Source organism: Gilvibacter sp. (genome assembly GCF_965601605.1).
In the GTDB taxonomy this organism is placed as follows: domain Bacteria; phylum Bacteroidota; class Bacteroidia; order Flavobacteriales; family Flavobacteriaceae; genus Gilvibacter.
In genome coordinates, this window is the sequence record NZ_CBFCWJ010000049.1 from 1 (window position 1) to 57,303 (window position 57,303).

Below are 57,303 nucleotides of genomic sequence, written 5' to 3' on the forward strand. Positions count from 1 at the left end.
AAGGTGTTGTAGCGATCCAGATCCGCAAAAGAAAAGGCGCGCATTTGTATTTTGGTTATCGGCATACGCACGCGCGTGTCTAATAAATGCCAGACTTCCCCAGCCTCATAAGAATTGACGCCATTTCCGATCAGCATAGCTGCTTTGGGTTGATCCAAAGCTCTAAAATTGTTACTTCCCAGATCAATTCCCTTTGCACTGTAGCCTGTATTTACAGCGTACAAAGGCACTTCAAAAGCAACTTCAGCCTCTTTAATGATGGTATAGACCTCAGCAGCGGAGAGTTTTTGTTTAGAAACTGGAATCATCACCGTTCCATAGTCAAAGGACTGCTCCCCAGCATGGGTCACTATGCTAAAGGGCTTAAAAGCAGCATTTACCACTATGCCCTTGGACTGCAAATGATACAAAGCAGCTGGGGCGTTGTAATCGTTCCAATCCCATTAAATATGCGTAACCACTTTGCGGTACATTCTTCACATTAGTAATGCCATCTGTACTGGTTACTGGAGTACCCCCCGGATTGCGCGTTTTGCCCTCTGTAAGGAACATTGTAAAAATTAGCAACACTCCAAGCAGAGGCATCATAGAATACCGAATCACGATAGCTTTTATAAGTTCAAAGAAAGACTGCACCATACGACGTTGCGGCTGAGCCAAAGGCACTGAATACTGGTCACCGCTTTTGTAGACCTCAATTTCATGCAACAGCAATTTGTCAATAAAGGCCTTCATGCGGTTGCCGTCAGTTCCTTTATTAAAGGTGTAAGCAGCATAACCGGTAGGCGCTTTTTCATTAACTGCGGATTTAAAGAAGTCTTGTTGGTATTTTCTGAGTGTACCTTTATTCCCACGCAGCCTGTACCGTTGCCATACTGGAAGTGTATTGGTTTCTGATGGTAAACGGAAAGGTGATCTCTCCAAAAGCAGTTTCTTGGACATGGCCGCGGGAACTCGCCTGTTCAAATAAAAGCGCCAAAGCCCTTGCAAGTCTGGATAGGAAGATCCATAACCCGGATAGGTTCCATCAAAGGATTCCTTGGTATAATAGAAAGACCCAATACCGTTCAAGGCGTCTTCATAATAGGTAGCGAAAAGATTATTTAAGTCTTCATAGTTCTCTTTAGGCATTATGGGATCTAAGGATCCGATGGGTTTCATCGGCTCAAAGAAATAGGTAGAATTGGTTCCCATTTCGTGAAAATCAGTCACCACATTCGGATACCATTGGTGATACCACTTGAGCTTCCCCCGACTTTCTGGGTTGATTCCCAACAACCAATCTCTGTTGAGATCAAACCAGTAATGGTTGGTACGCCCTCTTGGCCAAGCTTCCCAGTGCTCTGCATCCATAGGATCAGACACCAAAGGATTTGCCTTGTATTGATTGGCCCATTGGGTGTGTCTGTCACGCCCGTCAGGATTGATGGTAGGATCGATCATAATGATCCCGTTCTCTAAATAATTGAGTACCTCTGGATTGTTAGAAGCTACCAAAGTATAGGCGGTGAGCAAAGCAGCTTCACCTCCAGAAGGTTCGTTTCCATGTACGTTATATCCTAACTGGATAAAGATGGGCAGACTCTCGTAGGCGCTCGGAGATTGTTTAGGATCCACATACTTTAAATGTTCCGCTTTTATAGTTTCAAGATTTTGCAAGTTTGCAGGAGTTGAAATAGTCAACATCACCAACTTGCGTCCCTCATGAGTTTTTCCATAAGTTTCTATGGTTGCACGGTCAGACACTTGTGCAAGCATTTTAAAATAAGCCACCATCATATCGTGGCGCGTATGTTGGGATCCGATAGGGTACTCCAAATAGGCCTCTGGAGAAGGAATGTCAGGATTAAAAGGACCTTGATCCTTCAAGAAATAATCTTGTGCCTGCGCGGCCGGAATCAGCATTAAAAAAGAAAGGATGGTAAGGAAAAGAAACTTTCGCATGAGTAAAGTGATTGGTTGAAGCATAAAATTACGGAAATATTAGCCCATAAAAAACACCGCCCCTAAGGCCCCCCTTGGCAAAGGGTAACTTAGAGGCGATGAACTTCCAACCAAAAAAATAAAAACTACTTCCTTACCTTACTTAAGAAAGCAATGCTTTGTGCAACCAAGGCGACAACAGGCTTTGAACTGTGCAGAATACAGGACTAATTAAACAATATGGCCTGCTGACTGCCGTTGGTTTGCTATAGTGAAACTCTTGACGAGTTGTAGTGTTTAAAAGAACTTGATTCGAAAGTAGCACAGTGAGACTAGCCAAAAAACAAGCATCGAGTTAAATGGTCATTTGCATGAGTTAAATGGTCTTTTGCCTGAGTAAAGCAAATTCACGTTTTTGATATCCCCTTGGTTTTGGTATATTTAGCAACATTTTTACGCTATGAAACTTTACCGACTTATCTTTTTCTTCGCTTTGGCGTTGGCTGTGACCGCCTGTAGCGATGACAACTACTCGCCTAGCGACGACACGACCACAGACGATACTTCCACCACTGATGACACTACGGACCCAACCGATGACACCACTGGCGGAGGAGATACTACTACAGATCCGGATCCAGTAGATTTTACAGACAAGCTTTCTGAATTGCCTGTATTTGATGGCAACTTAAGTGATCTTACTCCTCGTGATGGGGTTTATCTTTACGAATTAAACTCTGGTCTTTTTACAGATTACGCGGCCAAGCAGCGTTTGATCCGCCTGCCAAACGGCCAGTCCATGGAGTATGCAGGAGACGATCAGTTGCCTGATTTCCCAGACAATACTTTAATTGCCAAGACCTTTTATTACAATATAGATGATCGTGATCCATCTTTAGGAAAGCAGATCATTGAAACTCGTATCTTATTGAAGCTTGCTGGCGAATGGCAAGCTGCAGATTACCTTTGGAATGACGAGCAAACAGAAGCCTTCTACGATGAAGATGGCGGCGAAGTTCCCATCAGCTACATCGATAGCAATGGAGTTACTCGTAATGTAGATTATATCATTCCTTCGCGTTCTGAATGTATAGTATGTCACTTCAACAATGCGGTTACAACGCCAATTGGACCCAAACTTCGCAGCTTGAACTTCAACCCGAACAACGAGTATGTGAACATCAACCAACTGCAGTACTTTATCAATGAAGGTATTTTGACCTTTGCTCCAGATCCAGCTTCTTTGGGGCTATTGCCAGACTGGGAGGACGACACTGCTTACACTTTGGAAGAGCGCGCTAGAGCCTATATGGATATCAACTGTGCGCACTGTCACAATCCTAACGGTGTAGTAGGAACCTTCGACATGGATTTCCGCTATGAGACTGCCTTTGACGATTCAGGTATTTACGCCAACCGCGGCGAGATTGAAGCCAGAACACTGTCTACCTTAGTAAACTATCGCATGCCTCAGTTAGGCCGAACCGTGGTACATGAGGAAGCAGTGACTATGTTGGTTGAATATTTGGAGTCTCTAGATTAAGGGCAACATTAAGAAATTTTAAACCGCCTTTCGAGGCGGTTTTTTTATATCCATTTTTTGTACCTTCCTTAAGATTTCATCAACCAACGCTATGAAAAAGATCCAATTAGCAGGATTGCTTTTCTTTTTGCTGATGCTGCCTGGACTGCACAGCTGCTCTAACGAGACCGATCCTACAGACGACACCGAACAAACCACAGACGATACTGTAGATCCAACCGATGATACCACAGCTGGTGGCGGCGATGGGGATTTGCAGTTTACAGGCACACGCGTGAGTGTAACCTTTGACCTCTGTGAGCTTCCGTTTTGTTCCATCAGTCAACTGGTATTCTTGGATGAAAATATCGGTTATGCCGTTACCGGAGTCTATGTCTATAAATCCATAGACGGCGGAGAAACCTGGGAATATTTGATCAATCAAGACATCACAGGCAAACTCATTGCCTTGTCAGAAAATTTGTTGTTCCTCAACACCTACGATGGTATTCTAAAAACGACCAACGGCGGCGACTCTTGGAACAATATTGAGCGCCCTTTGGAATTCCTCTGCGACGGAGCTGGAATAAATACGGGATATATTCAGTTTGTAGATGAGGTAAACGGATTTGTCCAGGACCGCTGCGAGTTTCTGGAACTTTACAGTACCGTTAATGCAGGCGACAATTGGAATCTGATTCTCACCACCAGCCTGCCTATAGAAGAATATTACTTTGAAGACCGATTGAACGGCCTTGTCAGAACAGAAGATGAACTTTTAGTGACCAGTGACGGAGGTGGCAATTGGAGCAGTTTAGAAAGTATGCCATCCTTGTTCAATTACGTGATAGCTCGTGATGGCTTTTTTGAGTTCCCAGATGGTTCTGCAAACATAGAAATGCCTTTGGAGCTTTCTGCCAGTGCGGTACCTTTTACTTTTGATGTCAATGCCTTAGGAGATATCTCTGCGGTGTTTTTTGATGAAGAAGCAGGGTCTGAACGTTGGCAGCTCTACCTCTATGTTCAAGAAACGGCAAGTTGGATCCTTGTGGATAGTTTGGAGCCGCTATCCGATCCTTTATCTAGTTATATCACCATTCATATGACCGATGCCAAAACGATGTTTATCGGGATCTCTCGTTCTGGAGAGATTCTAAAATATTTTGTTGAATAAGTAGGCATGCATCAAAATTTACAATCAGAACTCAGACCTTATCTAAATCAAGGTGAAGGATTGATCTGGACAGGCAAGCCCAAACAAGGGATCGTTTTAAGGCCTGCGGATGCATTTATGATCCCCTTTACCGTGCTCTGGTGTAGCTTTGCAATTTTATGGGTGATCATGGCCAGTGAGGCCGGTGCCTTTGCGCTGTTTGGAATTCCTTTTGTTTTAGTTGGATTGTTTTTAGTCTTCGGACGTTTTTTTGTCGATGCACGAGTACGAGCGAAAACCGTTTACGGCATCACTCAAGACCGCATTTTGATAAAATCAGGAGTATTTAGCACTACTCTGAACTCCGTCAGCATAAAGAACATTAGCCATTTAGAATATCAAGAAAAATCGGACCGCAGCGGAAGTATTCTTCTCGGGCCAAGATCTCCACACCAACGATGGAGTGCAGGTATGTCTTGGTGGCCAGGCATGAAAACAGCTCCGCAGCTCGAACTCATTAACGACGTGCGTAGCGTTTACAACAAGATCACAGAACTTCAGCGAAGCGACCTGTCGGTCAACTTCTAAGCTTTTAAAGTTAATTAGTGTTAAGAAATCTCAGGCGGATTAAACGCTCGGGAATTTGTGTAGTCATAAGGGCAAACAAAACATTAAAACTTTAGAAATCATGAAGAATATTTTAATCCTTATGCTCGCCCTTACCACCACAGCAGCATTTGCACAACGTGGACATCGAGGTCAAAATCCACAACACGGCCCTCAGGCAGAAATGCTCAAAGACCTTAGCGCAGAACAACTGGCGCAATTAGAAACTAAAAAACTCACGCTAGCATTGGATTTGGATGCTGATCAACAAGTAGCAATGTTGGAAGTGCAAACCAAAATAGCTCAGGACAAAAAAGCGATGATGGAAGCGGTCAAAGCGCGTAAAGAAGCTGATGAGATCAAAAAACTCACTACGGAAGAACGCTTTGACAAAATGGACGCGGCCTTAGACAAAAAGATCGCCATTAAAGCCGAGATCAAGTCGATCTTAAGTGCGGATCAATATGAGAAATGGGAGAAAATGCAACACCAAAGAAAACGCGGCCGCAAAGGCAGACATGCCAAGAGAAAGTAAATTTTAACAGTTGATTTGTAGTTGAAAAAGCCAAAAAAACGGATGAAAAACGTGTTTTTGGCTTTATTCTTGTAAACCCTTTCTTGTAAGTAAATATTTAGTACATTAGTACACTCAGGACGGCCTAGACGGCACTAATGCCCCCAAAGGTTCCTGCTTGAACTAAACAAAAAATTTAAGAAATGAAACGTATTTTCAAATTAGCGCTTTTGACCTTGGTACTTGGATTGTTTTCCCAAACCATGAATGGACAAACGCTTACTGCAAGTGGAGATAAGCCAGATGAGATGGCTAAGGCGGAATTGGCTCAATTGGACAAAGACCTGAACCTAAGCGATGAGCAAGAACGCACATTGTTCCGCGCTATTGTAAAACGTGAAGTAGAATACAGAAAGAGTGTTAAAGGGAAAGACCCTAACAACCCTAACGTTGCTCATGTTGCTCGTAAATTGGAGGAGAACTTCAACAACAGCATGAAAGAGACGCTTACCGACAAGCAATACAAAAAATGGTTACGCAAGCAGTAATCATTTAAACGATAAGAAAAAAGCGCTTCTTTACGAAGCGCTTTTTTTTATGTCAATTCCTTAAGGGCGTTGTTTGAAGCTGCAATGGTCTTGTCAATATCCTCATAAGACAAGGCGTCATTGAGGAACCAAGATTCAAAGGCAGAGGGCGGCAAGTAAATTCCTTGACGCAACATGCTGTGAAAGTACTTCTTGAAGTTTTCATTATTCCCAAGCGCTGCAGTATCAAAATCAGTTACGGGCGTTGCACTAAAGTGTACAGAGATCATAGACCCCAATCTGTTAATGGAATAGTCCAAACCACTCGCAGCCAAACCTTCTTCTAAACCGCGGTGCAAATAAGCAGTCTTTTCATTCAAACTTGTGAATACTTCTGGTTGTTTGTGAAGTGTAGTCAACATGCTCAATCCAGCAGCCATGGCAAGCGGGTTACCACTCAAAGTCCCAGCTTGATAAACCGGCCCTTCTGGAGCCAAATGACTCATAATATGCGCTGGTCCAGCAAAGGCACCTACCGGCAAACCTCCTCCGATCACCTTTCCGAAGGTCACCAGATCTGCACGAATGTCCATAAGTTCCTGCACGCCGCCAGCAGCCAATCTAAAGCCAGTCATCACCTCATCAAAGATCAAAAGAATCTCGTGTTGATCACATAAAGCCCTCAAACCTGCTAAAAATCCATCCGCGGGAGGAATACAACCCATATTCCCAGCTACAGGCTCCAGAATGATCGCGGCGATCTCTCCTGGGTTGGATGCAATGATCTCTTTGACTTGCTCTAGGTCGTTGTATCTAGCCAACAGAGTATCCTTTGCAGTCCCCTGAGTGACTCCAGGACTGTTAGGGTTACCGAATGTAACAGCACCACTACCCGCCTGAATCAAAAACGAATCACTATGTCCGTGATAACAACCGGCAAACTTGATGATCTTCTCGCGCCCGGTAAATCCTCTTGCCAAACGAATGGCACTCATACAGGCTTCTGTTCCACTGTTTACAAATCGGATCTTATCAATCCCCGGAACCATCTCCACAGCTAACTTGGCAATTTCAGTTTCCAAGGCTGTAGGCATTCCATAGGATGTTCCCTTTTCAGCCCTTTCTTTGATCGCGTCAATCACGGGAGCATAGGCATGCCCCAAGATCATCGGCCCCCATGAACTGATATAATCAATAAGGGTATTGCCGTCTTCATCAAAGAGGTAGGCTCCCTCGGCGCGTTCCACAAAGATCGGATCGCCTCCAACGGCTTTAAAGGCTCTTACCGGAGAGTTCACACCTCCTGGAATATATTGCGCGGCCTCAGCAAATAAGGCACTGCTGCGTTTATAAATCATAGCTAATTAGTTTTCAGAACCTACGTCCAAGGTTTGACCAATTGAGATGGTGTTAGAAGTAAGTCCATTTTTTGCCTTTAGCGCATCAACGCTGAGGTTGTGCCTGCGAGCAATACTATATAAAGTGTCTCCTTGTTTTACTACATAAGTGGTTCGGGCCGCAGTTGTGGTAGAAGAACCTCTCCCACTAATAGCTCCACCCGCTAAAACTTCCTCATCCAATTTGTAAAGCTGATAGCGTTCAATAATGCTGATGAGTTTGTTGGGGTACTTTGGATCTGTTGCGTAACCTGCACGTTTTAAACCTCGGGCCCAGCCTTTGTAATCATCAATAGCCAGATCAAACAAACCGCTATAGCGTCTGCGCTCCGTTAAAAAGAGCGAATGATCTCTAAAGGAATACTTGGCATCTATATATTTTCTAAAACATTCTTGTAATTCATCGTCGTCATGATAGACGCGCTCTCCTGTCCACTGGGTATGACATTTTATACCGAAATGATTGTTGGCTCGCTGGGTGAGATCACTCCTACCTGCTCCAGATTCTAAAATCCCTTGGGCCATAGTAATACTTGCTGGAATCTTGTAGAGTTCCATTTCTTGTTGGGCCACCTGACTAAAGGTTTCAATATACCAAGCAACCGCTTCTGCATAGGTCAAATCCTTTGGTGTGGCCTGAGTGGTATCTGGCTGATCTTGTTGCGCAGTTGAACTTCCTGAAGCAGTCGAGGTGGTTTGCCCAGAAGTATCTGGTTTTGTGGAGGTTGTTTGCGTTGTGCGTGGTTTGGTTCTTCTCTGAGTCGTTTTCTTTTTTGACCCACAAGAACTCAACAGTAAACCAAAAGTAAAAAGTAGGGCAAATATGCGGATAACCATAGCTTAGATTTCGAGCGGCGGAAGACCTTTTTGGGCAATTTTTTGTCGCATTCCTGCTATGCCTTGAAGACCTCCGGTATGCACCGCTAAAATACGAGATTTTTCAGGAAATCTGTTCGCTTTTAACAGCTCAAAAAGTCCAAAAAGCATTTTCCCAGTATAGATCGGATCCAAGGAAATTCCGTGCGCTTGTTTAAATTGATTTATAAACGCGATCAGCGGGGCAGTTATTTTACCATAACCCCCAAAGGCGTAATCTGTATTTAGCTTCCAATTGCTCGTAGTGGTCCATTGAGCAACCTCATCAACCATAAAATCGCCTTTAAGAGAAGAGAATCCAATCAACTTTTGATGCTCCAGTGCTGCATGGCTCATTCCCGCTAAGGTTCCTCCTGTTCCCACAGAAACGCAGAGATAATCATAGTCAATGGTATGCTCCCCGAGTATCTCGCCACAACCTTTAAGAGCTAATGTGTTGGTTCCTCCTTCTGGAATGAAGTATGCCTTTGGATAACGCCCTCGCAATTCGTTAAGATATTCCTTTTGATTTCTGAGACGATACTCCTCACGAGAAACAAAAATCAACTCCATGCCCAAATCCGCAGCCTTTCGCAAGGTGGGGTTCTCTTCCCACTTGTTTTGCAGTTCGTCTCCGCGGATGATCCCTATGGACCTCATACCATACTCCCCTGCTGCCACAGCAAGAGCAGCAATGTGATTGCTGTAGGCCCCGCCAAAACTCAACAGGGCTTCGCTGCCTAGCTCTTGGGCTTTATGAAGGTTATAATACAACTTCCGGTACTTATTGCCCTGCACGTCTCCGCCCAGCAGATCCTCCCTCAAAAGGTCTAATTGAGCGCCGTTTGGGGCGGTAATCAGGGGTGTTATTTGTGCTTTTAAGGGTTTCATCTGGTTTATCGAACGAAAATACACCATTCGTCGACAACAAACAGCTATCTATCTAAAATCATCCTACAAAGCCTTGTTGGCGAGGTACTTTCGCCTCAGAACAATTACAAAAAAACCCAAATCACAAAAACACCTATTACCATGAAAACTTTAAAAAATACAGTTACTGTTCTTCTTTTAGCCGCAAGCTTTGCAGCGGTTGGACAAGTTGGAATTAACACCACAACTCCGGACGCTGGATCTATTTTAGATATCAACAGTTCAGATAAGGGAGTGTTTATTCCACGAGTAGATATTGCAGACCTAAGCACTATAGATCCGATTACTGATGTTGGATCATCTGCTTCTGAATTAGCCGACGCAGAAAGCCTTTTGGTTTACAACACCAACACCACTACTGGAAAAGGATATTACTATTGGGACGGAGACGAATGGGTAGCCATGCGTCGCGACAACGAAGAATTGCCTAAAGCACAGAGTGTATCATTAGCTACTAATGAGATCCTTGCTGGAAGCAGTTACACTTTAGTTCCTGGAATGAAATTGACTTTTACTGCTGAGAAATCAGAAGTGATGCTTAATCTGACCATGTCTGGATTGGCTTATACCAACTCTTTGTCTTACGGATCTTTTAGAGTCTATGATACCACTACCAACACTGTACTTGGTGGAACTACAACAAACTCGCAATCTATTCACGAGTCAGGTGGTTCAACATACACCATCACTACTTGGAGTGGAGCCTTCTCAAAACTATTAACGGGATTGACTGTAGGTCAAACCTACGAACTAGAATTGCAAGTTAGAACCACCAACCTTTACGGAACAGACGGTATTGCAATCTTCCCAGGTTATTACCCAGATACGAATCACGCAACGCTTTCAATCCAGTACTAGTCATGAAATATTTACTACTACTCCCAGTGTTCTTGTGCTCAATGACAAGCTTTGCACAACAAAAAGACTCGACAGCTGTAGCTCAGTTTAAAGCCTACAGCATAGAAACGACAACAAAGACTACAGACACAGTAAAGACGTCTTTAGTTGGAAGACCAGAACTCACTGCTTATGCAATAAACACCAGTGAGACCAAGGCAAAGGCTAGCGATACGCTTGGACTAGCCGCTCCAGAACTCAAACCTTTTGGAAAGATCGACAACGATCGCTAAGCGTAAACCGCAACTGATTTAGCTTAAACTTATTGCGCATTTGGAATGGCAAGCCGTCCTTTCAATCCGCGGCGAACCGACCCCCCTCCGATGCGCTTTTTATAAATACCGAATAAAAGACCACAGACGAAAGGTCTGCAGATAATCAAGATCGGTCTCGTTGGCGTAAGCCTCGCGTTCCATCGACAGATTGCTGTAGGCCTTTTTTCTATTTCCGTATTTTAACCAGCGTAGCCCGAATTCGATTCCATACCATAAATAGAAGGGAATGATTAAAAGCTGTAATTGTTGTCTTAAATGAATGCGTTCGTGATTGATCAGAACAGGATCTTTACGCAAGCGCGAATCCCTTACCAAAATAAATGGCCAAAGGGTCATCCCGTAAGTACCTCTAGGAAGCAGGTATCTATTTACCACTACGATCATGGGCTCAAGGTAAGAAAATAGTATTTTTGTATTATGAGCACATTTGGAAAAAGAATCCCTTTGGAACCCGGTGATTATTACCTCACCCCAGAGGGTTACAAATGCTTTACAGAACAATACCACCTCAAGCGAGGTTATTGTTGTGAGAGTGGCTGCAGACATTGTCCTTACGGCTACGATAAAAAGACCAACACCCAATCCAAACCGAATTCATGAGTTTCAAAGAAGCTATACAACAAGGGATTCCCTCCCAACTTCCTCCTCCAAAACCCTATGACGCTAATGTCAATCACGCGCCTAAGCGCAAAGCGATCCTAAACGATTACGAGAAGGAACTGGCCCTTCGCAATGCCCTGCGCTATTTTGATCCCGAACATCACGCTACCTTGTTACCAGAGTTCAGAGAAGAACTAGAAACCTACGGTAGAATTTATATGTACCGCCTGCGTCCTGATTATAAAATGTACGCCAGACCGGTTGATGAGTATCCTGGAAATTCATTGCAGGGACGTTCCATTATGCTGATGATCCAAAACAATTTGGACCCGGCAGTAGCGCAACACCCACATGAACTCATTACCTATGGAGGTAATGGTGGCGTTTTCCAAAATTGGGCGCAATACCTGCTTACCATGCAGTATCTGTCTCAAATGACCGATGATCAGACTTTGGTGATGTACTCCGGACATCCATTGGGGCTGTTTCCGTCTCATGAGAATGCTCCACGCGTGGTAGTCACAAACGGAATGATGATCCCGAACTATTCTAAACCCGATGATTGGGAGCGCTTCAACGCTTTAGGAGTTACCCAATACGGGCAAATGACAGCGGGTAGCTATATGTACATTGGACCACAAGGAATTGTTCACGGAACAACCATTACCGTGCTCAATGGATTTAGAAAAATTGGAAAGGCTCCTAAAGGCGGTCTTTTTGTGACCTCTGGTTTAGGAGGCATGAGTGGTGCGCAACCCAAGGCCGGAAATATTGCCGGATGTGTCACCGTTTGTGCAGAAGTAAATGCTAAGGCTACCCATACGCGTCACAGCCAAGGCTGGGTTGATGAAGTTATTGATGACCTTACTGTGTTGAGTGATCGCGTCAAAAAGGCGTTGGCAGCAGAAGAGACTGTTTCTATCGCTTATGCCGGAAACATAGTAGATGTTTGGGAGCGATTTGATCAAGAAGGAATTCATGTAGATCTGGGCAGTGACCAGACTTCCTTGCACAATCCGTGGGCAGGAGGCTATTATCCTGTCGGCCTAAGCTTTGAAGAAGCAAACACCATGATGGCCAATGATCCTGCGGAATTTAAGAATCACGTACAAGCCAGTCTTAAACGTCATGCGGCGGCAATTAATAAACACACCGCAAAAGGAACCTATTTCTTTGACTATGGTAATGCCTTCTTGTTGGAGGCTTCAAGAGCTGGTGCCGATATTTTAGACACAGAAGATCCAGCTCGCGAGTTCATTTATCCGAGTTATGTTCAAGACATTATGGGACCTATGTGTTTTGACTACGGATTTGGTCCATTCCGATGGGTTTGTGCCAGCGGCGACCCTGCTGATCTTGCAAAAACCGATGCACTTGCGCTAGGTGTTTTGGAGCGATTAATGCAAGAAGCGCCAGAAGAGATCAAACAGCAAATGGCAGACAATATTCAATGGATCAAAGGCGCACAAGAGAACAAACTTGTAGTCGGCTCCCAAGCGAGAATCCTCTACGCAGATTCCCAAGGACGTATTGCAATTGCTGAGGCATTTAACGAAGCGATTGAAAAAGGAGTACTCGGACCGGTGATCCTTGGCCGTGATCATCACGATGTTTCCGGAACTGATTCTCCCTACAGAGAGACCTCCAATATATATGATGGCAGCCGCTTTACTGCAGATATGGCCATTCACAATGTGATTGGAGATAGCTTTAGAGGCGCCACCTGGGTAAGCATCCACAACGGTGGTGGTGTTGGCTGGGGAGAGGTGATTAACGGCGGATTTGGTATGGTTCTTGATGGTTCTAAGGAAGCGCAAACCCGATTGCGACAGATGCTGTTTTGGGATGTAAATAACGGTATTGCAAGACGAGGTTGGGCGCGAAACGAAGAAGCTTTATTCGCTATAAAAGCAGAAATGGCACGAGAGCCTAAATTGCGAGTAACGCTTCCGAATCAAGTCGACGATTCATTATTTTAAACCATAATGCTATGCAAATGAAAAAGTTTTTACCCTTGGCCCTTTTGGTAGTGCTCGTGATGAGTTCATGCACCTCGGTACGAGTAGTGTCAGATTATGACACCACTGCTAGTTTCAACACCTATCAATCCTTTGCCTTCTTTAAACCTGGAGTAGACAAAGCTCAGATCTCTGATCTTGATAAAAAACGAATCTTACGTGCCATTGATACTGAATTGACCGCTAAAGGCATGATCAAAAGCGACAACCCAGACTTACTCATCAGCATTTTTACCAAAGAACGCGAACGCGTTGATGTCTACAACAATAACTTCGGCTGGGGCTGGGGTTGGAACCCATGGTGGGGTGGTGGCTTTAGAGGAAGCACCGTATCCTCAAGAACTGAAGGCACTTTATACATAGACCTTATAGACACCACAACCAATGAATTGGTTTGGCAAGGTATGGGTACTGCTAATATCTCGCATTTAAGCGTTGATAAAAAGATCGCCCGCATTCAAGAGATTGTAGGTAAGATCTTGGAAGAGTATCCTCCGCAGGCCGGACAATAGTCTAAGGAAAATAAGGCTGTGCATGCCCTTGGGCTACCAGCCATTCATTGACATTTACACCGTCTACAATAATGGTTGCTAAATAGCGACCGTATTTCCCTTGTTTGTCTTTGTAGCTGTGGATCTCAACATCTTTACCTAAAATCATCTCTCTGACAATATCTCTGACGCGTAAACCGTCTTCTCGTTCAGCTCCGCGAAGCTCTGGCGTATCTATACCGTAAAGCCTTAATTTCATTTCTTGATAATGGAGGAATCCGAGGTCAACTACGGCTGTTACGGTATCTCCGTCATAAACATCTTTAATGTGCGCTCTATAATTGTACATGGTGTTTAATTTTTGTTGAAAATTACATGATTTTCACCCGAAAAACCCCTTTAAAACTCGAGGTTTTTTCCCCTAATTACCAGTTAGTTAAGCCGATTTATCACAGTTAAGAATACTTCGAATTGCCCACTGTAAAAGGGATACGACAGTTCCTCCCAAATAATCGAGAAAACAAACAGGTTTTTACCTTTTTTTTCAGGAAACGGCTTGCAATATATTCGAGTAGAAATTTTTAACTAACTCGAATAATTATGAGAAAAATTACACCCCTTTTAATCGCACTTTTACTTAGTGCAGCTGGTATTGCCCAAGACAGTTTCTTTGTGCATACAGCCACCGCTCCAACAATTTCATCAGATCTAACTTGGATAGACCATCCCGATTTGAATGACAATCCAGATGCCGACATCGTGATCTCACACAGCTGGAATCCACCTGGATCTGCTGGTGTTTACAACACCAACAACTCTGGTTTATTCTATAGCCCAGGTCAAGGACAGTGGGGCATTTACAATGAAAATGGTTCTGCCATGATTGAAGGTTCTTCATACAACGTTTACATCGGTAATGGAACTGATGTTTACGTTCATATAGCGGATATAGCTAATCAAGGAAGTATTGATTCCTACACGGTGCTAAACCACCCAGACATTAACAACAATCCAGATGCCATCATCACTTTGACTACTTACTACAACCCAAGTTCTTTGCGTAACGATAAAACTTATGGATTGTGGTATGATGACGGAGATAATCGTTGGAACATTTATGCCGAGGATCTAGATGCTATTCCTCTCGATTCTGCCTTTTTCATCAGCATTGAAGGAACCACAACAACCTCTGCCAAGCACGTTGCTACCGCGGGTAACATCTCTGGAAACTACACGGTAATAAGTCATCCTCTTTTAGATGGTGACCCGGAAGCCCGTTTTGTATTTACACACAATTGGGGTGCAAGCGGAGATGCAACAAACGTAATAGTAGACGAGGTGATGGGAGCTTGGTACACCGGTTCCAACTGGGCCATCTATACGGAGGACCTTAGTGACTTCCCAGTAAACGCGCAGTTCAACCTTAAGATATACGATGCGGTACTAAGCGTTGATGATACCGTTGTAGAAGGTTTGACTTACGCACCAAACCCAACTCAAGATATAGTAAGCTTTTCTGCTAGCACACCGATTGAGCAAGTAGAGATCTTCAATGTTCTTGGACAGAAGGTAATGACCTTAGAGGGTACCAACAACAGCTTACAAGCAGATCTTTCCGGGTTGAATGTTGGACAATACTTTGCCAAGGTACAATCTGGAGTATCTATTCAAACGGTAAAATTGATCCGTAACTAGTAGTTGAGCAATTGCTGAATCTTTTCCTTGACCTTTTCAGTAGAAGGAATCATAGTTTGTTCCAAGGTGCTGTTCAGCGGAATTGCCGGCATATTCTCACTACCAATAACCATTACTGGGCCATCCAGGGAGGCGAAACATTCTTCCTGGATTCGGCCTGCTAATGCTCTAGCGAAGGTGTTCTCCGATGGTTCCTCCGTCACAACCAGACACTTTCCACACTTTTTTACAGAACCAAATACGGTTTCATAATCCAAGGGATGCAGGGTTCTCAAATCAACGATCTCAATGCGATCCTTCATTCCTAACTGCTCCGCAGCATTCATAGCCCAATGGACACCCATACCATAAGTGATAATGCTCAGGGTTTCTTCTTGCTCCTGCTTCCAGATCTCATTCAATACCCAAGCTTTTCCGAAAGGCAAAACATAATCTTCTGCAGGCTCAATTGAAGTAGCTCCTTTAGTGCCCGGCACCTTGCTCCAATACAAACCTTTGTGCTCAAAGATCACCACAGGATTCGGATCGTGATAGGCCGCTTTGAGCAAACCTTTAAGATCAGCTCCATTACTCGGATAAGCGATCTTCAATCCACGGATATTGGTCACCACACTTTCTACAGAAGAACTGTGATAAGGTCCACCGCTACCGTAAGCACCAATGGGTACACGCAAGATCATAGAAACGGGCCACTTTCCATTACTCAAATAACAACTGCGACTCACTTCTGTAAACAGCTGATTGAGTCCTGGCCAGATATAATCAGCAAACTGAACCTCAACTATAGGTTTTAACCCAACTGCACTCATCCCAACGGTAGAACCTACAATAAAAGCTTCTTGGATCGGTGTGTTGAACACGCGATTATCTCCAAACTTTTGGGCCAGCGTTGCTGCTTCTCTAAACACACCTCCTAATCGGGCTCCCACGTCCTGACCGTAGAGCAGACACTCTTTATTTTCCGCCATGAGTTCTTCAATGGCAAAAAGGGCACAGTCTACCATTACAACCTGTTCAGCTCCCTCTGGGCTGCGGTCACCTTGCTCCTGAGTAACTGGAGTTGGTGCAAAATCATGCGTAAAAAGATCTTCCGGTTTCGGATCTTCTGCAGCCTTAGCCTTAACAAAATCGGCAGCTACTTTTTCTTTGACTTCGGATTCAATAGCGCTGATCTGCTTCGCAGAAAAACCATTTTCACTGAGTAATTTAATTATCTTAGGATAGGGATCACGACTGCGCGCCTCGTCCAGATCATCCCGATACCACTCCATACGAACCCCAGAAGTGTGGTGATTCAAAAGCGGCACCTTAGCATGAACCAAAAACGGTCTGCGCTCTTTGCGAATGATAGCAATGATCTCTTCCAATTGCGAATAACTTTCTGCAAAGTCAGTTCCATCAAGAGTCACAGCGTCCAAACCGTGGAATCCAGCAGCGTACTCATAGGCGTTTTGTGCACGCGTTTCAGCAGCGTTGGCACTAATGTCCCAGCCGTTGTCCTGCACCAAGTACAGGATGGGCAACTGCTTTAAGGCCGCCATTTGAAAAGCTTCAGCGATCTCTCCTTCGGTCACAGATGCATCTCCTAAGGAGCAAATCACAACAGGCGGTGCAACAGACTCATCCTGCAGGCCTACACTTTCTTTGTACCAAAAGCCCATCGCTACTCCTGTTGCAGGGATAGCTTGCATTCCTGTGGCAGAACTTTGATGTGGGATCTTAGGTTTGTCCTCATCCCGCAAACTCGGGTGGGAATAATAGGTTCTTCCGCCAGAAAACGGATCCTCTTTTTTAGCCAAGACCTGAAGCATCAATTCATAGGGCTGCATTCCTATGGCGAGCAACATCGAATCGTCCCGGTAATACGGGAACATATAGTCTTGGGGTTGCATCTGCAAGCCAACTGCGGTCTGAATTACCTCATGCCCGCGTGAAGTTGCATGTACATATTTAGAGACCTCTTTGAAGTTTTCCTCATAGAGTTCGGTCATAGCCTTGGCCGTGGCCACATTGGCAAATGCCTTTTGTAAAAGTTCTTTATTCATAGCTGAGGAAACTATACGGTAAGCATCCAGTTGTGAGGGTCTTCTATTCGTCCCGTTTTAATTCCATTCAAGGTCGCATTGATCTGTTCTGCCACAGGGCTAGAGTCGCCCACAGGAATCACCTGATCTCCCCAACCAATAGCCTCGATATAAGCAATACCAACAGCTGTTCCAGTACCAAAGGCTTCATCTAAGCGACCTTCAACGGCCGCTTTTGCCAATTCTTTGATACTGATTCGTCTTTGCTCCACATTGTATCCAGCGTCGGTCAATAAGGTCATTACAGAACGTCTGGTGATACCATCAAGTACGGCACCGTCCAAGGTTGGAGTTACAAAATGCCCATCGATCTTAAAAAAGATATTCATGGTTCCAACCTCCTGAATGTATTCGTGATTTTCTGCATCTAACCATAAAACTTGGTCATAGCCTTTGGCCTTCGCTAATTCTGTCGGGCGAATGGCAGCTGCGTAGTTCCCTGCAGCCTTGGCTTCTCCTGTTCCACCTTGAGCAGCTCGGATATACTGATTCTCCGCATACAAACGGATACGCTTACTGAAGAACGGACCTGCAGGTGATGCGATAATGATAAATTTATAGGAAGTTGCCGCACGCATCCCAATAAAGGGCTCATCAGCATACATAAATGGACGCAAGTATAGAGCACTGCCTTCTTGAGGAGGAATCCAATTGCGTTCTAAGGCTACCAATTGCTTTAGACCTTCAACAAAAAGTTCTTCGGGAAAATCAGGCATCCCCATACGCGCCGCACTAAAGTTTAGGCGAGCAGCATTCTCATAAGCTCTGAAAAGCATAGGATTCCCAGAGGCATCCACAGTAGCTTTCATGCCTTCAAAAATAGCTTGTCCATAGTGCAAGGCCATCGCCGCAGGATGTGTTGGGATAAGCTCCAAAGGACGAATCTGAGGATCTTGCCATTGCCCATCTTCATATTGACAGATGAACATATGGTCTGTAAAAGTGCGCCCTAGTGGGATATTGTCAAAATCAATAGCAGTGGCTCTTGATTGAGCTACCCTTTGAATTTTTATATTTTGCATAGTTGTTTCCATGGTCTTAAATCGTTTTGTCGGAATCAAACTGTTCCATATAATCGGCTATCCTTCTCAAGAAAGATCCTGCCAAGAAACCATCTACAATACGATGGTCAAAAGAAAGGGAGAGATACATCATTTGTCGGATCTCGATCTGATCTCCCTCAGGATACTCAATCACCTCAGCGCGCTTTTTAATGATTCCCGTTGCGAGAATCGCGGCCTCGGGCTGATTGATGATCGGCGTGCCCATAAGACTTCCAAAAGTCCCAACGTTACTAATGGTAAAGGTGCTGCCTTGAGTATCGTCTGCTTTTAGGTTGCCTTCACGCGCTGAGAGGGCTAAACGGTTGGTCTCCGCAGCCAATTCCGCCAAACTTAATTGATCAGCATTCTTGACCACAGGAACGATCAAATTGCCGCTTGGCAAAGCAGTAGCCATACCAATATTGATATGATCTTTGATGATGATGTCTTCGCCATCTAAAGAACTATTGATATTTGGGAAATCTTGAATGGCTTTTGCGATGGCTTGAATGAACAAAGGCGTAAAGGTCAACTTCTGCCCGTGCTTATCCATAAAAGCCGCTTTATTGGCTTTGCGCCAGGTACTCATTGCCGTAAGATCGGCCTCAACATAAGCGGTTACGTGAGGCGAAGTATGCTTGGAGAACACCATATGATCTGCGATCATTTGGCGCATACGATCCATAGGAACCCGTTCTCCCGTGCCTTTGTCAAATTTCAGATCGGGTACCTTAAAGCCTGAGTCACTTGCAGGTTGTACAAATTGATACGGGCGTCCGTCTGCGATATACTGCATAACATCACTCTTTCGCAAGCGGCCTTCATTCCCCGTAGCTGGGATTCTAGCCAGTTCTTCAAAGCTGATATGATGCTCACGGGCAATGGCCTCAATGAGCGGGCTCACAAAGATATTTTCATTTACCGTGTAGCCCGTGGCCGGCTTTTTCTTGGGTTTTGATGTTTTGGGTGCTGCGGATGCTGGAGCGGCAGTTTTTGGCGCTTCCGCTTTGACCACAACTTCATCACTGAGTTCTAATTCTGCCAAAGGAGCGCCTACAGCCACGACTTCTTTAGCTACAGCCAAATGCTTGATTAGCGTTCCAGCAGCAGGAGCTGGAACTTCATTATCTACCTTGTCAGTAGCCACTTCACACAGGATATCTCCTTCTGCAAAGGACTCGCCTTCACTCACCAACCAGTTGAGCAAGGTGCCTTCAGTAATGGATTCTCCCATTCTCGGTAAAGTCAAGGTGTGTTTCTTCATGAATTATTGCGTTTAAAACTCGCTAGTGTTTTGTAAAAATCTTCTTGTACGGGTCTGTTTTCAGGAATCTCTGTCAAGGGCTCTACTTCTCTGAGGGATTCGTGACAGTCTGCCGGTAACTGTTGATAGAGCTTAGTCCCAGCAGTCTTCCAAGCCATCATCTCATCACTGACCTGTTTGATCACCTTCGCCGGATTTCCAACCACTAAACTGCGCTTCGGAATTACTGTCTCTGCCTTGACAAAACTCATAGCTCCTACTATGGATTCGTCTCCAATGACGGCATCGTCCATGATCACTGTGTTCATCCCGACAAGGCAATTACGACCCAAATTTGCTCCGTGAATTACCGCTCCGTGACCTACATGAGCTCCAGCTGCCAGAGTAATACTCTTGCCCGGAAACATATGTACCGTGCAGTTCTCCTGAACATTGACGCCATCCTCTAAAATGATCTCACCCCAATCCCCGCGAATAGCAGCTCCTGGCCCTATATAACAGTCTTTACCAATGATCACATTGCCGGTGACTGCCGCCAAAGGATGCACAAAACTGCTCGGGTGCACTACTGGGATATGTCCTTTAAAGGAATAGATCACTACTTAAATCGTTTCAAAGTTTCTTTGGTGAATTCACTCAAAACTAAGCGTCCACTAATGGCGGCACGTTGGGCTAATAGTTCATCCCAATGCTCGGTACCTTGCCAGAACATCTGCTTCATTTCACGCATGGCCTCTGGATTGTATCCGCAGAGCTGCTTGGCAAAACCATTGACGGCCTCGTCCAACTCTTCTGTGGAATCATAAACCTGAGTGAATAATCCTTTTTGTCTGGCCCATTCTGCGGGATAAAAAGTATTGGCATCAATAGCGATCTGCGACATGCCGCTTAAGCCCAATTTGCGCTCTACCGCTGGTCCAACCACAAAGGGCCCAATCCCAACATTGAGTTCGCTGAGTTTGATAGCCGCAAATTTGGTGGCCATACAGTAATCGGTTGCAGAAGCCAAACCAACTCCGCCTCCAACGGTTTTCCCTTGAACACGTCCAAGAATGAACTTAGGGCATTTGCGCATGGCATTGATCACATTGGCAAATCCAGAAAAGAACACTTGCCCGGTTTGGGCGTCATTTATTGCGATGAGTTCTTTAAAACTGGCGCCTGCACAAAAAGTGCGATCTCCTCCACTTTTTAAAATGATCACCTTAACGGCCTCATTTTCTCCAGCAGCCGTAATAGCATCGGCAAGTTGCGCCAAAATATCTCCTGGTAAGCTGTTGTGTGCGGGATGGAAGAATTCAATGGTTTCTATCCCGTCTTCTATATTCGTTTTAACGTAGGGTGCCGTCATATTTATAGTAGTCCAAATTGTTCAAAATGATGATTCAAATGCTTGCGCTCCAACAAATACCATTCAAACTTGTTGAGCGGTCCAAAGACCACATTGTTGGTAATGGCCTCTGGATTCTCTTTAAAGAACTGCAGATACCCCTCGCGCGCTTCTAGCATTTTTGCTTTCGCAGTGTCAAGATCGGCGTGCAAATGCTCTTCGATCTTTGATTCTGCAGCCAAAGGAAAATCGTATTTCCTTGGCATTTTTTTATAGTTATATAAGGTCTCATTGACCTTTTCTAATATCTTTTCCGGTGTGGCGATCTCAAAATCTTGAATCTCTCCACTGGCAATGCGGTAGGTATATTCCAAATGTTCTACCATGCTTTGAGCCGTCATGGTTCCCCATGCGGGTTTGTCATCTGTCTGAAGTCTATTAAGACAGCTTTTGATGGTACTCTCGGTCATCTCCGTAAACACCGTTTGCTTCTTTTGCACCATGGTCAAGATGGTGGCAATAGCTACCAACTCATCTTCAGTATCAAAAACCTCCACATACCATTTGACAATTCCGCTAGGCAATTCTTTCCCGCGTGAATCTCTATCGATCTTCTGCTTACAGGTCAGACGTACATAAACGGTATCATTGTGATAGATCGGACGTAAAAAGCGGCACTCTTCCAAACCGTAGTTGGCAGCTACTGGCCCTTTGTTTGGATAAACAAACAAACCAGCTGCCGCAGCGAGGATAAAATACCCGTGCGCCGTGCGCTTTTCAAAAATGGAACCGTCTAATGAGGTAATGTCTGTATGGGCGTAGAAATGATCCCAAGTCAGGTTGGCAAAATTCACAATGTCACCATCAGTGATGGTGCGCTTGTGAGTCCTTAAGGACATGCCAGGCTCAATATCTTCCCAGTGGTAAGCAAAAGGATGCTTGTCAATTTCTTTGTAAGCACCTTTAGGTTGATAGATCCCGGTCACTTCCGTTAGCGTAGTTGGCGAACCTTGTACTGCACAACGCTGTAAATAATGCTTCACACCGCGCATGCCTCCCATTTCTTCTCCGCCTCCAGCTCTACCTGGACCTCCGTGGATCAGGTTTGGTAGTGGAGAACCGTGCCCCGTACTTTCCTTTGCGTTCTCTCTATTGAGTACCAAGATACGTCCGTGATGGCTGGCCGCTCCAACGACATAATCTCTAGCAATGGCATCGTCATGAGTCACAATAGAACTCACCAAAGAACCTTTACCCATACGGGCCAAGGTGATGGCCTCATCCATATCTTTATACGGCATCAAAGTGCTTACTGGGCCAAAGGCTTCCGTAACGTGTGCCGCTTGATTTTTAAATGGATCGTCTTCTCGTAATAAAATCGGCGAAATGAAGGCTCCAGATTCTGCATCAGCGCCAGTAGTATTTACTCCATCCAAATTCCCGTAGACCAAACTAGCCGTTTGGGCAATCTTGCTTACTTGTTCTTTAACCGCATCGCGTTGCTGCGTGCTTACCAAGGCTCCCATGCGTACTTCTTTGAGGCGTGGGTCACCTACGGTTACTTTATCCAAAGCTTTACCTAAGGCGATCTGTACATCTTCCATCAAAGGTTCTGGAACAATGATTCTTCTAATCGCAGTACACTTCTGACCACATTTTACGGTCATCTCTTTGCGAACCTCTTTGATAAAAAGGTCAAACTCTGGAGTGCCTGGAACCGCATCAGCTCCCAAGATAGATGCATTCAAAGAGTCAGCTTCCATGGTAAAAGGTACTGACTCTGCAAGCAGTTGCGGATGATTTTTTAGTAAGCGACCGGTACTGGCAGAACCCGTAAAGGTGACCACATCTTGAGATTGTACCGTGTCTAAAATGTTTTTGGCTGTGCCGCTAATGAGTTGTAAGCTACCCTCAGGCAAAATTCCTGAGGCGATGATCTCACGCACAACAGCTTCTGCTAAATAAGCGGTTTGCGGAGCTGGCAAAACTACAGCGGGCATACCTGCCATCCAATTTACGGCACACTTCTCTAACATACCCCAAACTGGGAAATTAAAAGCGTTAATATGCACAGCAACTCCTTGTCGCGGTACCATAATGTGGTGAGCCATAAAACGCCCACCGCGAGAAAGGTCAATAGGATCTCCTTCTACGTGATACGGCTGATTCGGGAATAGTTTTCGAAGCGATGCGTTGGCAAAGAGGTTTCCAAATCCACCTTCAATATCGATCCAACTGTCAATGCGCGTGGCTCCAGTTCTGTAACTGAGCTCATAAAAGGCCTCCTTCTTTTTGGTCAAATGAAGCGCTAGCTTTTTGAGCATATTTCCGCGCTCTTGGAAGGTCATTTTTCTTAAGGTATCGCCTTTATCACGACCGTATTGTAAAATATCAGGCACTGCAAGTCCTTCTACGGATACTGCAGTAAAAACTTCTCCGGTCACTGAATCTGCGATTGGGTTACCGTCTCCGGTACCGTCCATCCAGGATCCTAATACATAATGTTGGGTCTTATTCATACTGCTGATTTATGCGTTAACACGTATAATTTGTCCGTTGATCTTTCCGAGTACACTTTTGAGGTAAGCGTTGGTCACCTTCGGCATCGGAACCGGATCGTGTCCGGGGAAATAGTCTTTATATTTTTCGTAGGCATCTTCTACTAGACCAGCACACACTACATTGACACGTACTGCGTCCAATTCAAGTACTACAGCCTTTACAAAACTGTGTATGGCACCGTTGACCATAGCGGCAGAGGTGGTCATATCCACTGGGTCATCTGCAAGAATACCTGTAGACAAGGTAATGGAGCCCCCTGACGTCAAATAGTCTTTGGCTATACGCACCACATTGACCTGTCCCATGAGTTTGCTGTTGATCCCGATATAAAAATCGTCTTCAGTCAAGCTTTCAAATTTGTCCCATTTGGCATCACCGGCGGTAACCACAACGGCATCTACAGTGCCTGTGGTCTTGAAGAGCTGTTTCAAATCGGCCTCTGAGGCCATATCCACTTGGAGATCCCCAGAATTTCTACCTACAACAACCACTTCATGTGCTTGTTTAAGGGCTGTAACTACATGACTGCCTATGGTTCCGTTTCCTCCAATGACTACTACTTTCATCCTGTTTAAAGGTTTACGTTTTCAATAATTGCCGCATATCCTTGACCTACTCCTACACACATAGTGATCAGCGCATAGCGCTTTCCAGTTTCTTGCAATTGCAGAGCAGCAGAATAGGCAATTCGAGTTCCTGTAACTCCAAGCGGATGTCCAATGGCAATGGAACCTCCGTTAGGGTTGATTCTCGGGTCATCGTCGGCCAAGCCCCACTGTCTAATGCAGGCCAAAGCTTGAGAGGCAAAAGCCTCATTGAGCTCAATGACGTCCATATCTTCAAGACTTAGGTTGGCCTTTTGAAGCGCCTTATAAGTGGCTTCTACAGGGCCGATTCCCATGACTCTTGGCTCTACACCGACCACTGCAGAACTTACAATTCTGGCAAGTGGTTTTAGGTTGTACTGCTTCACGGCGTCTTCTGAAGCGACAATGGTGGCGGCAGCTCCGTCATTCAAACCGGAAGAATTTCCAGCCGTCACACTGCCGTCTGCTTTAAATGCGGGACGAAGCTTGGCTAAAATTTCTTTGGTGGTACCTGCTTTGATGAACTCATCTGCTGCAAATACGATATCGTCTTTTTTACGCTGCGGAATGGTAACAGGCACGATCTCTTTGGCAAGCCGCCCATTTTCACGAGCTGCTGCGGCCTTCATCTGGCTCCAATGTGCAAAGGCATCCTGATCCTCTCGGGAAATGTTGTACTTAGCAACGAGATTCTCTGCTGTGGTTCCCATGCCATCGGTTCCGTAAAGCTCGTGCATCTTGTGATTTACAAATCGCCATCCGAAGCTGGAATCATACATTTTGGAATCATTACCAAACGCAGAAGAAGGTTTAGCGATCACATAAGGTCCGCGCGTCATATTTTCAACTCCCCCAGAGATGAATAGATCTCCATCACCGGCTTTGATAGCACGGTTAGCCTGTACAATGGCAGAAAGGCCACTACTGCACAATCTGTTGATCGTTTCTCCGGGAACGGTAAATGGTAAACCTGCTAAAAGCAATGACATGCGCGCCACGTTGCGATTGTCCTCTCCAGCCTGATTGGCACAGCCCATGATCACGTCGTCATAAGCGTCTAGCGGAATCTCTGGATGCCGCGAGGTCAACTCACGAATAACATGAGCGCCCAAGTCGTCCGTTCTGACGGCGCTTAGGGTTCCTTTATAATTTCCTATTGGAGTTCTAACTCCGTCTATGATATAGGCTTCTTTCATATTATTCTTCCCAATCTTTAGATGTTCTGTAAACAACGCCTTTGAAAAGCGCTACTAATTCTTCTCCGCGGTGAATCTCTACGATATTAAAACCGACTTTGTTCTTGGTGTGATCCAAGGTGCATTCGGCCACCAAATAATCGCCTTCATTCAAAGCCTCGATGTGATTGATCGAAGTTTCTATGGAGACGGCGTATTTACCGTGGGTATTACTGGTAAATCCAAAGGCAGTATCTGCCAATGAATAGGTGATTCCACCATGGGCAAAACCCATACTGTTGAGCATCTCAGGTCGTACTTTTAGTCCAAGACGTACACGACCAACCTCGGCGTGTAAAATCTCAATCCCCAGCCATTGGCTGAAGGGATCCAAAGAGAGCATTTTATATGGAATCTTCTCGCCTTGCATTAAAAGAAGGTTTGATTGGCCTCGGCCATTTTTCTTAGGATAGGCGATGTTCTGTATCGATCTTCACGATAGGTGTCGTAGAGTGCGTCTAATTGATCTACGCAATTAGCTATACCAAATTCATCTGCCCAGGCCAAGAGTCCTTTGGGGTAATTAACCCCTTTGGTCATGGCCAAGTCAATATCTTCTGCCTTAGCGATATTGAGGTATAGCGCATCTGCCGCTTCATTGATGAGCATCACTAAAACCCGGTTGAATATTAATGTGCCGAGAGCATCATCGGTGATCGCCTCGGGGTTCTGGACGCCTTCTGCATAATTGTAATAGCCTCTGCCCGACTTTCTGCCTAAATAGCCGGCCTCACTCAAACGCTTTTGGGTAAAGGAAGGTTTGTATCGCGGGTCGTAATAGAAAGCTTTGAATACGGTTTCTGTAACGGTGTAATTCACATCATTCCCGATGAAATCCATCAGTTCAAAAGGACCCATTCTAAAGCCACCTTTGGTTTTTAAAGCCCAATCAATAGTGGGAACATCGGCAATGCCTTCTTCTAAAATTCGGAGAGCCTCGCCATAAAAAGGTCTTGCCACTCGGTTTACAATAAAACCAGGAGTGTCTTTGGCCAATGCTACTACTTTACCCCAATCTTTAATGGTTTGAACGATTAAGTCCGTATTGTTTTGTGCAGTTTGAACAGCAGGAATTACTTCTACCAATTTCATGAGTGGCGCTGGATTGAAAAAGTGAATTCCCAAACAGCGTTCTGGATGTTGTAATGAAGCTGCAATAGCCGCCACAGATAAGGACGAAGTGTTAGTGGCAATGATACAATCTTCTCGCACTAAAGACTCCAATTGTTGAAACACCTTAGTCTTTACTTCCAGAGATTCTACGATGGCTTCTATGATCAAATTGGCGTCGGAGAGATCTTTAATATCTGTTGAATACTTGATCAAGCCTTGAATACGCGCTTTCTCATCGGCATCAATACGACCTTTGACAACCAAACGACTCAACACCTTTTCTAACTTGTCTTTAGAGGTATCCAGTACCGTTGGATTGAGGTCACAAAGAACAACTTCACATCCTGCAGTGGCTGCAACTTGTGCAATGCCGCTACCCATGGTTCCCGCTCCGATTATACCTACTCGATGTATCATACTAGCGCCCTATAAATTTTGGTTTTCTCTTTTCGATGAACGCGGCTACACCTTCTGCGTAATCCACGCTTTGCGCTGCGGCAATTTGTTGTTCAGATTCTAGATGGAGCTGTCCTTCTAAGGAACTGTTATAAGAAGCGTTAAGTAGCATCTTGGTGCGTGCTAAGGCTTGTGTTGGCATAGCCGCCAATTTCTCTGCAAGCAGCGCAACACTTTCCTGAAGGGTGTCTCCTGGCACTGCCTGGTAGATCATCCCCATTTGTTCTGCGTCAGTGGCACTTACCTTATCGCCCATAAACATTAGGGCTGTAGCACGCTGCATTCCAATGAGACGCGGCAAGAAAAAGGTTCCGCCGCTGTCTGGCACTAACCCAATTTTACTAAAGGCTTGAATAAAACTGGCTTCTTCTGCTGCGATTACGAGGTCACAAGCCAAAGCGATGTTTGCGCCCGCACCCGCAGCAACACCATTGACAGCGGCAATGACTGGTTTTTCCAAATTGCGAATGCGCTGAATGATAGGGTTGTAATGCTCTTCAAGGATCTTTTTAAAACCGGGATTTAATTCTGGAATAGTCACCTCTTTGAGATCTTGACCCGCACAAAAGGCTTTCCCGTTACCTGTGATAACTACCGCTCTGACTTGATCATCGGAAGCGGCGGCATCCAAGGCATCTTGCATGGCCAATGCCATCTCTCGATTAAAACTGTTGAAGACCTCGGGTCTGTTTAAATGCAGATACTGCACATCTGCCGCCCGACGGGCTTGAATGAAATCGCTCATTTAAGACATTTAAAATAGTCAAAGGGCTCTTGGCAATCCATACATTGAAACAAGGCTTTGCAAGCCGTGGACCCAAACTGACTGATCATTTTAGTATTCGTTGATTTACAGATGGTGCAAGGCACCAAACGTTGATCTCCCAAAAGCGCCGCCTTATCTGCAGACTCGCTGAGTGGAGGTGCAATGCCGTATTCGCGCATTTTCTCGCGACCAGCTTCACTGATCCAATCGGTACTCCAGGCAGGAGCCAAGATCAGTTCTATGGTAGCCGTGATACCTTTTTCTGCAAAAGCGCTTTTAAGGTCATCGCCAATAACATCCATAGCTGGGCAGCCGGTGTAGGTTGGGGTCAATTTTATATGGACACCATCTGCCGTGCGAACGGCTTCCCGAATCACACCAAGATCCAAAACAGTAAGCACAGGGATCTCAGGATCTGGAACAGTTTCCAGGATCGGGAGCAGATCAGCTTCTATGTTTGGATGTAGTTTGATGGTCATCTTACCAGGTCATATTAGGATAGGTACGCTGCATGTATTGTAGGTCCGCCAATAGGTATCCCATATGCTCGGTGTGTCTGCCTTGTTTTCCACCTTTTTGGAAATATGGATTCTCCGGAATTGGCACAGTAGCTTGTTCCAAAAGCGCTTCTACATCGTTGTAGTAAGCGGCTTTAAAAGAAGCGAGGTCAGGGCCTACTCCAGCAGATGCAGCCCAAGCCTCTGCCTCAGATGGAACAAAGAACTCTTGAGTGTAAGGCCAAAGGGCTTCAACGGCAGCGAGTACGCGCTGGTGACTTTCTTCGGTCCCATCGCCTAAACGCAACATCCAATCCGATGAGAATCGGCGGTGATAACGCGCCTCTTTGACGGCTTTATTCGCAATAGCTTTAACGGTTTCATCCGCAGAATTAGCAGACAACCACTCCATCAGCATTAAATGATAAACATCAAAAAAGTACTGACGCGTTATGACAAAAGCAAAGTCGTTATTGGGTTGCTCCACCAAAAGCACGTTGGTATACTCATTCTCCTTTCTGAGAAAGGCCACGTCGTCTTCTGATTTACCTTCCAATTGCTTAGAGGCATACTGAAAACAGCTGCGCGTCTGCCCCAAAAGATCCAAAGCGATGTTGGTACAGGCAATATCGGTCTCTAAGCTCGGACCGTGTCCGCAGAGTTCACCTAAACGCTGCCCTAAGATCAAGGCATTATCGCCTAAACTCAGCAGATATTGATATAATGATTGATGCTCCATAGGGATCAATTACATATGTTTTACTTCATCCGGCAGATCGTAGAAAGTCGGGTGTCTGTACACCTTATCCTGCGCCGGCTCAAAAAGTTCTCCGTGATTCTCTGGATTGGAAGCAGTAATGTGTTTGGATTCTACCACCCAAATGCTCACGCCCTCATTGCGACGCGTGTAAACATCACGAGCATTCTCCAAAGCCATGGTGGCATCTGCGGCGTGCAAGCTTCCAAAGTGACGGTGTTCCAATCCGTTCTTAGAGCGGACAAAAACTTCCCATAAGGGCCAATTCTTTTTTTCCATAATGATCGTTTTAGCTGGCCTGAGCCACTTCTTTAGCTTTCGCTTGTTTGTCGGCATAGGCAACCGCAGCATCGCGTACCCAAGCTCCGTTCTCCCACGCAGAAACACGTGCGTTCATGCGCTCTTTGTTACAAGGGCCGTGTCCTTTAACTACTTGCCAGAACTCATCCCAATCAATCGCTCCAAAATCATAAGAGCCACGCTCTTCATTCCATTTTAGGTCTGGATCTGGAACCGTCAACCCAAGCAGGTCAGCTTGTGGGACTGTTTGATCAATGAACTGTTGACGCAATTCGTCATTGGTCTTACGCTTGAGCTTCCATTTCATGGATTGCTCGGTGTGTACAGATTCTGCATCGGTTGGACCGAACATCATCAGACTTGGCCACCACCAACGGTTGAGTGCATCTTGCGCTAAGGCTTTTTGCTCCGGAGTTCCTTTGGACAGGGTCAACATGATCTCATAACCTTGACGCTGGTGGAAACTCTCTTCCTTACACACACGAACCATGGCACGTGCATACGGTCCGAATGAGGTATTACACAAAGGCACTTGATTGATGATCGCAGCGCCATCAACCAACCAGCCAATGGCTCCAATATCGGCCCAAGTTACTGTTGGGTAATTGAAAATACTGGAATACTTAGCTTTCCCGGTATGGAGTTGCTCATAGAGTTCTTCACGACTGATCCCTAAGGTTTCACAAGCACTGTAGAGGTACAATCCGTGACCAGCCTCATCTTGAACTTTGGCCAAAAGGGCAGCTTTACGTCTCAAAGATGGAGCACGGGTGATCCAATTTCCTTCTGGCAGCATCCCAACAATTTCTGAATGGGCATGCTGAGAGATTTGACGGATGTGTGTTTTTCGGTATTTCTCCGGCATCCAATCTTTAGGTTCGATCTTTTCATCATTCGCTATACGCTGTTCAAAGATCTCTTCCAGGTTTTTGATTTCTTTTTCACTCATAATTCCGAATTTTTAAACGTCGAAGTCGACGGTGATTTTATCGCTCTGCGGAACTGCTTGACAGCTCAACACAAAATCTTGCGCCACCTCATCGGGCTCCAAAGCGTAATTTATCTTCATGGCTACATCGCCATTGAGTACTTTACATTTACAGGTACTGCACACCCCACCTTTACAGGCATAAGGCAGATCAGCTCCTGCGGCTAATGCAGCATCCAGGATATTGTCATGGTCTTCTCCCATGACAAAGTGGAACTCCTTCCCGCCATCAATAATGATCACTTCTGTTCCTTCCTGTACTTCTTTGAGTTCAACAGCAGGCGCCGGAGCGTCTCCTGAGTAAAACAATTCGTAGTGGATGTTTTCCAAGTCCATGCCTTGAGCTTGCAGCGCGTCACGGATCAAAAAGATCATTTCCTGCGGTCCGCAAATAAAACAGCCATGCGTATCAGGCACGTCAATAAAAGTCTTGGTCAATGCCTGCATTTTCTCCTCGTCAAAACGTCCGTTGAACAAGGGGATATCTCTGCGCTCTCTGGAGAGAAAATAAAAGATCTCAAACCGATCAAAGTATTGATTCTTGAGCGCTTCAATCTCTTCTTTAAAGATAATGGATTTGACCGTACGGTTCAAGTAGAACAACTTGAAACTACTGTCTGGCTCTTGAGCCAAATGTGTTTTAATAATAGAAAGTATGGGGGTGATACCGCTTCCGGCAGCAAAAGCAATGTAGTTCTTAGGCGCTTTACTGATAGGAACAAAAAAACGTCCACTCGGTGGCATGAGTTGAAGGGTATCTCCTTTTTGGAGCTGCTCATTCACAAAGGTTGAAAAGACACCGCCTGGAATTTGCTTTACCGCAACACGCCAAAGCCCATCCAGCGGACTGGAACACAAACTGTAGGATCGACGCTCATCTTTGCCGTTAATTTCAGCTCGCAAGGTCAAGTGTTGTCCTTGCGTAAAGGTAAATTGCTCTTTTAAAGATTCCGGGATCTCAAAGGTGACTACAGAAGTATCTGCGGTTTCCTTGTAGATGTCCGCAATGCGGATGTCATAAAACTTAGCCATACCTGAATGTATTATACAAAACTAACGTTTGTTAGTTTAATCTACAAATGCGTTTATTATAATTTTTTGCCAATACTTTAAGCCCGAATACTGGCCAACATCGTAGCCGTCATATCTGCTTTAAGGGTCTGCATATCAATGCTATTCTTCTTTGGATACCACAAATAGAGGGTTCTAAGGGTAGAGAGTACAGAAAACAACAGGATTTCCGGATCGCGTGCTGCAATACTGCCCTCGGCGATGCCCGATTTAATGATCTGTCTAAAATTCTCCTCGTATTGATTCCGCATTTGTTCAAAATACGGGAGGGCCTTGCCTTCCAGGTGCATCCAATCGTTATTAAGCGATCCTAAAGCGTCCTGATTCTTTACCGTCACATCAATATGCAGGTGAATGACCTGTTCTACTTTTTCTAAGGTGCTGAGTTCCGAGAGGAATATTTGATTCATTCCAACGGTAAACTCTTCCGCTACACTGATGATCAACGATTCTAAGATCTCGTGCTTGGAAGATATGTGATTGTATAAACTGGCTGCTTTAATGCCGAGTTCCTTAGCCAGATCACGCATAGTGACAGCGCTGTAACCGCGTTCTAAAAATAATTTTGCGGCACTCTTAATGATCTCTTCTTTTCTAGTGGGAGTTTTCAAATAATTGCAGGTTTTAATTAATCTAGGAAGACCCAATCTTCGGGTTCCTTAATGGTTCGATCCCTATAGATCAATGACCAGCCCATGGAGTTGGTCAACACAAAAAGTTGTTGGAGTTCGGAGATCAATCGATTCTGAGCATTGCTCATCAACGGACTTTGCAAAGCCTGCATCCTAAGGCTATCCGTCACTTTTGCTGAGATCGCATTAAGCGACTCGGCATCAAAATCGTTAAAGATCCCTCCATCAACATCAAAGTATTCAATCTTCGGAGATAGACTCAATTCTGGCTCTGGAATGTGGGTAATGACCACACTTTTAGAACTGGTATCAATACGGACCTCCATCTGCCGCAAATCATAACTGACCTGGGCTTTAGCATCTACAACCACCAAGGCCTTCTTTTTGAAAGTCAAAGCGTCGAAATAATACTTTTTGGAATCTTCGTAATTGTGAATTTGCGTAAAGTTAGATTCGGTCACTATCAGCTTGCCTACATTCTCCAACTGTTGCTGTAAAAGCGCTGAGCTCTGCAATTGTTCTTGCGAGCCTTGACGGCGGTAGTCGCAATACTGATAAACAAAGACAATCAGTAAAGCAAAACAAGCTCCGAATAAGAAATTACGCATGGGTCCTAGTCTTGCCCTAAGTTACGTTTTTTTGAGTAAATCAACGGGAAAACCTCAGCCCCTGAGAATCAGATCAAATTGTGGTTTCTGGCCTTTTGAACGGCCTCAATTTTACTGTGAACTTGTAGTTTTTTATAGATATTCTCAATATGCTTGCGCACCGTGCTCGGAGAAAGTATTAGATTATCTGCAATGGCAGTATAGCTTAGACCGGTACTGAGTTGTTCCAAAACCTCGATCTCTCTTTTAGACAGGGCAATTTGCTCTTTGTCTTCTTGATTTTTTACTGAGGATGGATCTCTGAGTAGTTTCAAGGTTTTAAGCGCAATGGAAGGATTCATCGCTGCGCCTCCATTGAGGGTTTCTTCTATCCCATTATGAAGGTCATCCGGATTGACATCTTTTAGCAAATAACCATCTGCTCCGGCTTTGATCGCATTGAAAATATTCTCATCGTTATCAAAAACCGTTAACATGATGATCTTGATGTGTGGATACTTTTGTTTGACCACGGCGGTGGTCTCAATACCGTCAAGCACAGGCATTTCAATATCCATTAAGATCAGATCTATGTTGTGATTGTCTTCCAGCTTTTTAAGTAGATCGCTGCCATCGCAAGCCGTAAATCGCACAGCGATATTTTCAAAAAAGGAAAGTTTTTCCTTAACGGCGTTGATTAAAAAAGAGTTGTCGTCTACTATGGCCAGTTTGCGATTCATATTCTTAAAGATAGAAATTCTAAGCTGCAATCAATATCAGCAGCAAAAGACAAATTTGCAATAGGGCAATTGCCCTATTGTGCAGGTAAACTTAACTGCACCTGAGTTCCTGCTCCTGGAGCACTCTTAATGTCTAGGTTTGCCTGTAGCTCTCGAGCGCGCTTGCGCATATTGCCCAGACCGTTACCCGCTTCGATCTCTTTTTCATCAAAGCCTTTTCCATTATCCGACACCACCAGATTGAAACCTTCGGCGGTCTTATCTATTTGCAACTCGATTTTAGTTGGATCAGCATACTTCAAACTGTTGTTTACAGATTCCTGAATGATTCGATACAGGTTCATCCCGGTCAATGCTTTAAAACTGTAGTCTGGGTCTAAGCTTGGATCCAGCTTTACGTCAAAAGCAATACCTTGGGTTGAAGCCTTGGCTTGATCCATAAAATTGGTAATTCGTGTTTTGAGATCTTCCAGGCTGATGTTGTCTTTATTCATCGCCCAAATGGTATCACGCAGCTCATAAATGGTTTGACTGGTGAAGCTGCTGATTCCGCTTAAACGGCCTTTGAGCTTTTCTTCCATGTCTTTAAATCCGTACTTGAGGTTGTCCAGACTAGAAATGATAAAAGTAAGCTGAGCGCCGATATTGTCATGCAGATCTCTGGAGATGCGTAAACGCTGCTCCTGCAAACTGTTTTGGGTTTCGATCTTGGCTAGAGCAGTTCGTAATTCAGCTTCCTTTTGAAGCTGCTCATTTTTAAGACGCTGTTGCTTGTAAACCAAAAAACCGATCAGTCCAAACAAGAATGCCAACCCTAAACTCCCGACCAAAAGGGCCGTTCTGCGGCGATTGATCAGCTTGGCTTCTGCGAGTTCTGCCCGTTGTTCCAAGATCTGATTCTCCTTTTGCTGGGTTTGATACTTAGTTTCCATTTCTGCCATGGCCTCGGCATTTTCTTTATTGGTAATGCTGTCCTTGATCACAATGATCTCATTGAGATAGCCGGTGGCAGCTTGGAAGTTTTTGTTCTCTGTAGCGAGATCTGAAAGCCCTGTGAGCGCTTCTCTTTGGAGTAATAGCAAGTCATTGCTTTTGGCGACTTCAAGCGCCTTTTCAAAGTAGCTCTTTGCAAGCCCGAACCGTTTTTGTCGCTGCAATACTTGCCCAAAGGTGATCTGGCTCTGCACCTTGCCTTGAGGATCGCTGGCTTTGTCACGTAAAGCTAGAGCTGTTGTAATGTCGGCCTCTGCTTGGGCTAAATCACCCATTTTGGCTCGCGCTAAAGCAATATTAGACCAAGCAATCGCTTCTTGTTTTACATCACCCAACTGCTTACTGATATCTAAAGCCTTTTGATAAGAACCAATGGCCTCCTGATATTTCTGTTGATAATCCCGAATCGCCCCCACATTATTATATCCTAAAATAAGACCGTCTAACTTTCCGAGCTCCTCTTGGATTTCTAAGGCCTTAGTGAGGTATTCTGTGGTCTTGTCAAAATTTTGAGAGTAATAATAAACAACACCAATATTGTTATACGCCTGAGCTACTCCTTCTTTATTCCCGAGTTGCTCTTCAGCCTCCAAGGCTCTAAACAACAAAGACAAGGCTTCCTCATATTTAGCCTGTCTTATAAATACTGTGGCTTTGTTATTGAGCACTACCGCATAGCCTCGAACACTGTTGAGAGAATCAATGATCTTTAGCGCATTGTCATATTGGATCAAAGCACTGTCATATTGCGCCTTCCGCTCGTGATAAGTGCCCAAAACATTTCGAGCGCTCCAACGGCCATTGACGTCTTTGAGACGTTCTGCTAAGTCAATTCCTTCTACAGCAAATGCTCTTGCGCTGTCTAAGGCAGCCACATTATAGTGGGAAGCGAGTTTTTCCAACAACCGAACCCGATTGGTATCTGGGCCTAAGCGCTGATATTCGGTAAGTAAACTGTCAATATTTTCCTGGAGTACTTGAGCCGTACTCAAGCTTTGCCAAAGGAACATTAGCAAACAAAAGACGTATTTAATCTTCATAATGGTCTTTGCGTTAGGTGCAATGGAGCTGTGCTTGCTCTTGCAAGACTTGCTCTAAATTAAAGCGTTGGAAATCATAATTCCCCAAAAACTTCTGCCTATTGTGGATCTGATCTCGGTGCTTGTTATAACAGTTCGATAAGGTGCCGCAACGCTCCAAATGCGCTGTTTTCAAGGCAGATATATTCCGCCTATAAAACAACAAAATCAGAAGTGCGAGCACCAGCACGAACCCGACAATAAAAACGCTATTGCTTTCCATCATGCTGATATAGTGACTATAAAAATAGCGCTAGCAACATCGGTTATCAATAGGGCAATTGCCTTAAAAGAGTGTAGGTAATAAATTAATGGGGAATTAAACTCTAACAGTTAAGAGCTGTAAGAACCTGATCCACTGCGGGATTTCCCAACGCCTTCATAGGATCCGGAACCACTATCAGTACTTCTTAACTTAATTTCAGTTTGTTCTGAATGCGAATTAAGATCATCTGCCGGCAATTCCGTATTAAAGGTGAAAAAGCTCATGAGGGTAAAGAATATAAATTCCATAAGAGTAAAATGTGTTGGTTATTTTCTAAAAATAAGAGCAATTTCTCAAATTATCAATAATTCTCACTACTGAAAAATTGCTCCTAACACTTAGGTTTGCCTAAGTTTACTAATTCATGGACTTGGAAAGCACCCCATTATTCCAAACACCGATCTCTTTTTTACCGGTGGCTTTATTATCGTAATAACCACGACCGTTGAACTTGCCATTAGCCCAGTAGCCTCCATAATAGGAACCATCACTGGCCCAATAACGGCCCATTCCGTGCATCTGATTGCTGCTATTGAACTCTCCAGAATATCGGGCGCCACTAGAAAAGTTGTAACTGCCTTGTTTTAGGTTTCCGTTTTCAAAGAAACCGATATAGTTATCACCGTTATCATAATCCCAACGGCCGTAACCGTTATTGCAATCACCAACGGAACATCCCTTGTCCTTGTTGTTGCTGTAGTATGGATACTTTTCGGTTAGGCTTCCATTGGTGAAGACACCCTGTTGCCACTCGTTATTACGGACGGTTACTCCAATTCCATTCATGGAACCGTTTCGGTATTGTCCCTTTAGATTGTCTTTATTGTCACCGATATAAACGCCATAACCGTGCATGTTGTCATCAGTCCACTCGCCAACGTATTGCCCCTTGGTCTCAAACCAGTAATAACTGCCGTAACCTTCTTTCTTACCATTGCGCCAAAAACCGATGTAGTCACCGTTGTCATAGGTCTTTTTCCCATAACCGTTCTCACAGTCACCCCAATCACAATCGCTGAAGACCACCGTGTTCTTTTTGGCCGGCATTTGCTTGGGTTTATTAGGAGTTTGAGGCTTCTGAGGAATTTCTTGAGCCCGGGCTTGCATACCGCCAAACACAAGGGCTAGTACTAGTAAAAATCTCATGCTTGTTTGTTTTTATGTGTGTCAAAAATGCTCAAATTAAGGTACAAAAAAAATACGGCAAGTGCCGTATTTTAAGTCTTTTAGCTATTCTGATCGAACAAAATTGCCATCTTCAAAGTAGCCGATCTTGATATCTCCAGAATCCTTGACCGAATAATATCCGCGGCCATTAAACTTCCCTTTGGACCAAGCTCCGCCGTAATAATCGCCATTGGCAAACCAGAATCGGCCCATGCCTGAAAAGCGTCCGGAGCTATCAAATTGTCCGCTGTAGCTTGCTCCGGAGGCAAAACTATAGGTTCCCATTTGCAGGTTTCCGTTCTTAAAGAATCCGACAAAAGTATCTCCGTTGTCAAAGACCATTTTGCCGTACTTGTCTTGACAATCTCCTACCGTGCAGCCTTCAGTTTCGTCTGTTCCGTAAAAGTCAAACTCTTGAGTGAGCTGTCCTTTGTTGTAAATTCCACGCTCCCACTCATCGCCTATATTCTTAACAGCTTTACCTTGCAGCGCATCGTTTTTGAACATGCCTTTGTACATATCATCATTGTCATCGGTAAAGACTCCATAACCCTCCATGTTATCGTTCTCCCAATTTCCGATATAGGTTGCGCCATCATTCCAAGAGTAAAGCCCATATCCCGATTTTTTACCATTACGCCAAAAGCCGTCATAGTAGCCATTGTTGTACTCGTACTTTCCAAAACCATCCTCACAATCTCCACGAACACAGCTGGAATCATTACTAACACTTCCACCGCCTTCAGAACCGTAAGCCCCTACTTTAGTGCTCACTGGGCGCACTACATAAGTTGAAGCATTCGCGTAATCTTTGAGCAAATAAACAGGCTTGCCGTTTTTTAAAACGATTCGATCATCGCCACGAAGCTCCGAGGTCACATCTGTGTAATCCATGCTCTCCCCTCTAATGATTATGGCGTATTCTTTAGTAGCTACGTCGCGATACCAATAGGTATTGTCTGGAGCGTAGCCCATATCTATCAAATTGGCGGCACCCCAATCTGGGAACAACCGAATGTCTTTTTCAATATAGGTCTTGTCCAATTCAGCAACATAAGCCACATAACTGTCTTTTACACGAGTAACCTCTACCGTATAGGATTTATCATCAACATAGGTGATAAAGGAGTTCGGATTGGTCAAATAAAAATCCTTGGCCGTGTCTCGCAATAGAATCTTTGTCGGATTGGTAGACCCAACCGCGACATCGTCAAAATCTGTCAATAGAATGATCGTTCTTGAAGGCAAATGCAAGGTGGCCAAAGAACTTGTACTCAACTTGGTCAAGTCTTGCATTTGATTAAGGGCAATACCCCTTTCACTATACAGTGTGTAGGTATCGTCTCCCGTTTTCTTATAGGTTGCCGACTTGATATAAGAAGGTTGCTTTTGACTTGCTTCTTGACGAACTGGATTGGTTGGCTCCGGAATTTGTGCCCAACTTGTGGATACAAAGAACAGAAGCGCCAAAAAAGAAACTAAGGTTTTCATATGACTACAGTTTGGAGATGGTTTGCAAAATGGTAAAGCTGCCATTTTGCGATGGTTAAAACTTACTATTTCACTAAGTTAAAAATTATCGGGAAGAAAAAAAGAAATACCCTCAGCAGACTGAGGGTATTTCAATAAGGCAGTTTGGAGCATTATTTATTCAAGTCGTATGCAAAAATGGTATTGTTATCTGCCTTGTAATAAAGGATTCCACCAAAATCGTCTACCTGATATTCTGGTTTTTTGTCTTTTAGAATGATCTCTTTCTCTACCACGCCGGTGTCTTTGTTGATCTTAACCAAGCCAACACCATCGTCGAGTTTGGTCAAAACAAATTGTGCATTCTCAGTAGCAGATGTTGCCTTAAATCTTTTGAGCATTTCATTGATTGAAGCACCGCTCGCCATAGCCATTCCCGCTCCCAAGTCAGCATAAGCCTGCCCACGAGAAGTATAATTACCCAAACGGTTTCTGTTGTTGTTGGCCTCCGCATAACTCGCAGCCGCAGTAGCTGCCGTGGCAACTGCCATAGCTCCGGCTAAGATCGCACCAAAGGCACTTTTTCCTGGAGCTCTGTGATACTCGTGCCAATCAGTGGTCCCGCCAAAGTCCAAAAGCATCATGTTTTGACTACTGGTCAATAAGACGCCACCGTCTCTACACTCAATTCCTGTTGGGTCTTCTTTGCCTTCAAAAGATACCTCTGCAAAGTCTGAAACCTCACCAGAGTTGGCATCCACTGCAAATACGACCTCATCAGCTCCAATCAAATAGCGGTTGTTCTTAGCATCAAAAGTAGAACTCACGGCATCTGCACGACGGTACTTGAGTGGTTTGTTCCAAACCTGCTCTCCCGTTTCCAGATTCACGATGTTGGCATCTTCTGAGGTGATGTAGATCAATCCCTGCGGAGTAGAAGCCATGGTTAAAATGTTCTCTCCTGTTTTCAAAGGTTTTTTAAACAAGGTCTGTCCATCAAAGGAAATCTTGTTGATTCCACCTTCATAAATTCCAAAGAGGATCCCGTCATCCATGATGTAAAAATGCTGCACATAACCTTTGGTCTTAGGAGCCTTCTCCCAAAGGTCATCACCGGTTTGTGCAGAGAGGAAAGCGATCTTACTCTCCGATCTTCCGGCTGCAACGCTCATAATTCCTTTCTTGCCAGAATTATCTACGTTGCTCACAATAGCAAGGCCTTGGGGTAAGATCTCAAAATTGACCACGCTTCCCTTGACCTTATGCCCATCATCCCACAGCATTTGGCCAGTCGCGCTAATTTTGTACACCTTGGTGGATCCACCGTTGGGCTTACCCACAAAGCCATAGATTTCTTGTTCGGACTCATCAGCGACCATCCAACCTACATTTTTAAGGTCTGCCTTCCAGGCAATGGTTCCGCTGTTCATGTCCACTTTTGAAAGTCCTTTGCTCGTCGGAATAATCAATCCATTCTCTAAAAGCAAAGGGCGTCCGCTTACCATTTCAGATCCTTTAAACTTGAAGAAACTCTCCTGTTCTCCCGTGTTGAGATTATAAATGGCAACGGCATTTGTATATTTTTCACTGGCTCGGCGCTGTCCGCTAACTACCAGTTTGTTCTGAGGCATCATTACGTGACAGGTCCAGACCATCTTCCAACCGTTATTCTCCGTACTGAAAAGTGTCTTGCCAGACATATAGTCAATCACTGCTTTTTTAGTGGTCATAGCACCAAATCCTGTCTGTCCAACCATCACGTAAGGTGAATTCGGGATAAAGGTCAACTCCTCAGGCTTTACGCGTCCGTAATCGGTAAAATTGAATAACAGATCATTTGATCCAGGCTTGATGCCCACCATACCATCGTTTGTTGCTACAACCACGGTTCCTCCTTGAGTAATGGTCATATCGTTGATCTTAGCTCCGGTATCGTATTGCCAATCTGGGGTCTCTGCCTTCTGAGCCAGTGAGAGTGAAGTCATGCTCAAACACACAAAAAGCAGGGTTAAAAGTGAAGCTGTTGGTCTCATAATTTGAATCGTTTTTAGTGTTGTTCAAAAGTGCTACAAATGCCCTAGCGGTTCAATAGGGCAATTGCCGTATTCTGAATTTCAAGCAGTTAGTATAAAAGCGTAAAAGCCGAGATACCCTGGGGTATCCCGACTCTCCACATAAAAACCTCAACATTGAGATTCGCTTAATCTACAATAGCTTTGAATTGACCATCGGTGATGGTTTTCATAGACATATCTTCTGCGTTATAGCCTTTAAAGGAGAAAGTTCCTTCTACAACGCCATCCGCATCAGAAGTCACCTCAACCGTTCCTGATCCAACGCCATCAACTAAGGAAGTAACGCCATTGTTTAACCATCCCGCAACTGGAGAAACTGTAAAATATCCCATTAGATTCTGGTTGGCGGCATTGTCCCCTGAGGTATAGGTTCCCGGGCCATCGTATCCAACAATTGTGATACGAATGGTCTCACCGCTGTTGGTTCCACCTTGTACATTTAGGATTCCGCTTTCAAGCACGGCCCCAACAATGATCACTGGATCTTGCGCTGCGGCGTAATCAGCACCGTCTACTTTAGCCGTTACATATTCTTCTCCACTTGCAGCTGGATCGTCTCCGCCATCAGAAGAATCGTCGTCTTTATCACAGGCAGTTGCCAATAGTGCTATAAAAATGAAAGCGTATCGGCTTAATACTTTAAGAGTGTTCATCTTGCTAGTTTTAATGATTTCTGGTAGCAAAATTGAGCACAATAGCCTAGGCAATCAATAGGGCAGTTGTCGTATTTGATTAAATGCTGATGTGTGGATGTTTAGTTCGAAAAACTTCTAAACGCTCTTGCAGCTTGCGTTTAAAGTCTCGATCCGCATTACTCCCAGGGATTTGGGAACGATGATTCATGGCGGCTTTTAGCCCGCCAATAGTATCCATAAGTTCTTGAGAATCTTGGGCCACCCAAGCAGTTTTAAAGCAATCCCAAACGTGAACAACCGCCTGCGTATTGGGGTGGATAAGGTCCGATCCGTAGTAGCGATAGTCCCGCAACTCATCCATTAAGAGCTCATAGGCTGGGAAGTAATGGGCGCGCTCATTTTGATCGACCACTTGATGCACTGCGGCCAGCAAATGCGCCTTCGACCTCGAATTTTCAACAATGCCATCTTTGATATGACGAACTGGAGAAACAGTAAACAGAAAAGTCGCTTCAGGATTCTGGGCGTGCACAAGTGAGCATATATGATGAAGACTGCGCTCAATTTCTTTTGTAGATAAGAGCTCTTTATTAAAGACTCCTCCGGGTTGTTTGTGGCAATTGGCCACATACTGACCGCGCTCTAGATGTTTGTAAGCCCAAGCCGTACCCAGCGTGATGATGATGTGTTTAGATTCTAGTAGCGCAAATCTCAGATCTTTCAGGGCTGAGTTCAATCCGTCTAAAACTGCATGCTTATCAACTCCGCTTTGAGAAGTATGCGCACTGAAAGAGTACCAAATATCATCGCGTTGATCCAGATCAAGCTCTGTAAATACCTGCTGCTTCAATGCCCGCTCAACCAATGACTCAATAGCCAGTGGCTGAAACAAAACCCCAAAAGGATTGGCGGTATATGGCAGAGAAAAGAAGTCAAACTTCTCGGCCATATTGATAGCAAAACACGAGCCTAAAAAGAGACTGCTTCCGTGATGATCTATCGCAGGAGATTGCGGAGTAAACGGTATGGTCGTACTCCGCTTCATCTTAGTTCAAATATTGCGCAGCGGCAGCAAGTGCTGCTTCAATTCCGTCAGGATTCTTCCCTCCAGCAGTGGCAAAGAAAGGTTGGCCTCCGCCTCCACCTTGAATGTGTCTCCCCAACTCACGAACAATGGTTCCCGCATTGAGTTTTCCATCTGCAGTGAGCTCCTTAGAAATATAACAACTCAATAAGGCTTTCCCGTTTTGACGCGAGCCCAATAACAAGAACAGATCGGTTCTGTTCTGTCCCATTTCAAAGGCGAGATCTTTCATCCCTCCTGCGTCCAGATCAACTTCTGTCGCCAAGAAAGCAACGCCCTCTTTCTGCTCCAATTGGTCTATCAAATGGGTTTTAAGATGCTTGGCCTTTTCTTTAAGGAGTTGCTGCAATTGTTTTTTAAGCTGAGCGTTCTCTTGCTGAATGCCTTCCAGTACGCCCACAGGATCTTTGGCATTGTTAAGCAGTTGTTTTAACTGCTGATGCTCTTTAGAAGTATCTTCAAAATAGGCCTTGGCTGCATCACTGGTGATCGCCTCAATACGACGTACTCCAGCCGCTACGGCAGACTCCGAAGTAATAATAAAGTGCCAGATATCACTCGTATTGGCTACGTGCGTTCCTCCACAGAGCTCCATAGATTTCCCAAAACGAATCGTACGTACAGCATCTCCGTACTTTTCACCAAACAAAGCAATAGCGCCCTGCTCAATGGCTGTGTCATAAGGAATACCGCGTTGCTCTTCTAAAGGCAAGCCTTCTCGAATACGGGCATTTACAAAGGATTCAACCTCCTCCAACTGCTCTGCAGTAACCTTGGAGAAGTGTGAGAAGTCAAAAGCGCAGATTCCCGGAATGCACCATAGAACCTTTTTGTTCCACGTGGGTTCCTAAAATGTTGCGCAAAGCCTGATGCAATAAGTGAGTCGCAGTGTGATTACTCGCAGAACGCGCACGCTGTTTTTCATCCACTACAGCCGTGAAATTTGCTTCCGGATGACGCGGCAAGTTCTTGGCAAAGTGAACAATGAGGTTATTCTCTTTTTTAGTGTCAATGATATATACTACCTCTCCATTGGAAGCTTCCAAATAACCTTTATCGCCTACCTGACCTCCGCCTTCTGGATAAAAAGGTGTTACGTTAAAGACCAATTGATATAGCGTTCCTTCTTTTTTGGTAGCCACTTCACGGTAACGCGTAATGGTCACTGGAGCAGACAGGGTGTCGTAACCTACAAACTCTTCTTCATCGTCTTCACGAAGTTCAACCCAGTCTCCCGTCTCCACTTTAGTCGCAGCACGGGAACGCTCTTTTTGTTTTTGCAGTTCTTTGTCAAAACCTGCCTCATCCATACTCAAGCCACGCTCACTGAGGATAAGTGCCGTCAAGTCTTTTGGGAAGCCGTAAGTATCGTAAAGTTCAAAGACCTTTTCCCCAGAAATGATTTGTCCATTGGCATTGGTGATCACTTGATCCAACAGTAAAAGGCCTTGATCCAATGTGCGCAAGAAGGATTGCTCTTCTTCTTTGATCACGTTGGTGATCAAGTTCTTTTGTTTCTTCAATTCTGGGAAAGCAGCTCCCATTTGAGCCGTCAAAGTTGCGACCAATTCATAAATAAAAGGTTCTTTTTGGTCCAAGAATGTAAATCCGTAACGAATAGCTCGTCTCAAAATTCTTCGGATCACATAACCAGCACCAGTATTGGATGGTAATTGCCCATCTGCAATAGCAAATGCTACTGCGCGCAAGTGATCTGCAATCACACGGATAGCAATGTCAACCTCTTCTGATTGGGCGTATTTGGAATTAGTGATGGCCTCGATCTCACGAATGAGCGGCGTAAATACGTCGGTATCGTAATTACTCTTTTTGTCCTGCAAGACCATACACAAACGTTCAAAGCCCATTCCGGTGTCAACATGCTGTGCAGGAAGCTTTTCCAGAGAACCGTCTGCTTTGCGGTTGTATTGCATAAATACCAGGTTCCAGATCTCAACCACCAAAGGATGGTCCATGTTTACCAAATCTGCACCAGATACTTTTTGTTTTTCTTCATCGGATCGAATATCTACGTGAATCTCACTACAAGGTCCACAAGGTCCTTGATCACCCATTTCCCAGAAATTATCGGCTTTGTTTCCGTTTAGGATTCGGTCTTCTGCAATGTGCCGGGACCAAAATTTATAGGCCTCGGTATCTCTGTCGAGTCCTTCTGTAGCGTCACCTTCAAAAATGGTTACATAAAGACTGTCCTTGTCAATTTTAAAGACCTCCGTCAAAAGTTCCCAAGCCCAAGAAATGGCTTCTTCTTTAAAATAATCCCCAAAACTCCAGTTCCCCAACATTTCAAACATGGTGTGGTGATAGGTGTCTTTCCCTACCTCTTCCAAGTCGTTATGTTTTCCACTAACGCGCAAACATTTTTGAGTATCTGCAATACGCGGATCATTGGATTTCTTATTGCCCAAGAAAAACTCCTTGAATTGATTCATCCCTGCATTGGTAAACATCAGGGTTGGATCATCTTTGATAACCATAGGCGCAGAAGGCACTATAGCGTGTGCTTTGGAGTTGAAAAATTCTAAGAATGTCTTGCGAATGTCCTGGGACTTCATCTGGTTTATTTTAAATGAGTTAGGCGGACTTACCTCAGCCAACCGTTGCATTAGGATAGGCCACAAACAATTTTTATCTTTGTACTGCGTTAGCGCCTTGTAATCCCCCAATAATCAAGGGCAAAAATAGCACATTTTAACTTATGTCGAAGGTAAAATATTACTACGATAGCGAGACTTTATCCTATCGAAAAATAGAACCCAAAAAGGGCAGAACTTTTGGGGTTATCCTCTTGTCAGCATTGGGCATTTGCTCGCTGGGCTGTTCTTCTTTCTGCTTTACCTCAATTTGCCGTATATAGAAACTCCTAAAGAGAAAGCACTGGCTAGAGAATTGGCTAATGCAGAACTTCGATTGGAACTTTTGAACAAAAAGATGGATCAGGCACAAGCCGTCTTGACTGAACTGCAAGAGCGCGATAACAACCTGTATCGAGTGTATTTTGAAGCTAATCCGATACCGGATGAGCAGCGCTTAGCTGGATTCGGTGGAGTGAACCGATATAAAGATTGGGAAGGATTTGACAATTCCAATCTACTCATTTCTACAGCAAAACGCTTGGACGTCATTACCAAGCAGATCGTAGTACAATCTAAATCCTTGGATGAAGTAGCGATTTTGGCTGAAGAAAAAGAAAAATTACTGGCCGCAATTCCGGCCATTCAACCGGTTCGAAATGAGGACCTGACCAGAATGGCATCTGGTTTTGGCTACCGAACCGACCCTTTTACCAAGGCTCGTAAATTTCATTACGGCATGGATTTCACCGCTCCCCGTGGAACTCCTGTATACGCCTCTGGAGACGGAGTAGTAACGCGTGCTGATGCCGCTGCTGCTGGTTACGGAAAACACATTAGAATTTCACACGGCTACGGCTATGAGAGCCTCTATGCACATTTGTATAAATACAATGTAAAAAAGGGCCAAAAAGTGAAACGCGGAGATCTGATTGGCTTTGTGGGCAGTACAGGTCGTTCTGAAGCTCCTCACCTGCACTATGAAGTATTTAAAGACGGGGAGAAAATCAACCCGATTCATTTCTACTACGGCAACCTCACAGCGGAAGAGTTCAACGAACTTCTCAAAGCCTCACAACAAGAAAACGAATCGCTCGACTAATGCAATTAAGCTTACCGGAAAAACGCTATTACGGCATAGGAGAAGTGGCTAAAGCTTTTGGCGTAAATACTTCATTGATCCGTTTTTGGGAAAAGGAATTTGATATCATCCAACCTAAAAAGAACGCAAAAGGCAATCGTAAATTCACTCCAGAAGACATTAAAAATCTTGAATTGATCTATCATTTGGTCAAGGAAAGAGGCTTCACTTTAGACGGAGCCAAAACACATTTAAAAGAGCACAAGCGCAAGACCTTAGACAACTTTGAAATCATTAGAAAGTTGGAGGGGATTAAAGCCGAATTGCTCAAAATAAAAGATCAACTATAAACTAGCAATTATGAAAAAATGGTTACCTGCAGTCATCATTCTAGCGGCTGTTGTTTTCTGGGGAATTTCTACCAATAACTCCTTGGTTAGCTCAGAAGAGGACATCAACGCCCAATGGGCGAACGTAGAGAGCTCTTACCAAAGACGCGCTGACTTGATACCAAACATAGTCAATACAGCCAAAGGTTATGCTGAATTTGAACAAGAGACCTTGACCAAGGTTATTGAAGCGCGTAGCAAAGCTACTGCCGTTACCATAGACCCGAGTAATATCACTCCGGAGCAACTGGAACAATTTGAAAAGGTTCAGGGAAGTTTGAATTCTGCTCTTGCGCGTTTACTCGCGGTTTTTGAGCGTTACCCAGACCTTAAGGCAAATGAAAACTTTAAGGAACTCATCAATGAACTGGAGCGCACCGAGAACCGCATCAATGTGGAACGCGTGCGATATAACGAGGTGGTGAATCCTTATAATTCCACCATCAGATCCTTTCCAACTTCACTAATTGCTGGAGCCCTAGGGTTCGAGAAGAAGGAATACTTTGAAGCTGCAGAAGGCACTGAAACCGCTCCTGTAGTAGACTTTGACTAATGGGACTGGTTGAATCCTTTTTAACGGCTGAGGAGGAGCAATCCATCATTGATGCCATTCAGCTTGCAGAAAAACGCACTTCTGGAGAAATTCGCGTTCATTTAGAAGGTCATACAGACCTGAGTCCAATGGAGCGCGCCACAGAGGTTTTCTTTGATCTAAAAATGGATCAGACCGCACTGGCCAATGGTGTTCTGATCTATGTGGCGGTCCACGATCACAACTTTACCATTCTAGGCGATCGCGGGATTAATGATCAAGTGGGACAAGGCTTTTGGGATTCTACAAAGGACGAGATTATAAAACACTTTAAAGAAGGCCATTTTGCTCAAGGCCTTATCGCAGGAGTGACCGAGGCGGGAAAAGCCTTAGCCCAATTTTTCCCCATAGAAGATAACGACACCAACGAACTGTCCAATGAAATTTCCAAGGGTGAATAGACAACAACTCATAGTATTTGCCCTAGTGTTGCTGATCAGCACACCACTCTTTGCGCAGTTTCAAATCCCGGATACGCCGTCTAAGGACAAAATGCGAACCCAAAGGGTGTACGACTATGCAGACGTGCTCACGGAGTATCAAGAAAAAGAACTCAGTCGCAGACTCATTGGTTATGCAGACACTACTTCAACTCAAATTGTGATTGCCACGATATCTAGCCTAAAAGGCGATGACATTTCCCTTTTGGGTGCACGCTGGGGTACGGCCTGGGGCGTTGGTCAAGATCAGGAAGACAACGGGATCTTTATTTTACTTTCTGATGGAGATCGGGAAATTGACATTTCAACGGGTTACGGTATTGAATACCGCATGACTGATCTGGAAACCAAAGCCATTATTGACAAGGTTATTATCCCGGAGTTTAAAAAAGGGAGTTATTACAAGGGTTTAGACGCTGGGGTTTCTGCAATCTTCCAAGCCATTGAGGGCGAATTTAAAGGAACGGAATCCGGGAAAGGTCTGGACATTGAATGGGCAAAATACCTTCCCATGCTCCTATTCATTATCATCTTTATACTACTCAAGTATTTCCAATACAAAAATCGCGGTGGCCGTGGAGGAGGCAATAGAGGGGCTGCAGCCACTTCTTTCTTGGAATACATAGTCTTGACCAGCGAAGGACGCTCGAGCGGCAGCTACGGATCCAGTGGCGGTGGCTTTGGTGGAGGAACTTTTGGAGGGGGCTCTTTTGGAGGGGGCTCTTTTGGAGGTGGAGGCGCTAGCGGAAGCTGGTAGGCTTACTTTTTACGCATATATATGGTAAGCGGAACTCCGTTGTAATCAAACTCCTCTCTCAGTTTATTTTCAATAAAACGCTTGTAAGGATCCTTGACGTATTGCGGCAGGTTGGCAAAGAACGCAAAGGTTGGATGCGGCGTTGGGAGTTGCGTACAGAATTTGATCTTTACGTATTTTCCTTTATATGCCGGCGGAGGTGTCGCAGCAATAATCGGTAGCATCACATCGTTGAGCTCACTGGTCTTGATACGCTGAGAACGGTTCTTGTAAACTTGAACGGCAGTCTCAATAGCTTTAAAAATACGTTGCTTGGTTAGGGCAGACATAAAAACAATGGGCACATCAGTAAATGGCTCACATTGTTTGCGGATGTACTGCTCAAACTTTTTGGTGGTCATATGGTCCTTTTCTACTAAGTCCCATTTGTTCACTAAGATCACCACTCCTTTGTTATTGCGGTGGGCTAACCAAAAGATATTCTGATCTTGCCCTTCAAAACCACGGGTTGCATCGATCACCAATAAGGCAACATCACAGTACTCTAAGGCACGAACGGATCGCATCACCGAGTAAAACTCCAAATCCTCTTTTACTTTGGACTTTCTGCGGATCCCTGCCGTATCTACCAAATTGAACTCAAAACCAAATCGGTTGTATTTAGTATCAATGGCATCACGCGTGGTTCCTGCAATATCCGTCACGATATAACGATCTTCTCCGATCAAAGCGTTAATAAAGGAAGACTTCCCAGCATTTGGGCGTCCCACAACAGCAAAGCGCGGAAGTTCGTCTTCTTCACTGGCTACCTCATTGGGAAGGGCTTCAACCAAATCGTCTAAAAGCTCTCCAGTTCCACTACCGTTCGTAGCAGCAATGGTGTAATATTTTTCAAATCCGAGGGAATAAAACTCAACCGCATCATTAACACGCTTGGAATTGTCAACCTTGTTTACAGCCAAAAACACGGGCTTTTTAGCTTTGCGAAGTAATTGCGCCACTTCTTCATCCATGCCGGTAACACCGGTTTCTACGTCTACCATAAAAATGATCACATCGGCCTCATCAATAGCAAGTTCTACCTGCTTGTCAATCTCAGCTTCAAAAATATCATCACTTCCTTTGACGTATCCTCCAGTATCGATCAAGGAGAACTCCTTGCCGTTCCAGTCACTCTTTCCATAATGGCGGTCACGAGTCACTCCAGAAACAGCATCAACAATCGCTTCGCGTCTCTGAATGAGGCGGTTAAAGAAGGTTGATTTTCCTACGTTTGGACGTCCAACTATGGCTACAATACTCATCGCTACGGATTTAGGCTGCAAAAATAGACTTTATTTCGGCTTCACGGTGTCCCAAGTCTATTTATTGTCAATTGGCGAAATAACTTTTGCTGGATTCCCGCCAGCAAACACATTGGCTGGAATGTCTTTAGTCACTACTGCTCCCGCACCAATTACGGCACCATCTCCAATGGTAACACCGGGGCAAACAATAGCTCCACCTCCCAACCACACGTCATTTCCTATGGTTATGGGTTTGCCCAATTCCTCGCCACTTGAGCGAGCTTTAGCATTGAGTGGATGGGTGGCCGTATAGAGTTGTACCTTGGGACCAAACATGACTCGATCTCCCAAACGAACCTCGCAAACATCTAAAATAACACAGTCAAAATTCATAAATACGTTATCTCCTGCGTGTATATTGTTGCCGTAATCGCAGTAAAAAGGTGGCTCTATCCATAGACCTTCACCGGCAGAACCAAAAAGCTCATAGAACAGCTTATCGCGTTCTGGCTTGAGGTGTTCGGGCAAATCATTGATCTTTTTAAAAAGGACTCGGGCGGCTTCTCTTTCTGCCAATAACTGCGGATCTAATGGGTCATACATTTGGCCCGCCAACATCTTTTCACGTTCGGACATGGTCTGTAGTTTGTTTAAAGATACTGGGTTTTAAGGATTCTTCCCAGCTGAGCAATATCATATTTGTTCTCAACTAATTGGCTGATTTTGCAAACGTGAAAGTCAAACAAGACATCGTATTGCGACCTCGGTTCAAGCTGAGTCTTGATCAATCCGCAGAAAAATTACTCGCTGCTTTTAAGACGGCTAGTGACCCTTCTGGCTTTATAACCACCCAAGTAGATGCTCACGTTTTTATTAAAATTCCCAAGGCCCGCCAGCAATATTGGTCGCCTCAATTAGACCTAGTGATTAATCCTCTGGATAATAAGACCTCAGAAATTCGCGGGCTTTTTGGCCCGAGGAGTACGGTGTGGACCCTTTTCATGTTCCTACATTTTATAGTGGCTGTTCTTTTTTTGTGTTGCGGAGTTTGGGCATACTCCAACTACGCCTTAGATGAACCAATCGCTCTACCCATTGCTCTGATGCTTTTAATGGTGGTCGCTTGGTTTAGCCTCTATTTTATAGGACGCATGGGAAAAGCTACTGGTAGAGGCCAGATGTTAGAGCTTTATAAATTTATGTGGGAGGTGATCAATCAGGATTGATTGTATCCAAAACGACGCAATTGACGTTCGCTGGAGCGCCAGTTCTTATTGACCTTTACGTATAGCTCTAAATGAACTTGCTTGCCAAAGAATTTCTCCAGATCCTTTCGGGCTTCCATACCTACGCGTTTAATCGCCGCGCCTTTATGACCTATGATGATCCCCTTTTGTGAATCGCGCTCAACCATGATCACGGAACGCATACGGATGATATCTTCTTCTTCAAAGAACTCTTCCGTCTCGATCTCTACCGAATAAGGAATCTCCTTTTTGTAATGCAATAATATCTTTTCACGGATGGATTCATTGACAAAGAAGCGTTCTGGCTTGTCGGTCAAGGCATCCTTAGGATAGAAAGGTGGTGATTCTGGCAAAAGCTCCAAGACGCGTTTAAAGACCTGCTCCACTCCGAAGTTCTCTAAAGCAGAAATTGCAAACACCTCTGCATTTGGAACTTGCTCTGACCAAAGGGCAACAGCTTCCTTGAGTTTTTCTTCATCGCCAGTATCGATCTTGTTGATCAGAAGCAAGACCGGAATCTCAGTACTGTTGATCTTTTTAAAGAAGGCCTCATCCTTTAAAGACTTTTCACCCAACTCCACCAAGTAGAGCAAAACGTCTGCGTCTTCAAAGGCAGATTTTACAAAATCCATCATGGCCGCTTGCAGCTCATAGGCTGGTTTAATAATTCCAGGAGTATCGCTCAGAATCACTTGAAAGTCATCGCCATTGACAATTCCCAGAATTCGGTGACGCGTAGTCTGAGCTTTAGAGGTAATAATAGAGAGGCGCTCCCCTACGAAAGCGTTCATGAGCGTGCTTTTACCCACGTTGGGGTTCCCTATTATATTGACAAAACCTGCTTTGTGTGCCATAGGACAAAGTTACAATAAATCCACTCACCGTGCGAAAAATACCACTCGTCTACAGTAATAGCCACCCTAACTCTTTTTGGCCAGATAAGCTGGGGTGATGATCTAGATTTGTCACCAGAAACAAACACCCATGAAAACAAAATTACAATTATTCGCCTTACTAATTAGCCTACTAAGCGCTACTGCACTTAACGCTCAAGAAGAGCCGTTTAACTGCGACTACAACGCCTACCTCTTTCAATTTAATGACGTTTATGCATTGAACTTGGCCTCAGGCGCGTCTATTCTAGTTGCTGAAGATATTACTACCGAAAGGATCAACGCTGCCGGATACAATCCAACTGACGGATACATCTGGGGATCACTTTCTAGCAGCGATCGCAAGATCGTTAGAATCGGAAAAAACTTTAACGTCACCGAATTTATCATTCCAACCCTACCTACTTCTGGAAGATATATTGGGGACATAAGCGCAGATGGAATCTACTACCTCAAGGGGAGCGGAACGACAATCTACCGCGTGAATATCAATCCGGAGTCTCCAGACTATTTGAACGGATTGCCTAATCTAACAATGAATGACAACTTAAATACGCATGACTGGGCATTCAATGCCGTAGATGGAATGTTGTATACTGTTGAAAAAGGCTCAAACATCTTATACCGCGTAGACCCTGCTGACGGTACCGTCAATGCAATTGGTGAAGTACCTATCCTGTCTGGTTTAAACTATACTTACGGTGCCGTCTACTTTGACGCTGATGGTCGATTCTATGTATCGGCTAATCAAACGGGAACACTATACGTGATTCAAAATGTACAAAATCTTGAACCTGGATCTACGATGGACTCTAACCTATTTGCTTTTGGTCCTGCTAGTTCTAGCAATGATGGAGCTCGTTGCCCTACGGCTCCAGTTCCACAAGAAGATTGTACCAATGGAATCGATGACGATGGAGATGGTTTGGTTGATTGTGATGATCCTTCCTGCTCCGGAGTTGCTGCCTGCCCTGTGGTAGAGGCCACTTCCGGAGCTAGTGAGGGTGGTTTAGAAAGTAACAACCGCCTTGGCGATGCGATCAGCAAAAGAAACTATAACAGATCTAAGAATGGATTTAAATTCGATCCAACTGCACAGCCCGTGTTAGACTCAAGAATGACCTTAAAGTCTAAGAGCGCTAGCACTACCCCCGAGCTTGCAGATTTCTTACCGATCAACATCTTACCAGATACAGAAAGCATTGAGTCTACCCCTGGAGACTTAATCGGAATCACGAATGCAACAGACATCCTAGCCATTGACATCATGAGAAATGGAGCCCCGATCGCTGCTGTACTCGGATTGAAAACTGAAAACCAAGTATACGAGCACACTAAATACATCTGTGACCGTCTACTAGGAGGAGAACTATTGAATGTAGCTACGATCATGATTGAGGAAACTCCTTATATCGTATCGCAGATCAAAAACCCTGACGGAAGCCAAGAGTTTGTAGTGAGCATTACTGCAGCCCTTATCGAAAACACTGAGTTTGATGTAGAGAGTCACTGGAACCTGGAGCGTTATAGCGAAGGAAATACTTACTACACCTTCCAGATCTGGGCCAATAAAATAGATGATCTATACACTTTAGGAGAAGAGTTCCTAAGACTTGTAGAGCTACAACGTCCAATCCGCGACATCTACACAAGTAACCCACCAGAAGTATATGTACGCAAAGGACAATACAATAACGGAGAGTTGATCTTGACTATGGTGAACAAAACAGGATCTGAAGAAGTGACTATCAACGGAGGTATTCGCTACGCGGAGACTGAGGAAATCCAAACGGTAAGTGCAAACCTTGCTCTAACAGGAGAATACTCTCAAGAACTTAACCTTAACACAGGTGCTCTTTATGACTTAGGATTCCGTATCGAATCTCCAGAGAGCACTACTGCAGATGACTTGTTCTTCTCAGACGGTGTTTGGGGAATTGACGAGGCTGACAGCACCCTAGCTATCAGTGAGTATGAAGTGTCTGCTCAAGAAGACATGGACTACGAGAACGGAATTTACCTAGAGCGTGGTGTAAGACTACAAGCTGGTTTTGAGAACTACACTGCGATCTACAGATCATTTAATCCACGCTTCAGACCAGTTTCTCTAGCAGACTTCAACGCCTTTGAATTCGAGGCTATGGGAACAGGAACTATGGAGATCACCTTGGTACAGTCTAACATTACAGATTGGGCAGATCAGCCAAGAACTCAGATCTCACTAGAGGAAGTGTATAAGACATATACCTTGGGCTTGTCGTCGTTCAGTCGTGCAAGCGGAATCGAGAGTGATTTCTCACTAACCACTCAAGTAGTATTCACGTTTGAGGCTGGTGCATCCCTACGTCAGCTCAAGGTTGAAATTGGGAAGTTGAACTTCAAAACTGTAGAACTTGAGGATCCTGCTGACCTTCCAGAAGTAAACGGAATCGAAGCAAGTCCAAACCCTATCACAGGAGCAAGTCAGTTGTACTGGAACTCCGATGCTAAAGAAGACCAAACGGTGAATATTTATAACACCTTAGGACAAGTAGTATTGAAGATCGAGGTTCAAGCTACAGTAGGAATGAACCAACTTCCAATCGGTGAGCTAAACTTACCAAACGGAGTATACATTGTAAATGTACTGGGTGCCCAACAAACTGCTAGTACCAAGTTAGTAGTGCAATAAGGATTAGTAATTGTTGGGTTGTTGCGACTACGCAACAGCAAACGGCCTCCCCGATTTTCATAGGTAGTTCAGGGGAGGCCTTTTTTATTTTGTATTTTTGCTGCCTAAATTGCTTATGCCGATGAAAGTTGAACAGATATATACAGGTTGTCTTGCTCAAGGAGCTTATATGATTTCATGCAACGGAGAGGTTGCAATTATTGATCCCTTAAGAGAAGTCGCCCCTTATATAGAGAAGGCAAACGCCATTGACGGCACCATCAAGTATATCTTTGAAACGCACTTTCATGCGGACTTTGTAAGCGGACACCTTACCCTAGCGGAAAAGACTGGAGCTCCTATCATTTATGGGCCATTGGCCAATCCGAGTTTTGATGCACTGATCGCAACAGACGGTCAGGAATTTCCTTTAGGCGATTGTACCATAAAGGTTTTGCACACTCCAGGACACACCATGGAAAGCACCACTTATTTGCTGCAAGACGCTTCAGGCAGTCCTCACGCTATATTTAGTGGCGATACTTTGTTTCTTGGCGATGTAGGCCGACCTGATCTGGCTCAGAAAGCTGCAGATATGACGCAAGAAGATCTTGCCGGCATGCTTTACGACAGTTTGCGCGCTAAGATCATGACCTTGCCTGACGAGGTCATTGTTTATCCAGCGCACGGAGCCGGTTCTGCCTGCGGAAAGAATATGTCCAAAGACACGGTAGATACTTTGGGCAATCAGAAGCGCATGAACTATGCCTTGAGAGCCGACATGAGCAAAGCTGAGTTTATTGCAGAAGTTACGGACGGACTCTTACCTCCGCCTAAATACTTTCCGCTAAACGTCAAGCTGAACAAAGAAGGTTATGCTTCCATTGATACCGTAGTTGCTCAGGGAACTAAAGCTCTCTCACCAGAAGAGTTTGAGCAGTTGGCAGAACAGCATCAGGCCATTGTTTTGGATGTTAGACACCAAGCCGATTTTATTGAAAAACACATTCCTCGTTCTATTTTTATCGGACTCAACGGAAGCTTCGCACCTTGGGTGGGAGCTTTAATTGCCGATATTTCCCTGCCGATCCTTTTAGTGGTAGATCCTGGAAAAGAGGAAGAAGCCGTAACGCGTCTCTCAAGAGTTGGGTTTGACAATACTTTGGGATATCTAAATGGAGGTGTTGCCGCTTGGGAAGCTTCAGGACGTGCTACAGATGATATGCGATCTGTCTCCGCAGCTGATCTTAAGACCGCCATGGAAACTGGAGCTAAAGTCTATGACGTGCGCAAAGAAAGCGAGTATGAAACTGCGCATTTGCCAGAGGTTGCCTTAACTCCATTAGATTTTATTTCTGATCATTATGAGGCCTTTCCAAAAGACGGTGATTTCTATGTGCACTGCGCCGGAGGCTATCGTTCTGTGATCGCCGCTTCTATTCTGAAACGCAGAGGTTATCACAACGTCATTGATGTAGCTGGAGGATTTGCTGCCATCAAAAAGGAAGGTCTGGAAATCGTTTCCTAAACCCGAACACATTTAGGTTTATCAACTATCCGTTGCTGTTTTTAAAAGAAGGAGCACGTATGACCATTGTCATATTTTATCGCGGAGCTGCTCGATATCTTTGAACTAAGATTGAGCAAATTAAAACTGATAAACCATGAAAAATATCTTAGTACCCGTAGACTTTTCGGACTATTCGAAATACGCAATGGAAGTCGCTGCTTCCATCGCAAAAAAACACCAGGCTTCCATTCATGTGGTTCACATGATGGGCTTGACCGATGCTGTACTGACTCGAGACGAATCTCAAGAGGTCTTTGAGGCGATGTATCATATGAAGCTAACAGAGAAACGCTTTGATGAACTCTTGAACGTTCCTTACTTGGAAGGTCTTACTGTTCACCAAAATGTAAAGAACTACACCAACTTTACAGAGATCAACGATGTGGCCATTTCTTGTGATGCTGATTTGATTGTGATGGGATCTCATGGCAGCACAGGTCTTAAAGAGGTCTTTGTTGGTTCTAATACAGAAAAGGTGGTGCGTACTGCAACCACTCCGGTATTGGTGATTAAAGACCATATGCCAGATTTCAATTTGGAGAAAGTAGTGTTTGCTTGCGATTTTAAAAGCGAAAACGTAGAGGCTTTTAAACAGATCAGAAAATTGATCAAAGTACTCGGTGCACAAATGGAGTTGCTTTATGTCAACTTGCCGGGAGAACGCTTTAGATCCAGCATTGAGATTGAAGACAGAATTTACAAGTTCTTTGCGCAAGCAGGCATAGAAGACTTTAGACCCAAAGACGTGAATTATTACAATGATTACACGGTAGAAGACGGGATCTTTAACTATAGCTTCTCCAAAAAGGCAGATGCTATTGCAATCTCAACCCACGGTAGAAGCGGACTGGCGCATTTCTTTGCAGGCAGTATAGGTGAAGATGTTGTAAACCATTCGGTACTACCCGTACTCACTCAGAAAATGTAGTGAAATATTGTTTTAGTATGTTTTTCAAAACGAGAGGGCGGATCTTACTGCAGATCCGCTCTTTTTTTATGGAGCTAATAAAGCCGGACCGTTGGAGGTTCCCAAACGAGTTGCTCCTGCCTTGATCATAGCAAGCGCCTGCTCGTGTGTTTTGATTCCTCCAGATGCTTTGATGCCTAACTTGCCACCAATTTCTTGGTGTAGTATTTCAATGTCTTTGATGGAAGCACCTCGAGCGGCAAAACCTGTAGAAGTTTTGACAAAATCGGCTCCGCCGCTTAAAACGCATTGAGCGGCCTTTCTGATTTGATCTTCAGACAAATTTGCTGTTTCTAGAATGACCTTTAAACAATTGGAGCCCACAGTTTCTTTGACAAGCGCGATCTCATCCATTATTTTGGAATACGAAGCTTCCTGCATCCAACCTTGATTGATGACCATATCAATTTCTGTAGCGCCTTGATCAATGGCCAATTGAGCTTGATACCGCTTTGCCTCTGTGGAGCTATATCCTAGTGGGAAACCAACAACAGTGCATACTTCTACGGCACTGCTTTTCAAAATGGAATGGGCATTTGCCACAAAGGATTCTGGTACACATACTGCTTTGAAGTTATGCATTAGCGCAACTTCACAAAGTGCTTTAATCTCTTTGCTAGTAGCCGTTGGACTGAGTAAGGTGTGATCAATTAA

Annotated in this window: 55 protein-coding genes and 3 pseudogenes (1 of these 58 only partly in view); 20 read left to right on the forward strand and 38 right to left on the reverse strand. The window is 44.5% G+C overall.

Annotation, left to right across the window (positions count from 1 at the left end; genetic code table 11):
* Positions 1-410: pseudogene (locus ACSLP7_RS13940) on the reverse strand (zinc carboxypeptidase); the annotation flags it as partial.
* Positions 364-1,944: a M14 family zinc carboxypeptidase gene (locus ACSLP7_RS13945; RefSeq protein WP_435579880.1), complete on the reverse strand. Its 1,581-nt coding sequence runs from the start codon at positions 1,942-1,944 to the stop codon at positions 364-366. The pseudogene ACSLP7_RS13940 and the gene ACSLP7_RS13945, both read right to left, overlap by 47 nt.
* A gap of 439 nt (positions 1,945-2,383) precedes the next feature.
* On the opposite strand from ACSLP7_RS13945, the gene ACSLP7_RS13950 reads away from it, so the two are divergent.
* The 5 genes from ACSLP7_RS13950 to ACSLP7_RS13970 all read left to right on the forward strand — a co-directional run bounded on the left by ACSLP7_RS13950 (position 2,384) and on the right by ACSLP7_RS13970 (position 6,266).
* Positions 2,384-3,466: a hypothetical protein gene (locus tag ACSLP7_RS13950; protein ID WP_435579881.1), complete on the forward strand. Its 1,083-nt coding sequence runs from the start codon at positions 2,384-2,386 to the stop codon at positions 3,464-3,466.
* A gap of 91 nt (positions 3,467-3,557) precedes the next feature.
* Complete coding sequence (locus ACSLP7_RS13955; RefSeq protein ID WP_435579882.1) at positions 3,558-4,619, forward strand: WD40/YVTN/BNR-like repeat-containing protein; 1,062 nt, start codon at positions 3,558-3,560, stop codon at positions 4,617-4,619.
* A gap of 6 nt (positions 4,620-4,625) precedes the next feature.
* Positions 4,626-5,186, forward strand: a complete 561-nt coding sequence (locus ACSLP7_RS13960; RefSeq protein ID WP_435579883.1) for a hypothetical protein — start codon at positions 4,626-4,628, stop codon at positions 5,184-5,186.
* 100 nt (positions 5,187-5,286) lie between these two features.
* A complete protein-coding gene (locus ACSLP7_RS13965; RefSeq protein ID WP_435579885.1) occupies positions 5,287-5,739 on the forward strand; it encodes a hypothetical protein in 453 nt (150 codons plus the stop codon).
* Between the two features lie 182 nt (positions 5,740-5,921).
* The gene (locus ACSLP7_RS13970; protein WP_435579886.1) at positions 5,922-6,266 is read left to right on the forward strand and encodes a hypothetical protein; all 345 of its coding nucleotides are present in this window, start codon (positions 5,922-5,924) and stop codon (positions 6,264-6,266) included.
* A gap of 47 nt (positions 6,267-6,313) precedes the next feature.
* Here the strand turns inward: ACSLP7_RS13970 and hemL are convergent, their stop codons facing one another.
* From hemL to ACSLP7_RS13985, 3 genes are read right to left on the reverse strand one after another with little or no spacing between them, the layout of a single operon-like run.
* Positions 6,314-7,603, reverse strand: coding sequence for a glutamate-1-semialdehyde 2,1-aminomutase (hemL, locus tag ACSLP7_RS13975; protein WP_435579887.1), 1,290 nt, complete (start codon positions 7,601-7,603; stop codon positions 6,314-6,316).
* Positions 7,604-7,609: 6 nt separating this feature from the next.
* Positions 7,610-8,479, reverse strand: coding sequence for a glucosaminidase domain-containing protein (locus ACSLP7_RS13980; RefSeq protein WP_435579888.1), 870 nt, complete (start codon positions 8,477-8,479; stop codon positions 7,610-7,612).
* A 3-nt stretch (positions 8,480-8,482) separates the two neighbouring features.
* Positions 8,483-9,388, reverse strand: a complete 906-nt coding sequence (locus ACSLP7_RS13985; protein WP_435579889.1) for a 1-aminocyclopropane-1-carboxylate deaminase/D-cysteine desulfhydrase — start codon at positions 9,386-9,388, stop codon at positions 8,483-8,485.
* Positions 9,389-9,529: 141 nt separating this feature from the next.
* Here ACSLP7_RS13985 and ACSLP7_RS13990 point away from each other — a divergent pair, with 141 nt between their 5' ends.
* Positions 9,530-10,285, forward strand: coding sequence for a hypothetical protein (locus ACSLP7_RS13990; RefSeq protein ID WP_435579890.1), 756 nt, complete (start codon positions 9,530-9,532; stop codon positions 10,283-10,285).
* A 2-nt stretch (positions 10,286-10,287) separates the two neighbouring features.
* Positions 10,288-10,557: a hypothetical protein gene (locus tag ACSLP7_RS13995; protein ID WP_435579891.1), complete on the forward strand. Its 270-nt coding sequence runs from the start codon at positions 10,288-10,290 to the stop codon at positions 10,555-10,557.
* Positions 10,558-10,656: 99 nt separating this feature from the next.
* On the opposite strand, the gene ACSLP7_RS14000 is transcribed toward ACSLP7_RS13995, so the two are convergent.
* Positions 10,657-10,983, reverse strand: coding sequence for a hypothetical protein (locus tag ACSLP7_RS14000; RefSeq protein ID WP_291183032.1), 327 nt, complete (start codon positions 10,981-10,983; stop codon positions 10,657-10,659).
* Positions 10,984-11,016: 33 nt separating this feature from the next.
* Here ACSLP7_RS14000 and ACSLP7_RS14005 point away from each other — a divergent pair, with 33 nt between their 5' ends.
* The 3 genes from ACSLP7_RS14005 to ACSLP7_RS14015 are packed head-to-tail and all read left to right on the forward strand — an operon-like array spanning position 11,017 to position 13,729.
* Positions 11,017-11,199, forward strand: a complete 183-nt coding sequence (locus ACSLP7_RS14005; protein WP_272831669.1) for a DUF5522 domain-containing protein — start codon at positions 11,017-11,019, stop codon at positions 11,197-11,199.
* Positions 11,196-13,178, forward strand: coding sequence for a urocanate hydratase (locus ACSLP7_RS14010; protein WP_435579892.1), 1,983 nt, complete (start codon positions 11,196-11,198; stop codon positions 13,176-13,178). Before ACSLP7_RS14005 ends, ACSLP7_RS14010 begins: the two co-directional genes overlap by 4 nt.
* A gap of 11 nt (positions 13,179-13,189) precedes the next feature.
* Positions 13,190-13,729 (forward strand): DUF4136 domain-containing protein, encoded by a 540-nt coding sequence (locus ACSLP7_RS14015; RefSeq protein ID WP_435579893.1) that lies wholly within the window; start codon positions 13,190-13,192, stop codon positions 13,727-13,729.
* Between the two features lies 1 nt (position 13,730).
* On the opposite strand, the gene ACSLP7_RS14020 is transcribed toward ACSLP7_RS14015, so the two are convergent.
* Complete coding sequence (locus ACSLP7_RS14020; RefSeq protein ID WP_272831666.1) at positions 13,731-14,057, reverse strand: thermonuclease family protein; 327 nt, start codon at positions 14,055-14,057, stop codon at positions 13,731-13,733.
* Between the two features lie 251 nt (positions 14,058-14,308).
* Here ACSLP7_RS14020 and ACSLP7_RS14025 point away from each other — a divergent pair, with 251 nt between their 5' ends.
* Complete coding sequence (locus tag ACSLP7_RS14025) at positions 14,309-15,403, forward strand: DUF7452 domain-containing protein (RefSeq protein WP_435579894.1); 1,095 nt, start codon at positions 14,309-14,311, stop codon at positions 15,401-15,403.
* On the opposite strand, the gene ACSLP7_RS14030 is transcribed toward ACSLP7_RS14025, so the two are convergent.
* The 27 genes and pseudogenes from ACSLP7_RS14030 to alaS form a co-directional block, all read right to left on the reverse strand.
* Complete coding sequence (locus ACSLP7_RS14030; RefSeq protein WP_435579895.1) at positions 15,400-17,448, reverse strand: alpha-ketoacid dehydrogenase subunit alpha/beta; 2,049 nt, start codon at positions 17,446-17,448, stop codon at positions 15,400-15,402. The two genes, ACSLP7_RS14025 and ACSLP7_RS14030, sit on opposite strands and share 4 nt — an antisense overlap.
* An 11-nt stretch (positions 17,449-17,459) precedes the next feature.
* Positions 17,460-18,509 carry a branched-chain amino acid aminotransferase gene (locus ACSLP7_RS14035; RefSeq protein ID WP_435579896.1) on the reverse strand — a complete coding sequence of 350 codons (1,050 nt, stop codon included), beginning with the start codon at positions 18,507-18,509 and terminating at the stop codon, positions 17,460-17,462.
* A 16-nt stretch (positions 18,510-18,525) separates the two neighbouring features.
* Positions 18,526-19,794, reverse strand: a complete 1,269-nt coding sequence (locus ACSLP7_RS14040) for a dihydrolipoamide acetyltransferase family protein (protein WP_435579897.1) — start codon at positions 19,792-19,794, stop codon at positions 18,526-18,528.
* A complete protein-coding gene (locus ACSLP7_RS14045; RefSeq protein ID WP_435579898.1) occupies positions 19,791-20,393 on the reverse strand; it encodes a transferase hexapeptide repeat family protein in 603 nt (200 codons plus the stop codon). The genes ACSLP7_RS14040 and ACSLP7_RS14045 overlap by 4 nt, the downstream gene beginning before the upstream one ends.
* Positions 20,393-21,145, reverse strand: a complete 753-nt coding sequence (locus tag ACSLP7_RS14050) for an enoyl-CoA hydratase/isomerase family protein (RefSeq protein WP_435579899.1) — start codon at positions 21,143-21,145, stop codon at positions 20,393-20,395. The genes ACSLP7_RS14045 and ACSLP7_RS14050 overlap by 1 nt, the downstream gene beginning before the upstream one ends.
* A 2-nt stretch (positions 21,146-21,147) precedes the next feature.
* On the reverse strand, positions 21,148-23,643 hold the full coding sequence (paaZ, locus tag ACSLP7_RS14055; RefSeq protein WP_435579900.1) for a phenylacetic acid degradation bifunctional protein PaaZ: 2,496 nt from the start codon (positions 23,641-23,643) through the stop codon (positions 21,148-21,150).
* Between the two features lie 9 nt (positions 23,644-23,652).
* The gene (locus tag ACSLP7_RS14060) at positions 23,653-24,252 is read right to left on the reverse strand and encodes a short chain dehydrogenase (protein WP_435579901.1); all 600 of its coding nucleotides are present in this window, start codon (positions 24,250-24,252) and stop codon (positions 23,653-23,655) included.
* 5 nt (positions 24,253-24,257) lie between these two features.
* The gene (locus ACSLP7_RS14065) at positions 24,258-25,469 is read right to left on the reverse strand and encodes a 3-oxoadipyl-CoA thiolase (RefSeq protein ID WP_435579902.1); all 1,212 of its coding nucleotides are present in this window, start codon (positions 25,467-25,469) and stop codon (positions 24,258-24,260) included.
* 1 nt (position 25,470) lies between these two features.
* A complete protein-coding gene (locus ACSLP7_RS14070) occupies positions 25,471-25,878 on the reverse strand; it encodes a PaaI family thioesterase (protein WP_435579903.1) in 408 nt (135 codons plus the stop codon).
* Positions 25,878-27,038 carry a 3-hydroxyacyl-CoA dehydrogenase NAD-binding domain-containing protein gene (locus tag ACSLP7_RS14075; protein ID WP_435579904.1) on the reverse strand — a complete coding sequence of 387 codons (1,161 nt, stop codon included), beginning with the start codon at positions 27,036-27,038 and terminating at the stop codon, positions 25,878-25,880. The genes ACSLP7_RS14070 and ACSLP7_RS14075 overlap by 1 nt, the downstream gene beginning before the upstream one ends.
* A gap of 1 nt (position 27,039) precedes the next feature.
* Entirely contained in the window at positions 27,040-27,822 is a 783-nt protein-coding gene (locus ACSLP7_RS14080) for an enoyl-CoA hydratase-related protein (RefSeq protein ID WP_435579905.1), read from the reverse strand.
* Positions 27,819-28,322 (reverse strand): 1,2-phenylacetyl-CoA epoxidase subunit PaaD, encoded by a 504-nt coding sequence (gene paaD / locus ACSLP7_RS14085; RefSeq protein ID WP_291184709.1) that lies wholly within the window; start codon positions 28,320-28,322, stop codon positions 27,819-27,821. Before paaD ends, ACSLP7_RS14080 begins: the two co-directional genes overlap by 4 nt.
* Position 28,323: 1 nt before the next feature.
* Positions 28,324-29,079: a 1,2-phenylacetyl-CoA epoxidase subunit PaaC gene (gene paaC, locus ACSLP7_RS14090; protein WP_435579906.1), complete on the reverse strand. Its 756-nt coding sequence runs from the start codon at positions 29,077-29,079 to the stop codon at positions 28,324-28,326.
* Between the two features lie 9 nt (positions 29,080-29,088).
* A complete protein-coding gene (gene paaB / locus ACSLP7_RS14095) occupies positions 29,089-29,376 on the reverse strand; it encodes a 1,2-phenylacetyl-CoA epoxidase subunit PaaB (RefSeq protein WP_272831652.1) in 288 nt (95 codons plus the stop codon).
* Between the two features lie 10 nt (positions 29,377-29,386).
* Positions 29,387-30,346 (reverse strand): 1,2-phenylacetyl-CoA epoxidase subunit PaaA, encoded by a 960-nt coding sequence (gene paaA / locus ACSLP7_RS14100; protein WP_435579908.1) that lies wholly within the window; start codon positions 30,344-30,346, stop codon positions 29,387-29,389.
* Between the two features lie 12 nt (positions 30,347-30,358).
* Complete coding sequence (paaE, locus tag ACSLP7_RS14105) at positions 30,359-31,417, reverse strand: 1,2-phenylacetyl-CoA epoxidase subunit PaaE (protein WP_435579909.1); 1,059 nt, start codon at positions 31,415-31,417, stop codon at positions 30,359-30,361.
* Positions 31,418-31,494: 77 nt separating this feature from the next.
* The gene (locus tag ACSLP7_RS14110; protein WP_435579910.1) at positions 31,495-32,067 is read right to left on the reverse strand and encodes a TetR/AcrR family transcriptional regulator; all 573 of its coding nucleotides are present in this window, start codon (positions 32,065-32,067) and stop codon (positions 31,495-31,497) included.
* A 17-nt stretch (positions 32,068-32,084) separates the two neighbouring features.
* A complete protein-coding gene (locus ACSLP7_RS14115) occupies positions 32,085-32,696 on the reverse strand; it encodes a DUF4230 domain-containing protein (RefSeq protein ID WP_435579911.1) in 612 nt (203 codons plus the stop codon).
* A gap of 68 nt (positions 32,697-32,764) precedes the next feature.
* On the reverse strand, positions 32,765-33,415 hold the full coding sequence (locus ACSLP7_RS14120) for a response regulator (RefSeq protein ID WP_435579912.1): 651 nt from the start codon (positions 33,413-33,415) through the stop codon (positions 32,765-32,767).
* Between the two features lie 74 nt (positions 33,416-33,489).
* Positions 33,490-35,448: a tetratricopeptide repeat-containing sensor histidine kinase gene (locus ACSLP7_RS14125; protein ID WP_435579913.1), complete on the reverse strand. Its 1,959-nt coding sequence runs from the start codon at positions 35,446-35,448 to the stop codon at positions 33,490-33,492.
* 372 nt (positions 35,449-35,820) lie between these two features.
* The gene (locus ACSLP7_RS14130; protein ID WP_435579914.1) at positions 35,821-36,000 is read right to left on the reverse strand and encodes a hypothetical protein; all 180 of its coding nucleotides are present in this window, start codon (positions 35,998-36,000) and stop codon (positions 35,821-35,823) included.
* Positions 36,001-36,109: 109 nt separating this feature from the next.
* The gene (locus tag ACSLP7_RS14135; protein WP_435579915.1) at positions 36,110-36,898 is read right to left on the reverse strand and encodes a hypothetical protein; all 789 of its coding nucleotides are present in this window, start codon (positions 36,896-36,898) and stop codon (positions 36,110-36,112) included.
* Positions 36,899-36,982: 84 nt separating this feature from the next.
* Positions 36,983-38,410: an MORN repeat-containing protein gene (locus tag ACSLP7_RS14140; protein WP_435579916.1), complete on the reverse strand. Its 1,428-nt coding sequence runs from the start codon at positions 38,408-38,410 to the stop codon at positions 36,983-36,985.
* A 152-nt stretch (positions 38,411-38,562) separates the two neighbouring features.
* Positions 38,563-40,422: a PQQ-binding-like beta-propeller repeat protein gene (locus ACSLP7_RS14145; protein WP_435579917.1), complete on the reverse strand. Its 1,860-nt coding sequence runs from the start codon at positions 40,420-40,422 to the stop codon at positions 38,563-38,565.
* A 167-nt stretch (positions 40,423-40,589) separates the two neighbouring features.
* Positions 40,590-41,117: a DUF6252 family protein gene (locus ACSLP7_RS14150; protein ID WP_435579918.1), complete on the reverse strand. Its 528-nt coding sequence runs from the start codon at positions 41,115-41,117 to the stop codon at positions 40,590-40,592.
* 79 nt (positions 41,118-41,196) lie between these two features.
* A complete protein-coding gene (locus ACSLP7_RS14155) occupies positions 41,197-42,144 on the reverse strand; it encodes a GSCFA domain-containing protein (RefSeq protein WP_435579919.1) in 948 nt (315 codons plus the stop codon).
* Position 42,145: 1 nt separating this feature from the next.
* A pseudogene (gene alaS, locus ACSLP7_RS14160) lies at positions 42,146-44,759 on the reverse strand (alanine--tRNA ligase).
* A 143-nt stretch (positions 44,760-44,902) separates the two neighbouring features.
* On the opposite strand from alaS, the pseudogene ACSLP7_RS14165 reads away from it, so the two are divergent.
* The 5 genes and pseudogenes from ACSLP7_RS14165 to ACSLP7_RS14185 all read left to right on the forward strand — a co-directional run bounded on the left by ACSLP7_RS14165 (position 44,903) and on the right by ACSLP7_RS14185 (position 48,036).
* Positions 44,903-45,879, forward strand: a pseudogene (locus ACSLP7_RS14165) (M23 family metallopeptidase).
* Positions 45,879-46,208 (forward strand): MerR family transcriptional regulator, encoded by a 330-nt coding sequence (locus tag ACSLP7_RS14170; RefSeq protein WP_435579920.1) that lies wholly within the window; start codon positions 45,879-45,881, stop codon positions 46,206-46,208. The pseudogene ACSLP7_RS14165 and the gene ACSLP7_RS14170 overlap by 1 nt, the downstream one beginning before the upstream one ends.
* 10 nt (positions 46,209-46,218) lie before the next feature.
* Positions 46,219-46,800: a LemA family protein gene (locus ACSLP7_RS14175; RefSeq protein ID WP_435579921.1), complete on the forward strand. Its 582-nt coding sequence runs from the start codon at positions 46,219-46,221 to the stop codon at positions 46,798-46,800.
* Positions 46,800-47,240: a TPM domain-containing protein gene (locus tag ACSLP7_RS14180; RefSeq protein WP_435579922.1), complete on the forward strand. Its 441-nt coding sequence runs from the start codon at positions 46,800-46,802 to the stop codon at positions 47,238-47,240. The genes ACSLP7_RS14175 and ACSLP7_RS14180 overlap by 1 nt, the downstream gene beginning before the upstream one ends.
* Positions 47,233-48,036, forward strand: coding sequence for a TPM domain-containing protein (locus ACSLP7_RS14185; RefSeq protein ID WP_435579923.1), 804 nt, complete (start codon positions 47,233-47,235; stop codon positions 48,034-48,036). Before ACSLP7_RS14180 ends, ACSLP7_RS14185 begins: the two co-directional genes overlap by 8 nt.
* Before the next feature lie 2 nt (positions 48,037-48,038).
* Here the strand turns inward: ACSLP7_RS14185 and der are convergent, their stop codons facing one another.
* Together der and ACSLP7_RS14195 are read right to left on the reverse strand one after the other, a co-directional pair.
* Positions 48,039-49,340, reverse strand: coding sequence for a ribosome biogenesis GTPase Der (gene der / locus ACSLP7_RS14190; protein ID WP_272831633.1), 1,302 nt, complete (start codon positions 49,338-49,340; stop codon positions 48,039-48,041).
* 57 nt (positions 49,341-49,397) lie between these two features.
* Positions 49,398-49,958, reverse strand: coding sequence for a sugar O-acetyltransferase (locus tag ACSLP7_RS14195; RefSeq protein ID WP_435579924.1), 561 nt, complete (start codon positions 49,956-49,958; stop codon positions 49,398-49,400).
* 95 nt (positions 49,959-50,053) lie between these two features.
* On the opposite strand from ACSLP7_RS14195, the gene ACSLP7_RS14200 reads away from it, so the two are divergent.
* Positions 50,054-50,548, forward strand: a complete 495-nt coding sequence (locus ACSLP7_RS14200) for a GTP-binding protein (RefSeq protein WP_435579925.1) — start codon at positions 50,054-50,056, stop codon at positions 50,546-50,548.
* Here the strand turns inward: ACSLP7_RS14200 and era are convergent.
* Complete coding sequence (gene era / locus ACSLP7_RS14205) at positions 50,539-51,423, reverse strand: GTPase Era (protein WP_435579926.1); 885 nt, start codon at positions 51,421-51,423, stop codon at positions 50,539-50,541. The two genes, ACSLP7_RS14200 and era, sit on opposite strands and share 10 nt — an antisense overlap.
* 130 nt (positions 51,424-51,553) lie before the next feature.
* Between era and ACSLP7_RS14210 the strand changes: the two genes are divergently transcribed.
* The 3 genes from ACSLP7_RS14210 to ACSLP7_RS14220 all read left to right on the forward strand — a co-directional run bounded on the left by ACSLP7_RS14210 (position 51,554) and on the right by ACSLP7_RS14220 (position 56,610).
* Positions 51,554-54,133, forward strand: coding sequence for a DUF6923 family protein (locus ACSLP7_RS14210; protein WP_435579927.1), 2,580 nt, complete (start codon positions 51,554-51,556; stop codon positions 54,131-54,133).
* 121 nt (positions 54,134-54,254) lie between these two features.
* The gene (locus ACSLP7_RS14215) at positions 54,255-55,640 is read left to right on the forward strand and encodes an MBL fold metallo-hydrolase (protein WP_435579928.1); all 1,386 of its coding nucleotides are present in this window, start codon (positions 54,255-54,257) and stop codon (positions 55,638-55,640) included.
* A gap of 136 nt (positions 55,641-55,776) precedes the next feature.
* Positions 55,777-56,610, forward strand: a complete 834-nt coding sequence (locus ACSLP7_RS14220; protein ID WP_435579930.1) for a universal stress protein — start codon at positions 55,777-55,779, stop codon at positions 56,608-56,610.
* A 66-nt stretch (positions 56,611-56,676) separates the two neighbouring features.
* Here the strand turns inward: ACSLP7_RS14220 and deoC are convergent, their stop codons facing one another.
* Positions 56,677-57,303: the 3' portion of a deoxyribose-phosphate aldolase gene (gene deoC / locus ACSLP7_RS14225; protein WP_435579931.1), read on the reverse strand. 15 nt of this gene lie beyond the right edge of the window; only the last 627 of its 642 coding nucleotides appear in the window; its start codon lies beyond the right edge, outside the window; the stop codon is at positions 56,677-56,679.

Excerpts from the sequence above, each read along its gene's own strand:
- ACSLP7_RS14015 (WP_435579893.1), top strand. The coding sequence starts at position 13,190 with ATGCAAATGAAAAAGTTTTTACCCTTGGCCCTTTTGGTAGTGCTCGTG.
- ACSLP7_RS13970 (WP_435579886.1), top strand. The coding sequence starts at position 5,922 with ATGAAACGTATTTTCAAATTAGCGCTTTTGACCTTGGTACTTGGATTG.
- era (WP_435579926.1), bottom strand. The coding sequence starts at position 51,423 with ATGGCACACAAAGCAGGTTTTGTCAATATAATAGGGAACCCCAACGTG.
- ACSLP7_RS14175 (WP_435579921.1), top strand. The coding sequence starts at position 46,219 with ATGAAAAAATGGTTACCTGCAGTCATCATTCTAGCGGCTGTTGTTTTC.
- paaE (WP_435579909.1), bottom strand. The coding sequence starts at position 31,417 with ATGGCTAAGTTTTATGACATCCGCATTGCGGACATCTACAAGGAAACC.
- ACSLP7_RS14025 (WP_435579894.1), top strand. The coding sequence starts at position 14,309 with ATGAGAAAAATTACACCCCTTTTAATCGCACTTTTACTTAGTGCAGCT.
- der (WP_272831633.1), bottom strand. The coding sequence starts at position 49,340 with ATGAGTATTGTAGCCATAGTTGGACGTCCAAACGTAGGAAAATCAACC.
- ACSLP7_RS13950 (WP_435579881.1), top strand. The coding sequence starts at position 2,384 with ATGAAACTTTACCGACTTATCTTTTTCTTCGCTTTGGCGTTGGCTGTG.
- paaD (WP_291184709.1), bottom strand. The coding sequence starts at position 28,322 with ATGACCATCAAACTACATCCAAACATAGAAGCTGATCTGCTCCCGATC.
- ACSLP7_RS14005 (WP_272831669.1), top strand. The coding sequence starts at position 11,017 with ATGAGCACATTTGGAAAAAGAATCCCTTTGGAACCCGGTGATTATTAC.
- ACSLP7_RS13955 (WP_435579882.1), top strand. The coding sequence starts at position 3,558 with ATGAAAAAGATCCAATTAGCAGGATTGCTTTTCTTTTTGCTGATGCTG.
- ACSLP7_RS14040 (WP_435579897.1), bottom strand. The coding sequence starts at position 19,794 with ATGAAGAAACACACCTTGACTTTACCGAGAATGGGAGAATCCATTACT.
- ACSLP7_RS14000 (WP_291183032.1), bottom strand. The coding sequence starts at position 10,983 with ATGATCGTAGTGGTAAATAGATACCTGCTTCCTAGAGGTACTTACGGG.
- ACSLP7_RS14070 (WP_435579903.1), bottom strand. The coding sequence starts at position 25,878 with ATGCAAGGCGAGAAGATTCCATATAAAATGCTCTCTTTGGATCCCTTC.
- ACSLP7_RS13990 (WP_435579890.1), top strand. The coding sequence starts at position 9,530 with ATGAAAACTTTAAAAAATACAGTTACTGTTCTTCTTTTAGCCGCAAGC.
- ACSLP7_RS14075 (WP_435579904.1), bottom strand. The coding sequence starts at position 27,038 with ATGATACATCGAGTAGGTATAATCGGAGCGGGAACCATGGGTAGCGGC.
- ACSLP7_RS14150 (WP_435579918.1), bottom strand. The coding sequence starts at position 41,117 with ATGAACACTCTTAAAGTATTAAGCCGATACGCTTTCATTTTTATAGCA.
- ACSLP7_RS14145 (WP_435579917.1), bottom strand. The coding sequence starts at position 40,422 with ATGAGACCAACAGCTTCACTTTTAACCCTGCTTTTTGTGTGTTTGAGC.
- ACSLP7_RS14125 (WP_435579913.1), bottom strand. The coding sequence starts at position 35,448 with ATGAAGATTAAATACGTCTTTTGTTTGCTAATGTTCCTTTGGCAAAGC.
- hemL (WP_435579887.1), bottom strand. The coding sequence starts at position 7,603 with ATGATTTATAAACGCAGCAGTGCCTTATTTGCTGAGGCCGCGCAATAT.
- ACSLP7_RS14195 (WP_435579924.1), bottom strand. The coding sequence starts at position 49,958 with ATGTCCGAACGTGAAAAGATGTTGGCGGGCCAAATGTATGACCCATTA.
- ACSLP7_RS14220 (WP_435579930.1), top strand. The coding sequence starts at position 55,777 with ATGAAAAATATCTTAGTACCCGTAGACTTTTCGGACTATTCGAAATAC.
- ACSLP7_RS14155 (WP_435579919.1), bottom strand. The coding sequence starts at position 42,144 with ATGAAGCGGAGTACGACCATACCGTTTACTCCGCAATCTCCTGCGATA.
- ACSLP7_RS14035 (WP_435579896.1), bottom strand. The coding sequence starts at position 18,509 with ATGCAAAATATAAAAATTCAAAGGGTAGCTCAATCAAGAGCCACTGCT.
- ACSLP7_RS14010 (WP_435579892.1), top strand. The coding sequence starts at position 11,196 with ATGAGTTTCAAAGAAGCTATACAACAAGGGATTCCCTCCCAACTTCCT.
- ACSLP7_RS13985 (WP_435579889.1), bottom strand. The coding sequence starts at position 9,388 with ATGAAACCCTTAAAAGCACAAATAACACCCCTGATTACCGCCCCAAAC.
- ACSLP7_RS14215 (WP_435579928.1), top strand. The coding sequence starts at position 54,255 with ATGAAAGTTGAACAGATATATACAGGTTGTCTTGCTCAAGGAGCTTAT.
- paaC (WP_435579906.1), bottom strand. The coding sequence starts at position 29,079 with ATGGAGCATCAATCATTATATCAATATCTGCTGAGTTTAGGCGATAAT.
- ACSLP7_RS13960 (WP_435579883.1), top strand. The coding sequence starts at position 4,626 with ATGCATCAAAATTTACAATCAGAACTCAGACCTTATCTAAATCAAGGT.
- ACSLP7_RS13995 (WP_435579891.1), top strand. The coding sequence starts at position 10,288 with ATGAAATATTTACTACTACTCCCAGTGTTCTTGTGCTCAATGACAAGC.
- ACSLP7_RS14030 (WP_435579895.1), bottom strand. The coding sequence starts at position 17,448 with ATGAATAAAGAACTTTTACAAAAGGCATTTGCCAATGTGGCCACGGCC.
- ACSLP7_RS14060 (WP_435579901.1), bottom strand. The coding sequence starts at position 24,252 with ATGAAAGTAGTAGTCATTGGAGGAAACGGAACCATAGGCAGTCATGTA.
- ACSLP7_RS14020 (WP_272831666.1), bottom strand. The coding sequence starts at position 14,057 with ATGTACAATTATAGAGCGCACATTAAAGATGTTTATGACGGAGATACC.
- ACSLP7_RS13965 (WP_435579885.1), top strand. The coding sequence starts at position 5,287 with ATGAAGAATATTTTAATCCTTATGCTCGCCCTTACCACCACAGCAGCA.
- ACSLP7_RS14210 (WP_435579927.1), top strand. The coding sequence starts at position 51,554 with ATGAAAACAAAATTACAATTATTCGCCTTACTAATTAGCCTACTAAGC.
- paaB (WP_272831652.1), bottom strand. The coding sequence starts at position 29,376 with ATGGAAAAAAAGAATTGGCCCTTATGGGAAGTTTTTGTCCGCTCTAAG.
- ACSLP7_RS14050 (WP_435579899.1), bottom strand. The coding sequence starts at position 21,145 with ATGACGGCACCCTACGTTAAAACGAATATAGAAGACGGGATAGAAACC.
- ACSLP7_RS13980 (WP_435579888.1), bottom strand. The coding sequence starts at position 8,479 with ATGGTTATCCGCATATTTGCCCTACTTTTTACTTTTGGTTTACTGTTG.
- ACSLP7_RS14130 (WP_435579914.1), bottom strand. The coding sequence starts at position 36,000 with ATGGAATTTATATTCTTTACCCTCATGAGCTTTTTCACCTTTAATACG.
- paaZ (WP_435579900.1), bottom strand. The coding sequence starts at position 23,643 with ATGAATAAGACCCAACATTATGTATTAGGATCCTGGATGGACGGTACC.
- ACSLP7_RS14180 (WP_435579922.1), top strand. The coding sequence starts at position 46,800 with ATGGGACTGGTTGAATCCTTTTTAACGGCTGAGGAGGAGCAATCCATC.
- ACSLP7_RS14080 (WP_435579905.1), bottom strand. The coding sequence starts at position 27,822 with ATGAGCGATTTCATTCAAGCCCGTCGGGCGGCAGATGTGCAGTATCTG.
- ACSLP7_RS14140 (WP_435579916.1), bottom strand. The coding sequence starts at position 38,410 with ATGAAAACCTTAGTTTCTTTTTTGGCGCTTCTGTTCTTTGTATCCACA.
- ACSLP7_RS14120 (WP_435579912.1), bottom strand. The coding sequence starts at position 33,415 with ATGAATCGCAAACTGGCCATAGTAGACGACAACTCTTTTTTAATCAAC.
- ACSLP7_RS14115 (WP_435579911.1), bottom strand. The coding sequence starts at position 32,696 with ATGCGTAATTTCTTATTCGGAGCTTGTTTTGCTTTACTGATTGTCTTT.
- paaA (WP_435579908.1), bottom strand. The coding sequence starts at position 30,346 with ATGAGTGAAAAAGAAATCAAAAACCTGGAAGAGATCTTTGAACAGCGT.
- ACSLP7_RS13945 (WP_435579880.1), bottom strand. The coding sequence starts at position 1,944 with ATGCGAAAGTTTCTTTTCCTTACCATCCTTTCTTTTTTAATGCTGATT.
- ACSLP7_RS14135 (WP_435579915.1), bottom strand. The coding sequence starts at position 36,898 with ATGAGATTTTTACTAGTACTAGCCCTTGTGTTTGGCGGTATGCAAGCC.
- ACSLP7_RS14170 (WP_435579920.1), top strand. The coding sequence starts at position 45,879 with ATGCAATTAAGCTTACCGGAAAAACGCTATTACGGCATAGGAGAAGTG.
- ACSLP7_RS14065 (WP_435579902.1), bottom strand. The coding sequence starts at position 25,469 with ATGAAAGAAGCCTATATCATAGACGGAGTTAGAACTCCAATAGGAAAT.